The following is a 57671-nucleotide window of genomic DNA, read 5'->3' as shown; positions in this document are numbered from 1 at the left end:
GCTCCCGCCGCTGACGAAGACGAACCTGGCGGGTGACCGGGCGACCATGACCTTCGTGCAGCAGGGCCTCGAGGCCAAGGGCGCCATAGCCGTGCTCGCGGAGCCCCAGGAAGTCGCGACCACCGTGCTCGAAGCGGTCCGCAACGGTAGCTTCTGGGCCTACCACGACCACGAAGCCGACAAGCGGCTCTACGACGGCCGATTCGCCGCCGACATCGACTGGCAGGCCGACATCATTCGCCGCCGTGCGGCGGCTCTCGTCGACCGATCGGCTCCCGACTCCTACCTCTGGGGAATCTGAGCCGGCGGGCCGGACCGGCGCCGCGGCGGCGACGGCAGCTCATAGCCGGGCAGACAGATCGCGTCGGCCGGCTGCAAACCGCCCGGTCTGACAGCTGAGAACACGCTGGCGCCCGTCATCGTCACGAAACAGGAGTCGCGCCTCACCGACGCCGCGCTGTCACGTCCCGCCCATCGGGATCGTGTTGGAGCTTCTGCCCAGGGGGTCTGCTCGTCTCTACGGACTGTCGCCACCTCTGGAGCCAGCTGAAGGGGCTCGGGAGGCGGTGGGCTGCCCGGGTCTGCTGTTCATGACATTTGGCTTCGTACATCGCCATGTCCGCACGGTGCATAAGCTCCTCGGCAGTTACTCCGGACACGGAGGAGTCGGCTACGGCGACGCCGACGCTGGCGCGGACGTGGCGTGGCACTCCGTGGAGGCTGAACGCGGGGCGCATCGCGCCTGCGATTCTCCCGGCGGTGTCCTCGCCGATCGCCCGGGCGTTCCTGCGGGCATCGCGGATCAGGACGGCGAACTCGTCCCCTCCGATTCGGGCGACGAGGTCGTCGTCCCGGACCGCGGTGCGCAGCCGCATGGCCACCGCTCGCAGGAGCTCGTCGCCAGCCGCGTGTCCGAGAGCGTCGTTGACCGCCTTGAACTCGTCGAGATCGCAGAAAAGAGTGACCACGGACAGCTGATGGGAGTGGTGTTCCTCGACCGCTTCGGTCAGTTCGGTGGTGAACAGCGCGCGGTTCGCCAGACCTGTTAGAGGATCATGAAGAGCCTGGTAGTGCAGCCGCCGGTGCGCCGCGCGGACCTTCACCAGTAGTCGCGCGTTCTGACCGACGGTGATCATCTGGCGAATCACGACCAGAGCGGCCAGCGTGATCGCAAGGAGGACCGTGGTGCCGTCAAGATCGTCACGGCGCGCGGCGGGCACGACCACAAGCACGGCGGCGATCAGCGATGGCAGATAGGGCAGGTAGGCATGCAGCCAGACCGCGAGGTCGTCCGCCCCAGGACGTTCGCGCCGATGTTTGACGCGCTGCTGTGGAACCAGCATGGCGGCCGCGATCAGCGGCGGTGCGGCGACCATGCCAAGCCAGTAGAGGGCGAGGCGGTCGGCGCTGAGCGCGCCCGACACGGTCAGGTGCACGATCACCGATGCGGAACCGGCCAACACGAGCAGGCCGGCGGTGAGCACGGCTACGGCCCGCCCGTTCTGTGGCCGCCGGAAGACCATTATCAGCGGGATGGTGACCACCACCAACGTCCCGCAAAGCGGAAATCCAAGCGCGATCGCGAGAGGCAGTCCGCTGATTCCGGAATCAGCGATCCGCCTCAGCAGTGCCATCCAGGCGATCAGGAACATCGACACGACGAACACCAGGCTGTCGAGCACGACGACGATGGGTGAGGACTGGGTGGTGCCGTCCATGTCGGGAGGTGCGCGCTTTCCCGGGACGGTGGCAGGTGGGCCTTTCGGCAGGATCATCAACGCCAGCAGGGAAAGCACCGGTGCGAGCAGGTAGGCCGTGTCGGACCCCGAGGGCCTGAGCTCCACCCTCTCTCCCTGTGCGAAGAGAAGGCACCAGTGGACCGAGGCGACGAGGAGGCTGAGAAGGCAGACGGTCAGCAGGAGGCGCCATCGGCGCTGGATACCGCGTGTACGTACCACTGAAACGGTGCCCATGGCAGTGGCGATGGTGCTGCTGGCGACGAGAGCGATGCCCTCCGCGATCACCAGCGCCCGTCCTGACAGCATGAGAAGCGGAGCGATCAGCACTACGAGAAGCAGGGCGACCCCTTTGGCGACCCGGCGGAACGTCCGTTCGCTGACGGGTCCTGCCGCCGAGATGTCCGATGGAGTCGGTGGCTGCCGTGTGCCAGGGGGGCCGCGCCGGCCGGTGGCCGGGATGCTTCGGTCCTCGCGCTGCTCGGTGTCGCAGCCCGGGATCGACGCCCGCCTGTACGGAGTCACTGCTCCAGCATCACCGTCCCGCGGTGGTCGCGCACGTTGGTCACGTACCTCGTTCCGGGTCGGACTTTCGGTGGTCTGTGAAGGGATCTCCGAGGCTGCCTTCGTCCCTGCCGGACAGCGGTTCTGCGGATGACCGGTGGTTTCTGTGGGTGGTGATCTGGGTTGACCTGCGCCAGATGGTGCGTCCCGTCGCAGGGTAGTGATAGAAACATAGTAGATGCTACTGTGTCCCGACTCACAGATAGCTAGGCGTGGGCTCGCATTCATGTGGCCCTGCGTGGCCAGCGTGTGGCGGCCGCGGGCCGTTCATCCCCACCTGGGTACGGGCATCCAGCCCGTCACGACACGGCAGGAGTGGATCATGTCTGATCTGTCACGGAATCCCTGGCCGGACAAGGAGGGGCCGCCGACCGCGTCGGCGGGGCAGGCCTCCGGCCGTGCGTTGCCCGAGGGCGGGGGGCTGAACTTATGCTGAGCCGGGGGCAGCGCTCCCGGCGTCGCGTGCTGGGCGTCGCCATGGTCGTCCTGGCGACGGCACTTGCCGCGTGTAGTTCCTCCGACGGCGGGGCGGCGCCAGGTGGTACCGAGCTGGCCAAGGCCGGCCCCACGGCTGGCCCGCCCGGCGGCTGGAGTGACGGTGGGTACAAGCCCGACACTGCCAGTCTGAAATGCGGCTCCAAGGCCGCCGACCCGACTCGGGGAATCACGGCGGACAGCATCACCATCGGTGGCCTCGCCTATCTGACCAGCGCCAACGGCAGCTCGATGGCCGGTACCGAGGTCGGTGCGAAGGCCCGTTTCGAGCGGGCGAACGCCGAAGGTGGAATAAACGGCCGCAAGATCAATTTCATCGGTGTGTCGGACGACGGCCAGGACATCGCTCGTAATGCGCAGCAGGCGCGTCGGCTCATCGAGCAGGAAAAGATCTTCGCCGCGGTTCCGCTGATGACGAGTAACACCGGCTACCTGGACACGTTCTGCGAGAATGTTGTTCCGTTCTTCGGGTGGGGATTCAATCAGGGCTACTGCTCCACGGCGATTGGTTTCGGTATAACCGGGTGCCAGTTCGCCAACGAGAAGGTGGCAACCAACAGCCTGGCCTACACGATCAACTCGCTGTTCGAGGGTGCTCCGACGAACCACACCGTGGCTGTCGTCGGTGTGGACAACGATTCTGCTCGCGCCGGTGTCAAGGCGATCGCCCGGAATCTGAAGGCGGCCGGCCTGGACGTGGTCTACGCGGAGAACCCGATCCCGGTCGCCGGGCTGACCGACACGACGGCGGTCGTCCAGGCGGTCATGACCTCGAACGACGGTCAGGCGCCCGACGTCGTGTATCACTCGTCTGACTTCCAGTCGGTGCTGAAGCTTTCCACCGCGTTGAAGGCGGCCGGGTACGAGGGAAAGCAGGTCAGCCCGACCTACGACCCCCGGCTGGTCGGGGTGAAGGATTTCGACGGCAACTACGGCAGCCTGCAGTGGCTGCCCGCATCCGACGACGCGAACCCGACCAACAAGCAGCTGCTCGCGGATCTCGCCAAGTACGCGCCCGGCCAGGTGGCGAGCCTCCCGACGATGGCCGGCTACTTCGCCGCCGACATGTTCCTCACCGCCGCGGAGAAGGCCGGACCCGACCTGACGGTGGACAAGCTGCTGGCTGTCCTGAACAACAACTACTCATACCAGCTTCCCGGTTCGCTTCCCGAGAGCCGGTGGCCGCTCAACCACTTCATCTCCACTCCGTGTAGTTCAGTGGCACAGATCAAGGACGGTGCCTGGCGCATCACGGGCCCGCTCAGGTGTGGTTCCGTGTTCCTCACCGGGAAGTAGCCGGCAACTCCGTCGGGCCGGGTGCCAGTGGTACCCGGCCCGATCGGATCCCGGCTTCGGATCAGCCTTTTGATGGGACCAGTGAAGCGTTTTCGCGAAGCTGAGCCCGAGCACATGCGAGTGGGGATCCTCGCCGAGGAGCCGACCATGGCCTATATCTCCACCGACGATCCGTACGAGGTGTGCGGTCTCGACCTGACGCCGTCGGACCGGGCCCGCGCGCTACGGGCGAGCCTGGTCGAGTTCATGAACGAACAGGTCTTCCCGGCCGAAGCCCCATATCATGAATATCGTGCCCGCCTGGGGCCCGCTGACCACACCGTCCCGCCGGTGGTGGAGGTTCTCAAGTCCGAGGCGCGTCGGCGTGGGCTGTGGAACCTGTTCCTTCCCGCCGAGTCCGGAATCTCGCAGCTTGACTACGCCGGGCTCGCCGAGATAACCGGCTGGAGTCTCGATCTGGCACCCGAGGCTGTCAACGGGCAGGCCCCTGACACCGGCAATATGGAGCTTCTGCACCTCTTTGGTACGGCCGAACAGAAGATGCGGTGGCTGAAGCCACTGCTGGACGGAACGATCCGGTCGGCGTTCGCGATGACGGAGGTCGCGGTGGCAAGCAGTGATGCCACCAATATCGAAACCCGCATTACGCGTGACGGTGACGACTATGTGATCAACGGGCACAAATGGTGGACCAGCGGAGCTGCCGACCCACGCTGCAGACTGCTTGTGGTGATGGGGAAGACGGACCCGGCCGCCCCGCGTCATCGGCAGCAGTCCATCGTCCTGGTGCCTGTCGACACCCCCGGGGTGAAGATCGTGCGGGACGTGCCCGTGTTCGGCCGTCACGACCAGCACGGGCACTGCGAGGTCCGTCTCGACCACGTCCGCGTCCCGGCGGACAACCTGCTCGGTGACGAAGGAAGCGGTTTCGCGCTGGCCCAGGCCCGACTCGGCCCTGGACGCATCCACCACTGCATGCGCGCGCTTGGCGCGGCGGAACGCGCCCTTTCGCTGATGGTGGCGCGGGCCAGGTCACGGATCGCGTTCGGGGGACCGCTGCTCGATCAGGGGATGGTGCGGCGCGACATCGCCGAATCCCGGATCGCCATCGACCAGGCTCGCCTGCTGTGCCAGCACGCGGCGAAGGTGATCGATACCGAGGGTAACAAGGCCGCCGCGCCCCTGGTGTCGATGGCCAAGGTGAGTGTGCCGCGGGTTGCCCTGCAGGTCATCGACCACGCGATCCAGGTTCACGGCGGCGCCGGCGTCAGCGACGACGTGCCACTTGCCGCCATGTACGGGTGGCATCGCGCGATGCGCATCTTCGACGGGCCGGACGAGGTGCACCTGAACGCGATCGCCAGGACCGAGGCAGGCCGACAGGCGGTTCTCAGACCTGCCCGGTGACCGGGGCTCAGGCATGACAAGCGGCGCGGGAACCGTCGGCGGCCGGCTGCGCGGGCCATGAACCTGGCCGACTTCCGCCGCCGGTAGGCCGGCCCGCCGACCGGCATGCTCCGGCCGTTCCCCGAAGAACGACGGGTCGCCGCCAGTCTTCTCGACCTTCTCAGCCCGGCGTGCACTGTGATCCCAGGAGGAATCGGCGTGACATTCTTCGAGCACATTCGACTCGACACGGTGGATGGAATCGCCACAATCACCCTGAACCGGCCGGAGGCTCTCAACTCCTTCACGGACACGATGGAGGGGGAGCTCGTCGCCGCGTACGACCGGACGGACGCCGACGACTCCGTCCGTGCGGTCATCCTCACCGGCGCCGGACGGGCGTTCTGCGCCGGGATGGACCTCGGCGACGGCGGCGGCGCCTTTGACGTGTGGACGTCGAGCGGATCAGCGCCTGACGGCGCGCGATCTCATGACGACGCGATGCGCCGCGACGGCGGCGGTCGGGTGGCGCTGCGCATGTACGAGTCACGAAAACCGATCATCGCGGCGATCAACGGGCCCGGCGTGGGCGTGGGTATCACGATGACGTTGGCCGCCGACTTCCGTCTCGCGGTGCCCGCGGCGAAAATCGGTTTCGTCTTCGCCCGCCGTGGCCTCGTTCCTGAATCATGTTCGAGCTGGTTCCTTCCCCGACTGGTGGGGATGCAGACCGCACTCGACTGGATGTACAGCGGAAGAATCTTCGACTCCGAGGAAGCGCGGGCCTCAGGGCTCCTCCACAGCATCCACCAGCCCGCTGATCTCCTCCCGGCCGCGCGCGTACTGGCGGACTCACTGACGAGGGAGTCCGCTCCGGTGTCGGTGACACTGACGCGCCAGCTGCTGTGGCGCATGCTCGGCGAGTCCCACCCGATGCGCGCGCACGAGCTGGAGACACTCGCCATCAACCTTCGAGGGGTGAGCTCCGACGCGCGTGAAGGCATCAGCGCTTTCCTCGACAAACGCGAGGCGACGTTCCCCCAGCGTGTGTCGACCGACACCCCCGACCTGTTCGCGCACCTGCCCCTGCCGACCTACCGGCAGCCGGGTACCTCACGGTGAGCGGGTGGCCGCCGAGCCGGAGTCCGGCTGCCCGGCGGGCCACCGGCCGCGGGGCCGGCGCCGCGCTGACCCGCCGGCCGGGGGATTCCAGGATCAGTCCGCCTGTTCCTGGGTGGCGACGAGTCCCGCGAGGAAGATCCTTCGAGCGTCATGCTTGTGCAGCCGGGGAAGGTCCGGGGCGATCGAGTCGACCAGCTGGGTGCTGATGGCGTAACCGCGGATCGCATGGAAGACCGTGGTGCGGCGGGTCTCGTCGGATTCCGGGCCGAGCGCCTCGGCGAGCAGCCGCCGGACCTCGACGGCGACCCGCTCGTGCTGTTCGGAGAGGGCATCCTTGGCCGCCTGGGAGGTGTCCGGGTCGTGCTGGAAGTTCAGCATGATCTGCATGCTTGCGAGATACGACGGATCACCGTAGTGCTGGTCCAGCAGGTCGTAGAGCGACTCGATCCGCTTTGCGAGCGTGGCACCCTCGACGTGGCACTTTGCTATCGAAGCAATGAAACGCCGGTTGATTTCTTCGATTGCGGCGAGCATCAACGACTCGCGACTACCGAAGTGGTACTGAATCGAGCCCCAGCTGACACCTGCTCGCCTGGCGATCTCGTTGGTGCTCGCCCGGTAGAAGCCGAGCTCGAGGATGCAGGCGACGGCTGCGTCGACGATCTGGGTGTTCCCGGCCGGGTCCTTGGGCGGCCGACGCGATCGAGACCGGTTGCGCGGGGCGTACCCGGTCACGTTGTCGGCCGTCTCTGCCACAGTGTTCCTCCCAATCCACATACCTGGCCCAGATCCTCCCACGGACTGGGGAACCGACTGGATGCGCCGGCCTGGTCAGACGTCAGGCTCCGACCGGTACAGGGCCGGTGCGGCTGCCGTTGACGAGGGCGAGACGACCGGCTGCGGACGGCCCGATGCCGACGACGGCGGTGTGTCCGCCCGGCCTGTCGCTGGTCATCGGGTGTCTCCCTCCACGGGGGTGGGGTGGTGGCATGTCGGTGCAGGCGAACTCATTGTCCTCGGTGACCGCCGGCGCTGGGCGTGCGAGGGCGTCGTGAGCGGATATGGTCCCTACCACATAGTGGATGCTATTCTCGGTCGCGGCGGGTCGCAAACAGCGCTGACGTCCCGTCCGCCCGCTGATCCCAGCCAGGTCGCGAGGCCGCGGTGCGAAGCCCGACCAGGCCCCACGCAGACAACCGCGCCGACCGCGTCGCGCGGACCAGCCCTCAAGCCCCAACCGACTCGGGAGGACCTGATGGTCGACTCGACTCTGCCGCGCCGCGGCCCGCTCGCCGGCCTGACCGTGCTCGACGTGTCCCGGGGCGCCGCCGGACCGATGACCACGATGCTGCTGGCCGACTCCGGCGCGGATGTCCTGCGGATCGAATCCCCGCACGGCGATCCCGGGCGCGACGACGTCGCGCACACGGTCTGGCACCGCGGCAAGCGCAGCGCAGTTCTCGACCTGGACGACGCCAGCCAGCGAGCGGCCTTCCTGCGACTGGCCGCGCAGGCGGACGTGCTGGTCGAGTCGTTCGAACCGGGCGAGACGACCCGGCTGGGTATCGACGAGCCGCAGCTGCGTGCCGGCAATCCACGGCTGGTGTACTGCTCGATCACCGGCTATGGGCCCGACGGCCCCGACGCTCACCGTGCCGCGGTCGACGCGCTCGTCGCGGCTCGTACCGGGCTGCAGTGGGAGTCACGCGGAATCGTCGGCACGGCGCTCAATCGGATCAGCGGTGCGCAGAGCCCGCTCGCCGACCTGGAGGTGCCGGATCTGCCGGCGAGCCGGTTCGATCAGGACGGTCCGGTGTTCCTGCGGTCCATGTGGCCGAGCGTCGGCGCGGCCTACCTCGCGACCGCGGGCATCAGCGCAGCCCTGCGCGCCCGGGAGGTCACCGGCCTCGGCGAGCATGTGCGTACGTCACTGCTGCAGGGAGCGATGGCCGCCGCCGGCCCCAACTGGCAGCGTGTCGACGACGTCACCGCGGCCGGCTACTGGATGTGGGTGACCGACCGGCGAGCACCGGAGGGCCTGTTCGAATGCGCGGACGGCCGCTGGGTGCACTTCTGGACGATCCGGCCGACGCCGGTACTGGACGCCGCCGAAGGCGACGAGCTGGTCATCGACGGCCCGGCGGACGACATGCGGGCCGGCGTGCGGATCGGGATGGACGCCGAGGAGCTGCCGATTCTGTACATGTACCAGGAGCAGCTTGCCGCGGCCTTCCGAAGATTCCCCAGCGATCAGTGGGTTGCCTTCGGGGCGGCACGCAAGCTGGGGATCGCCCAGGTGCGCTCGCCGGAGGAGGCGTTCGCCGACCAGGCGCTGCTGGACCACGGCTGTGTCGTCGAGGTCGCCGACCCCGACGCCGGGCCGATTCGGCACGCCGGGGTCCTGCTCGAGTTCGCGGCCACCCCGGGCGCGGTGACCGGCCCGGCGCCCCGGCGCGGCGAGCACACCAGCGAGGTGCTGGCCGCACTCGCGGGCGAGGGCGAGGCCGCCGCGGACCGTAGCGCCGGTGAGCAGGCGCCCACTCGCCCGACCGCCGCGGTGGATGCGCCGCGTCGCCTGGCCGGCGGCCCGCTGGACGGCATCCGCGTGCTCGACCTCGGGATCGGTGTCGCCGGGCCCTGGGGCGGGCGGGTCCTGGCCGATCTGGGCGCCGACGTGATCAAGGTTCACGCGCTGCACGACGGCTACTGGACCGGGACCCACCTCGGCCTGGGCACGAACTGGGGCAAGCGCAGCATCGCGCTGAACCTCAAGGACCCGGCGGCCAGGGAGGTGCTCGAACGCCTGCTCGCCACCGCGGATGTCCTCGCGCACAACATGCGCCCGGGCGCGGCCGAGCGTCTCGGTATCGGCTACGAGCAGCTGCGGGAACGGTATCCCCGGCTTGTCTACTGCCACACCCGCGGCTTCGAGGACGGACCGCGCTCGTCGCAGCCCGGCACGGACCAGACCGCGAACGCGCTCGCCGGCACCGAGTACGAGGACGGCGGCTGCCGGTTCGGTGGCCCTCCACTCTGGAGCCGGGTCAACATGGGGGACACCGGCAACGGCTATCTGTGGGCGACCGCCGTCCTCCAGGCGCTCTACCACCGAGAGCGCACCGGCCAGGGGCAGCGGGTCGGCACCGCCATCATCAACGCGGCCCTGCTGGCCACCTCGTACGCCTACAGCCGGGCGGACGGGACGCCGGTCGACCGGCCACAGATCGATGCGCGTCAGCGGGGCCTGTCCGCACTGCACGGGCTGTACCGGCTCGCAGACGACGCCTGGCTGACGATCGCGGTGGTCGACGACGGCTCCTGGCCGGACCTGTGTGATGCTCTGGAGGCGCCGGCCGAGCTGCGCGGTGATTCGCGGTTCGCCGATCCGACTCTTCGGCGGGCACATGACGCCGAGCTGCGTGCCGTGCTCGAACCGCTGTTCGCCCGGCGCTCCGCTGAGGACGTCGTGGCCGCGTTCGAGAAGCGGGACCTGCCCTGTGAACTGTCCTCCACCACCTTTTCCCGCGAGCTGTTCGACGACCCCGACATCCGCGCTCGCGGCTGGATCGCCACCGCGCAGCGGCCCGGAGTCGGCCGGATCGAGCAGCCCGGTGTCCTCGTCGACCTCGTCACGCATCCTGGCCGGGTGTCCGGACCGCCGTGCCTCGCCGGCGAGCACACCCGACCGATCCTCACCGAACTCGGCTACGACGAGGCCTCGATTGCCGCGCTGCTCGACGCCCGCGCCGCGCTTGACGCCCCGGTTGCCTGAATCCCCATTCGACCCCGACAGCCCACAACAGGAGGTGTGCTGTGTCTGGAACTGATCGGTTGATTTCCGTCGACTCCCATTTCCGCGTCACGGTCGACCAGCTCAAGGAAGCGGCTCCGGCCCGTTTCCGCGATGAGATCGCCGCCGCCGACCGCCTGGTGGAAGCGCCCAAGATGGCCGCCATGCAGCGTCGCGGTACCCCGCCGCTCGGCCTCGGCTCCTACCTGCACGAGGCGGCCCGTCATCCCGGCTACTCCGACCCGGCCGCCCGGCTCGCCGCGATGGACGAGGACGGCGTCGACGTCGAGATCCTCTTCAGCGACCTGTCCGCGTTCCGGATCTTCGGCAAGATGCTGGACGGCTGGAAGGAAGCCGCGCGGGCCTTCGCCGATCTGGGCGCGGCCTTCGCCAGCGCCGACCCGAGCCGGCTCCTCGTCGCCTACCAGCTTCCGCTGCGCGACATCGACGTCGCGGTGGCCGAGCTTGAGCGCCTCGTGACCGAGCACCAGGCGCGTACCGTCCACCTGCCGACCAAGCCGGGCTCGGTCGGCCTGCCGGAGTACCACGACCCGCGTTACGACCCGCTGTGGGCCCGGCTGCAGGAGCTGGACATGCCGGTCTGCGTGCATCTCGGCGTCGAGGACGAGTACTGGGAGATCGCGGCACGCGACCCAACCCCGCAGATGGGCGTGTTCACCTCGCAGCCGGCGCTGCGGATGTCGGACGCGCTCGGCATGCTGCTGCTGTCCGGCCTGTTCGAGCGTTTTCCGCGGCTGAAGTTCGTGTTCGTCGAGCCGGGCCTGAGCTGGGTGCCCTTCTACCTGGACACGCTCGACTACATGACGAAGCACGGCTACGAGTTCCCGGCGCTGAAGGAGAAGCCGAGCGAGTACTTCCGCCGCAACGTCTTCCTGACCTTCATGGACGAGCAGCGCGGCGTGAACATGCGCCACGACATCGGCATCGACAACATCATGTGGTCGACCGACTTCCCGCACCCGGCCTGCACCTGGCCGAACTCGCGCAAGGTCGTCGCGGATCTGATGAGCGACGTCCCCGCGGACGAGGCGTACAAGCTCGTCTACGGCAACGCGAAGCGGGTCTTCCACCTCTGATCATGCACCGGAACACCTGAATGGCACCCTGTGGCGCGGCCACGGGGTGCCCGGGTCCGGTGAGGTCAGGTCCCCGGTTTCGGCATCATTGCGAAGTGAGGAGCGCGCGACGTGCGGCGAGAACTCTACGAGCCCGACCACGAGGCCCTGCGGGAGACCGCGCGCACCTTTGTCGAGCGTGAGGTGATTCCGCATCAGGACGCCTGGTCGGAGAAAGGACTGGTGGACCGGTCGGCGTGGCTCGCAGCCGGAGCCCAGGGGCTGCTGGGAATCGCCGCGCCCGCCGAGTACGGCGGCGCCGGCGAGGAGGACTACCGGTATCGGATGGTCCTCATCGAGGAGCTGGCACGGGTCGGCGCATCGTCCTTCAACGCAGGTACGTCCGCGCAGGACGACCTGGTCGTCCCCTACCTTCGGGACCTGGGCACGCCCGAACAGCAGGCGAGCTGGCTGCCGCGGCTGTGCGCGGGCGAGGCGATCGGCGCGCTGGCGATGACCGAGCCGGGCGCGGGCAGCGACCTGCGGGGCGTCCGCACCAGCGCGGTCCGCGACGGCGACGGATGGCGACTCTCCGGAAGCAAGACCTTCATCACCAATGGTTTCCTGGCCGACATCGTCATCGTGTTCGCCCGCACCGACCCCGACGCCGGATCCCGCGGGTACAGCCTCTTCCTGGTGGAGAGCGCCGCACCCGGCTTCCGGCACGGTCGCAAGCTCGAGAAGCTCGGCCTACGCGGCAACGACACCGCCGAGCTGTTCTTCGATGACATCCTGCTTCCGTCGACCGCCCTGCTCGGCACCGAAGGCCGGGGGCTGATCCACCTGATGGAACGGCTCCCGCTGGAGCGGCTGTCGATCGCCGCCACGTCCTATGCCTTCGCCCGCGCCGCGTACGACTGGACCGTCGAGTACTGCTTCGGGCGCCGGGCCTTCGGCAAACCGATCGGCGACTTCCAGAACACCCGGTTCCGGTTGGCCGAGCTCTCCACCGAGCTGGACATCGCACAGGTGTATGTGGATCGCGCCATACTCGCCCTCAATGACGGCTCGCTGTCGGCGGTCGACGCGGCCAAAGCCAAATGGTGGGTGTCCGACCTGCAGAACCGAGTTGTCGACCACTGTGTGCAGCTGCATGGTGGATACGGCTTCATGTGGGAGTACCCGATCACCCGCGCCTATGCCGACGCACGCATTCAGCCGATCTTCGGCGGCACCAACGAAATCATGAAGGAGATCATCGGGCGCGAAATCGCCCAGCAGGCGACCGACAAGGCCGCGGTCGCCGGCAGGGTCACACCGGAGCCAGCGAGATGAGTGCCCCGGCATCCGGTGCCGAGCACGAGCGGGCGGCGAGGTCAGGGCTCTCCACGGTCCCCGAGTTCTCCGAGCTGACGCTGCACCTCGACGCGCCGATCGCGACCATCACCCTTAACCGGCCCCAGGCGATGAACGCGATCACCCCGACGATGCTGGCCGAGTTGGAAGAGGCGTTCGAGCTGGCCGCGGCCGCGGATGACGTGCCTGTGATCATCCTTACCGGCGCGGGCAGGGCATTCAGCGCCGGTGTGGATCTGAAGTCCCTGCGCGGTGCGCCGTTGACCGGAGGTGCGGTCGGCGAGTTGCTCGACGGACCGGCACGGCGTGTCATCCACAGGATTCGACACCTCGACGCGGTGGTGATCGCGAAGGTCAACGGGTACTGCTTCACCGGCGCGTTGGAAATCGCGCTCGCCTGCGATGTCATCATCTGCGCCGACGAAGCGGTTTTCGGTGACACCCACGCCAAATGGGGGCTCAGGCCGAGCTGGGGGATGAGCCAGCGCCTCCCCGGTGCTGTCGGCCTCGCCCGGGCCCGTCTGCTCTCGTACACCGCGACGACCTTCTCTGGTGTCGACGCCGCGACCTGGGGGCTGGCCACGCTGTCCTGCCCCCGGCACGACCTCGACGAGACCGTCGCCGGCGTCGCTCGCCAGATAGCGGCCAACAGCGCGGGTGCACTCACCGCGTACAAGGATCTCTACCGGCAGGCGGACGACGCCCGTACTACCGCCGGCCTCGAGTACGAGGCGGCCGCTCGGTACGACATCTCCGACACGGAGCAACGCGTCGCCGGCTTTCGCTGACCGATGACCGAGCGATGGCCCGCGTCTCACGCGGACACCGATTGTGGCGATTCAGCGACGTGGGGGTATGGCTGGGATGAGCCAGCTGGAGGCGGCTACAGGCCATGAGGATGGCGTCCGCCCGGTTTTTGGGGTGCCGCGGGACCTGGCCGCCGAAAAGCTGCTGGGGCTGCGGGTCGATCCTGCTCTGGGGCGCGGCGAGGTGCTGGTCGTGCCGCAGCTGCTCAACTCGATCGGGGCGCTGTGGGGCGGCGTGGGGCTGGCCGCCGCCATCGGTCTCTGCGAGGAGGTACTCGGGCGCCGCGCGCTGTGGGCGTCCGTGCAGTACATCAGTCCGATCCGGTGCGGCGAACGACTGGAACTGAGCCTCCACGCCGGCCGGCGTGGCCGCGGGCTGACCCAGGCCGCCGTGCGGGGAACCGTGGAGGGCCGCCAGACCCTGCTCGTCACAGGGACCTTCGGAGGCCGCGCCGGAAACGGGCCCACGGCAGACCTCGCCGACGACTTCGGCCGCGATCTGCAACTGGCGACGGCACCGGTGGGAGTGCGGACGCCCGCGCAATGCCCCGAGTACACGGTGCGGCCTGAGGTGCCAGGGTCCGCAGCAGGTCTACTGGAACGGGTCGAGCGGCGCTGGGCGACGCCCACCACCCCGGAACTGGCAGGAACCCCCGGGAACGCGCGCACCATGCTGTGGCTGCGCTCCCGTGTGCCACTACCGCTGTCCGCCGTCGTGCTGGCGGTACTGGCGGACTTCGCCCCGGTCGCGATCGGCCATGCCCGCGGCGTGCCCACGTACGGGGTGAGCCTGGACAACAGCATCCGCCTGGCGCACATCTCACCCGACCCCGGAGCGGGCGACGACAGCTCGAGTCCGTGGATTCTGCTCGACGTAAGGGTGGAGGCGCTGGTTCGCGGTGTCGCGCAGCTGTACGCCCGGATGTTCGGCGAGGATGGCCGGCTGCTCGCCACCGCCGGCCAGTCCACGCTCATGCGCCATGCGTAGCGCCCCTGACTCCAGGACCGTGAATGCCCATGGCTGCCCGGTGGGTGCGTCCGGACGGGCAGCCATGGGCGGGGTTCAGGAGACCTTGGTGACGGCGCCGCACTGCAGCGGGTCCGCGCTCCATTTGCCGTTGGAGAGGTGCGCGACTGTTTCGCAGGGTGCCTGGGCGACGTGGTTGAGTGGCCACCGTGTCTCGGGCAGGGCTCCCGGGACGTAGTTGGTGTAGCCGGTGTTGAGCAGCTTGAGGAAGGAGTCGACGGTCACGTCCTTGCCGGCCTTCTGCAGGGCTGTGACCAGCATGTCGGCTGCCCAGTATCCGGACATCGCGGTGAGGCTGAGGGCGACGCCGGGGGAGTACTTCTCGAAGTCGGCCGTCATCTGGGCGACGGCCGGGACGTCGGCGTCGAACCCACCCTGCCACTGCATGAGCGCGTAGGTGTTGTCGAGGTCCTTGATGCCGGTGACGCGTGGGTCGTAGATCGGTGAGACGATCAACCCCTCAAACCCGGCGGCCTTGAGAGCGCCGGAAAGCTTGGTCGCGTCGGCGAACTGCGAAATGAAGAAGACGACGCCTGGGGCCTGGCCCCCATCGGCCTGCATGATGCTGCTGACGATGGACGTCGGATCAGCCAGCCCGGAAACCGGGATGGACGACTCCTGGTACACGGTCTTGAAACCGGCGACCTCGAAGCCCTGGCGCACGGTCACGAGGCCCTGCCGGGCAGCGTCGTTGTCGAGGCCGACCAACGCGAGGGTCCTGGAGGCACCCGCGGGGAGCTCGTTGGCGACGAGCAGGCCACCGCCGGTGTCGACGGACCGCTGGCTGCCGGCCGGCGGGGTCTGGCAGCCGGTGATCCCGAAGCCGATGGCGTTGCCGCAGAAGCCGGTGTTGTTGCCCCAGCCGAAGAACGGCATGACGTCCGAGCAGAAGGAGTCGACGTAGTTGCCGTTGGTGGTGCCGACGATCGAGGCGAAGGGCTGGTCCTTCTCGACGATGGCGCGGGCCTGGCTGGCGTTTCGGGCGGCTTCGCTCCCGTCGTCGCGTGCCTCCAGGAGGTCGATCTGCCGTCCGTTGACGCCGCCGTCCGCGTTGGCCCTGGCGAAGCGGGCCTTGGCGCCGTCGATGGTGTCGGCATGCGAGGAACCGGTCGGGCTGGTGGCGGAGACCAGGCCGCCGATCTTGATCGAGGTCGCGGTGATGCCGCGATTCGGGTTGGTGGCCTTCGTGTTGCACTTGAGCGAGGCTGCGTCGACGGTGACGTTGGTCTGGTTCCAGCCGTGGTCCGGCCCCAGTTTGGTGAGTGACTGGTCGACAGTGACCGGACCGGCGCTGTCGCCTCCGCCGCAGCCGGCGAGGCCCAGCGCGCAGGCCGCGGATAGGACCAGAGCAACCCGGGTAGGTCGCCGCATACCTGTCTCCTTAGTTTGCCGAACCTCCACCGGTCGATTGGTTTCGACCTGTGAGGTATCGGCTCGTCCGGCCGGCCCGTGGGCTTCACCACTCGTCGTGCGCGGTATCGAACTCGTGCGCGCCGGAAGTGGGATCGACCTCAAAGGCGGCTGCTTCTCCCGGTGGGAAGGACCGATTTTCAAGTGGCGTCGACTCATCGCGCCGATAACACCCCGAGCCCGTTCGACGACGGCATCGAGAAGCTCACCTGCTGGTCGTGCTGGAATCGGGAGGAAGGCTCTCTCGGCGGAGTTCGCGGCCGCTGGGCTGCGCGGCGCCGGAATAGCTGACTCGACCTCTACACGGCGGCGAAGATCTCGGCAGGAGCGGACGCGCCCTGCCTCGTGGCGCTCATGAAGCTCCGCCTTACCAGATGCTCTGCGCCAGATACTCGGTCGGTCGGTGGTTCAAGGTCAGTCCGCCGACACGATCACCGCTGGTTCGCCGGCTATCGGGCCGTCGTGTTTCATCGCCTCCCCCAGGACAGGTTGAGCCGCCGTCGACGTCCGCACCGTAACAGGTGCCACATAGTAAGTAAACATTGCAATTACTATGAACCCAGGGTGGCCGGGAGGTGTCGGGCGGTGAGTGGCTCGGTCGGGTGTCGAGCGGCGTCGACATCGTCGACGCCGGCGGAGATCGGCCGCTCGATGGTCTCGCTCCGTCGGTCGCCTGGGTGGCCCTGGTCGTGGGGCCGTGTCCGACTGTTGAGTTGACTACATAGTCAATGCTATGATGTGCGCCGGCCTATGCGGTTCCGGATGACAAGGAGGTGTCCGTGCAGACGGCATCCGCAAGGAGATCGCGCGGGCACCTGCGCGCTGCTGGTGCACCCTGACATGGCCCTGTATTTCGGCGGCGATACTCGATTCACCCATCTCGCGTCAGGCCAGGAGGCCGTCCAGGCTGTCTGGCCGCAGATCGCTCCGTTTGCCCTGCATGACGCCGCGACCTACAGCCGATGGAACGCGGCCGCCAGGCAGGAGAACGAGACGGGCGCCTGCGAGCCGGCCGAGTCCGGCGAGGACCTGGCCGCAGGAGATCGTTACCGAGTGGTCACACCCGAGCAGTACGTGGACGAACTGCGGACGCAGCCCGTCGCCATCGGCCAGGCGCACCCGATGACGGGTGGCATTCCGCCAGAGCTTGCCTGGCCCAGTCTGCGTCTCATCGAACACGAGGTTCTGCCCGGCCTCCGCTGAGAGCGGCCGGCAGGCCCGGCCTGTCTGCCTGGGACCGGTCCTGTTCGTCGCGCTGGACCGGTGCGCCAGACGTCGGTCAGGGACCTCTGGTGTCCGAGACCAAGGTCGATTCCGAAGGGCCCGAACCGGATGATGAAGCGCAGGTCGGTACGGATTGCGGTCGGTGACCTGGCGCCGCCAGGGGTGACCCGACTGGCGGTCCGCGTGGTCGCTGACCCGGACCTACAGGCCGCATCGAGGCCCGTGGTGCTGTGCTGCTTCCCCGGGGGCGGCATGTCGACGGCCTACTTCGAGATGGATGGCTACGACATGGCGGCGCACCTGGCCGGCGCCGGCGTGATCGTCGTGCTGGTCGACCATCCCGGGGTCGGCGACAGCGACGTACCCGATGATCCGTGGACGCTGCGCCCCGAGCTCGTCGCCGATGTCGAGGTCCTCGCCGTCGAGCGCGTGATCGCCGGGCTCGGACTCGCCAATCCGGTCGTCATCGGCCTCGGGCACTCGATGGGCGCAATGCTCGTCGCGTACCAACAGGCGCGTCATCGCCCCTACCAGGGCTTGGTACTGGTCGGCTACTCAGGCCGCGGGCTGCCCGAGGTTCTCCGCCGGGAGGAGCTCGCGGTGGCCCACGATCCGGCTGGGGCGCACGATGCGATCGTCCAGCTCGCTCGGTCGCGGTTCGGTCGGCCGTTGGTGTCGGGTGGGCCGGCGCACTCCGAGATGCTGGTCGGCCCGCATGCCAGCCCGGGCGCCCTGGGGGCGCTGGGCGCCGCTACCGGGCCGTTACTCGCCCTGTGTGGCCTGACCTCCATGCTGCCTGGCAGCCATGCCGACGAACTGGCCTCGATCGACGTGCCGGTGCTCGCCGGAGTAGGCGACCACGACATCGTCGGGCCGCCGCACGAAATCCCAGGGCACTTCCCTGGCAGCCGCGACGTCACCGTCTTCGTCCTTCAGGACGCCTATCACAACAGCAATATCGCACCCAACCGGCACCTTCTGTGGGACAGGATACGGGACTGGACGGAGATGATCCGAGAGCGGTGCTCCGTGGAATAGGCCGAGATATCGCGGCGCGAGGATCTCGGAAAACATTTGGATCACCAATGGGGGGCCCGTTCTCCGGGAGACATGGAAGGCTCGAAACTCACCAGAAGGGACGCTCGATGGTTCGGAGGATCAGCAGTGCAGAATTTATCTCACGGTACGCGGTCTGACCTGACCATCCGGAGGATATCCAACCCATGGCGCCACGTGTCCTCGTCGACATCCGCGACGGAGTCGCGGATGTCCGCCTCCACAGGCCGGACAAGATCAATGCTCTCGACCCTGAAATGTTCGTGGAAATAGCCGAGGCCGGCGAACGCCTCAAACGCGAGGCCTCGCTACGCGCAGTGGTGCTTTCCGGGGAAGGGCGAGGGTTCTGCGCAGGAATTGATTTCACGGCTTTCAGGGAAGCGGTGGGAACGCCGCTGAAGGACGGTCCTCTCGCTGAGGTGCTGAAGACCGACGGACGCATTACACATCGTGGCCAGCAGGCTGCCTGGGTCTGGACCGAACTCGAGGTACCGGTTGTCGCGGCGATTCACGGGCCATGCTTCGGGGCTGGTCTGCAGATCGCGCTGGGCGCGGACATCCGGCTCGTCGACCCGGCTGCGTCACTGGCTGTCATGGAGGTCCGTTGGGGCATCGTCCCCGACATGGCCGCGAGTCTCACCCTGCCGCACCTGGTCGGGCTGGATGTCGCGAAGGAGCTGTACTGGACCGGGCGAACGGTCAGTGGCCATGATGCCGCCCGGCTGGGTCTGGCCACCCGATGCGAGGAGGATCCCCGCGCCGCGGCTCTGAATCTGGCGGCCGAGCTGGCGAGGCAAAGCCCGGACGTGCTGCGCGCGGGAAAGAGACTGCTGACGGGGACAGGTGAGCGTTCGGTGGCCCGGCAACTGGAACTTGAGCGGCAGGAGGTCACCGCACTGCTGGGCGGAGCAAACCAGGTCGAAGCCGTCGAGGCCTTCTTCGCGAAGCGTGAACCGGTTTACCGCGATCCCGGTAGTCCGAGTTAAGGCAGCTCGGATCGGGCGTGTACTCCCGCTCTGAGCGCTGACAGCGACTGCGGGAGCGGTCTCGCGGACATCTGTCATTCCTGGGGTAAGCACACCACGGCAACCACCATGCCGCGGGCAAACACGGATCGAGGATCGGAACATGCGCGACGCAGTTGTTGTGGAAGCCATCCGAACGCCGGTCGGCCGGCGAAACGGCGCCCTGTCGGGGGTTCATCCCGTGGGTCTGTCGGCGCACGTGCTGCGGGCGCTGGTCGACCGCACGGGAATCAATCCGGCAGTGGTCGACGACGTGATCTGGGGCTGCGTGTCGCAGGTCGGGGAGCAGACCCTCGATATCGCCAGGAATGCCACCCTGGCTGCCGGCTGGCCCGAATCGGTCACCGGGGTAACCGTTGACCGACAGTGCGGCTCGTCCCAGCAGTCCATCCACTTCGCCGCGGCCGGGCTGATAGCCGGCCACTACGACGTGGTCGTGGCCGGCGGAGTGGAGTCCATGAGCCGGGTCCCGATGTTCAGCGCGATGCTGGATCAGGACCCTCTTGGCCCGGACTTCCTGGCCCGGTATGGCGGGGTCGCGCCGAACCAGGGCCTCGGCGCCGAGATGATAGCCGAGAAATGGGGGTTCACCCGTACCGATCTCGACGAGTTCTCCCTGAGCTCGCACGCGAAGGCGGCCGATGCGCAGGACGGTGGTCGGTTCGACGGTCAGATCACCCCGGTCACCCTGCCGGAAGGCGTCGTCGTGGATCGTGACGAGGGCGTGCGCCGCGGTGGCACGTTGGAGACGATGGCAGGGCTGAAGACCGTGTTCCGACCTGATGACGGCGTCATCACCGCCGGGAACAGTTCGCAGATCTCGGATGGGTCGGCGGCCCTGTTGCTCACGACGAGCGAGAAGGCCCGTGAGCTCGGCCTGTCTCCTTTCGCACGCGTGCACACGGCGGTGCTGGCCGGCTCCGATCCAGTGATCATGCTGACGGCCCCCATCCCGGCGACCCAGAAGGCGCTGCGGAAATCCGGGCTGGGTCTTGGCGACATCGGCGCCTTCGAGGTCAATGAGGCGTTCGCGCCGGTGCCACTCGCCTGGCTGGCCGATTTTGGCGTCGAACCCAAGATGGTCAATCCGAACGGCGGAGCGATCGCCATCGGACATCCGCTCGGTGGTTCCGGAGCCCGGATCGCCACCACCCTGGTGCACCACATGCGGGACAACGGCATTCGCTACGGGCTGCAGACCATGTGCGAAGGCGGCGGGCAGGCCAACGCCACGATCTTCGAGCTGCTCTGAACCTGATTCACCGGACGGGCGCGAGCGCCAGCCCACCGATGCCGCCTGTTACCGATGGGATCTTGGCCGTGGGCTGGCGGGAGCGAAGGTGCTCTCGGCGGCAGATGTGGCTTGCGCCGCCGGGCTGTTCGTGACACCTCCAGGAGAGCAGCGCCGTCTGGCTGCCGAATTATTCAGGAATGGCCGGTGCGTGTCTGGCCGTTACTCGCCGGGCTGCATGGAACGCAGCGCCGGATCGGTGGTGCACGCCGGTGGCCGGGTCAGGCTCGGGCAAGTATGACCCCGGTGCGGCTGGCACTGACGAGGGCGAGTTCGGCGCGGTCGACCTGGTTGGCGGCGGTCCCGCGGAGTTGACGGACGGCCTCGGTGGCGAGGTTGAGGCCGTGGATGTAACCCTCGCCGATCAGGCCGCCGTTGGTGTTGAGAGGCAGTGCTCCGCCCGGGCCGAAGGCGCCGGCGGCGACGAGTTCCTTCGCCTCCCCGGGGCCGCAGAAGCCGAGGCCCTCGAGCTGCATGAACAGCACCGGGGTGAACGCGTCGTAGACCATCGCCAGGTCGAGGTCGGCCCGGTCGATGCCGCTCCGGTCGAACAGACGCCTGGCCAGTGCCGTCGATCCGGCCATCGTCGCGAGGTCAGGGGAGTAGTGGTCGCTGCCGACCTCCTGGCCGGCGAGTGCCGCACCGGCCGCGGCGGCGATGGTGACCGGGGCCGGGGTGTCGCGGGCACGGTCCGTCGCGGTGATGACCAGGGCAACAGAGCCATCGGTTTCCTGGCAGCAGTCGAACAGCCGGATCGCCGGCTCGGCGATCCAGCGGGAGGACTGGTGGTCGTCGAGGGTGATCGGCCGACCGTAGAAGCGCGCGGCGGGATTGGTGGCTGCGTAGGCTCGCAGCCCGACCACGGCCCGTCCGAAGTCCTCGCTGGTCACGCCGTAGGTGTGCATGTAGCGGGTGGCGTTGAGCGCCATCCAGGATGCCGGGGTGAGGACGCCGTACGGCGCGCACCACTGGCCGGCGGTGGTGCCGGAGTGTGACGATGTCGCCCCACCGGCTCGCGCCGCGCCGAAGCGCCGCCCTGACCGGGCCCGGACGGCTCGGTAGACGACGACGACGTCGGCGGCGCCGGAGGCGACCGCGGCCGCCGCGTGTAGCAGCACACCCTGGGATCCTGCGCCGCCATAGGGCACCCGGCTTGACCAGCCGATCTCCGGGATGCCGAGGGCACGGACGAGTTCGGTTTCCTCGACCGGGTCGATGGTGTAGCTGACCAGCCCGTCGACGTCGTTCGTGGACAGGCCGGCGTCGGTGAGGGCGGCGAGGATGGCCTCGGTGGCCAGCCGCGTCTCGCTGCGTCCGGCGTTCTGGGAGAACTCGGTCGCCCCGATGCCGACAATGGCGGTGTGCCCGCCTGGTCCGGTGCTGGTCATCGGGTGTCTCCGTCTTCGGGCGCGGTGTTGTGCGCTTCGGTGCCGGTGCCGGTGCCGGTGCCGGTGCGGGGGCGGGGGCGGGGGCGGAAGACGGGGGCGCCGAGGGTGTCGTCGGTTGGTTCGAAGGTGACCTCGACGGGTTGGCCGATGTGGATGGAGGCGGGGTCGGCGTCGACCAGGTTCGAGAGGATGCGGATGCCGTCTTCGAGGTCGATGAGGACCGCGACCACCGGGTAGTGGAAGCGTGGGTGGCGTGGGTGGTGTAGCAGCGCGTAGCTGTAGATCTGGCCGCGGCCGCTGAGCTGGACGATCTCGTGGTCGTGTGAGTGGCAGGCTGGACAGCTGACCGCCGGAGGGTGTCGTAGCAGTCCGCAGGCTGCGCAACGTTGGGCCACCAGTCGGTTCTCGCGGGCGGCGCCCCAGAAGAACTCGTTGTCCTCGGTGACCGCTGGTGCTGGCCTGGACACGGCCCCACTCACGGCAATGGTGTCTGGCACATAGTGAATGCTATCCACGGGTCGGCCCTCCCGCAATCGGGGCAGGCGCAGTCCGCGCAGGCGCGGCCCTCGCCTGCCGGGCGCCCTGAGGCCACGGCGCCGATGCCGGTCATGTTCGGGGGAGGGACGCGGGGCCCGGGTGGCGTCGAACGGGCTGGCTGCCCTGCGGCGGTGGGCACTCACCTGCGAGGTGGGCGCCTCGGTGCGCGTGACCGGAAACGAGGCGCTCTGCAGGATGGCGTGCGCCCCACTCCTCCTCGGCGCTCACGGCGGCCGCGATGCCGTGTGGCCGAGAGTCGGTCCGCTTCGGCCAGGTCATTGCGGCTGCGTGGTGCACCAGGCGTGGGGATTGTCGGGTGTAGCCGCGGGATCCCGGACCAGTTCGAAGCCGGTGCCCGCTGAGTCCACCCGGAGAATGGCGATGCATCTCGTGACGATGTCGGGGCTGTCGGAAAGATCCGCCGGCCCGGGGAGCAGGCCGCCGGCGGTGTAGTCCTTCGTCGCGCTCAGGCGGGTGACAAAGCTCTCGCGCGTCGGGCACGATCCGGATATCTCCAGTCCGCGCAGGAACAGATCGGCCTGAACGTAGCCGCCCAGGGCCGCTCCGGATTTTGGGCTGTCAATCTCAGGAGCGAATCTGGCCATCGCCTCAAGGTATTTTGAATGTGCTGCGCCGCCGATCTCAAAAGGGATGTACTGGACAAATGTTGACACCCCACTCAGGCTGGTTCCATACCGCAGAAGGTAGGCCGGGTCATTGCCGCCGGGGATGATTACCGCCCGAATCTGCGCGCCTCCCGCCCTGACGGCCGGAAGAACCGTCGCCGACTGGTCGGCGCCCATGCCGCCGATGACGACATCGGCTCCCGACTCTCTGATCTGCCGAGCGATGTACTGCGGGGACACTGTTTCCTGATTGTAGATGAACGGCTGTGGCAGCACCGCTATCCCAGCGTCCCGAAGGGCGTTCTCGAGCTGCCTGCTGATATCCGCGGCGGCAGTGACGGTCTCGACATTGATCGTCGCGGCTTTTGTCCCCCCCAGGCTGCGGACGTAGCGCCCGAAAACGCCGAGTGCGCTGGATTCGGCAAAGGAGTCCGAGGCTGCAAACATGTTCTTGTTCTCGGACCACACCCGCTCCGCAGCTATTCCTGTGGTCGGTATCGATTCTTTCGAAAGATACTGCGCTCCTCCGGAGGCGACCGCTGTCGTCTCCATTAAGCCGAACACCTTCTCGTTGCCGACCAGGTCGCGCACGGCCTTGTCGTTGGAAGCGGCGTCACTGTGGTCATCACGCAGGACGTACTCGACTGTACGTCCGTTGACGCCACCCGCCTCGTTGGCGGCCCGGATCCGGGCCTCGGCCCCACTACGCGCGTCCCGAAAAGCGGTGCTGAGGAGACCTGTGTCCGGGTAGACGAGCCCAATTTTGATCTTGGTTCCGTCGATGCCCGGCGTGTTGCATGCCATTGCGCGGCTCGAAGGTCCGCTGGAGGCCGTGCACCCGGCCCCCATGGTGAGTGACGCCACGACCAGGAGAAGGGCCGGCCTGCGACACCGCATCGCCTGGGAGCCTGATCGTGGGACGGTGTCCTCCCGGCGTCGAGTAATTCGTAGATCCATCGTCGTTCACCGGCCTTCGTTATGAGCAGTACCTGGAGCGGGTGTCCGTGTTTTCCTTGATGAGGGAGTCGCGATCGGATATCGAGAAAATCGTCGAAGGTGTGGGCCGCGGCCGGCGGCCGCGCGGTCGTGCGGAGGTGCGGGAGGCGTTGCTGGAGTCGGCGCAGCGGCTGATCGCGCGGCAGGGGCCGTCCAAGGTGCGGCTGCGTGAGATCGCCGAGGACGCCGACGTGAACTTCGGTCTCGTCTACCAGTACCTCGGCACTCGGGAGGAGTTGCTGCGGGCCGTGTACCAGCGGGTCTCGGCGAGGTCGGCGACCCGCTTCGAGCACATCGACGACCTCGCGGACGCGATCGACATCTTCCTGACCGCGGATGACAGCGTCGGGCGCATCATGGGCTGGGCGGCACTCGAAGGCGATCCCGCCGACGTGTTCGGGCCGTCGCCCGGTCTCCAGCAGGTCGCCTCGATGATGGTCCGGGCCGCACGGCAGGACGGCCGCACGACCTCGACCTGCCGGCCGCCGAAGCCCACCTGCTCGCCGCATTCATGCAGACCATCGCGCTCGGCTGGCGGCTGTTCGGTTCGATCGGGCTGACCGGTGCCGGTGTCGAGGCGACCCCCGACGTCGACCGCCGGGTGCGGGAGTGGATGAGAATGCTCGTCGAATCACTCGTCGAATCAGTCGTGAAGGGCAGGCCCGTCGAAAAGGCCTGACCGCCCTCCAGCTAGTCGCGAACGCTGATGGTTGGCATAGTCAGGGGCCGTCCACCGCCTCGGCCGCGGCGGTCGCCCACCGAAACCGATCAGCCGCCATCCCAGCCGTCCGCCATCATCTTTTCGAAGTGCTCCATCAGAGCTGCGAGCGCGGCGGCTGGGTTCAGTTCCAGAACCTCGCTCGGCTCTTCGTAAATCAGTGAGTGCCCGGCGGGGAAGAAGTAGACGTCTCCGGCCGTGGCGACCTCGTCTGGCCAGTCGGTGCCAGGGTAGACGGCACGAAGCCGTCCACTGAAGATGTATCCGTAATGCGGGCAGTTGCATACGCCTCCGGGCAGTCCCTGATACCCTGGCGTGCAGTCGACGGGGCCCGGGACGACCGTGTAACCGACTTCCATGTCTCCCCATTGAACGGAGCGGAATCCGGTATGCGGCCATCGGCCACCGCCGTTCTCGGGTAACTCCCCGGGCTTCATGGTCGGCATCGATGCCTCCTGGGGTTGTGGACGGCCTCGCCTTCTCGACAGGCCGTGCTGGCGAAGTCCTGTCGTGCTGTCAGTCGATGCCGGCCTCGAAACGGCCGCCGGTCAACCGCCTGCCTGCCTCGTGGTCGTGGCGCGCGCAGAAGGTTTCGTGCTGGATGGCCTCCGCCACGGTCACCGCAAACCTCCCCCGGCTCTGTGCGGCCGTTCCTGGCGCCCCCAGGTTGATGGCGTTCGGGGCGCGCGACCCCGTTACGGTAGCACTCACTATGTTTTGAGCGCCACGTAGGTCTGTCTGCGGATGAAGTCCGTCGCGGGCGCGGTCCGATGCGGCTCGCAGGCAGGGGATGGCCACGGTGCGTGTCCGTGGGCCTGGCCCAGCGCGTGGTACGCGAGCAGGTCCTCCAGCGGGGTCTGTTGCATCGGCGGAGTCCGCTGTCCTGCGGTCGTCGCTCGGTCGTGATCGAGCGATGCGTCGACGTCGTGTCCGTCCCCCAACGCCGACGTCGGAGTTCGCCAGGCTCCGGTTCTCACCCGAGGTGATCGTCCTTGCGGTGCGGTGCTACCTGCGGCACGCGCTGTCCTACCGGGACGTTGAAGGACTCCTCGCTGAACGTGGCATCGAGGTCGACCACGTCGCGATCTACCGGTGGGTGCGGCGCTTCACGCCCTTACTCGCCACCGCAGTCTGACCGGCGGTCATCCCGTCCGCTGGCATGCCCAGCTTCCCCGCAACGCAACAGCGCCAGTTGGTCTCACGGTCCAACACCGAGACGGCCACATCGACATCGCGGCCTCCTCCGGTCGTACGCAGCACACTCCACCTCACCCGTACACCAACGTCGCATTGGGTGACATTCTGGTCTGAGTGGCAAACCGAATCCGTCCCGGGCCATCGGTGCCCGCGAGGGGTTGCCTCGGGCGTCCATCGGCGGCTCGGCTGACCTGTCAAGGCACGGCGAGTTGTCTCACCACGCGCGAGCGGTCACTTTCTACGACGACTCGCCGAATACTTTGAGTAACCAGAAAGTGGAACGGGTGACGGTAACGTTGGCCGGCCAGTAGATCGTTTAGCTGTTTCGGGGAGCGAGGGTCCGCTCGACATACTCCGCACCGCCGGTATCGGCACCCCACACCCCGGGCAGTGGACCCAGCCCAGCCAGCCCACCCTTGCCCGAAACACCCATTATCTGGACAGACCTGCCCGCCGTGGGTGGTAGGCACCCGGACCAGGCCTCACCAGGCTGGTTGCTGAATTTGCAACTTCTAGGATGATGCTGCCGGACGGCCGCGCGAGAGGGCGGCTGGGCGAGCTGGCCTCATGGACCGCGAACGTGGCCGCGCCGGCCCGGAGGGGGTGTGCTAGTGGGGGTTCCGCTACATCAGGTGAAAGCGGAGTTCTTCCGGATGCTGGGGCATCCGGTACGGATCCGGGTGCTGGAACTGCTGGTGGACGGCCCGAAACCGGTACGGGATCTACTCATCGCGATCGAGGTGGAACCCCCGAACCTGTCACAGCACCTCGCGGTGTTGCGCCGCTCGGGCATCGTGACGGCGACCCGGGAGGGATCGACCGTGGTGTACGCGCTGGCGGGCGGGGATGTGGCCGACCTGATGAGAGCGGCACGGCGGATCCTGACGGAGCTGGCCTCGGGGCAGGCCGGGTTGCTGGAACAGTTGCGCGAAGCGGAAGCCAGCCGGTCATGACAGCGCCAAGGAGGAGGCCGCCGCTGGCGGCTCGGCGCCCTCGGATCCCGATCCCGGTCACCACGCTGACCGGGTCGAAATCGTCCATCTGCCGGCCAGGGGCACGCGGGACAGGTGGCCTTCGTCTGTGTCGGGGGCGTCGTCGTCTGACCGTGTGCCGGCCGGGGCGGTCGCCAGCCGCGCGTCGATCGTGCTCATCGGAGTCCCCGCCATTCCTCAAGGGATGATGTACGAACAGGCCGAGGCGGCGGGCGTAACGCAGGTCATGCTTGTCGGTTGGCCCCGGCCACAGGCCGTCATGGCTGATTGCGTTGCCCCCCTCAGCAGCCGGGTACTCCGCGAGTTCCGACGGGCTCCAGGTCGGGAACGGGAGCTGATATCCGGACGGACGGGTTTTCGCGGCCTTCTGGATCTCCTGGCGTTGCGGCGGCGTGGACTTCCGTTGCTCGGTTGACATGCCAGGAAACGGTTTCGGTCAAGGCCTCACGGAGGTCATATGGTTCCGCCTCAGGGAACAGCCGTCGGAGGGTCCGGGTCCCGGCCTGGGAGTCGCGTATGTCGCCGGACCGGGACGCGGTGTGGACGACGTCCAGCGGCCGGCCGAGGATCTCACCCAGTAGATTGATGATCGTCAGCAGGCTGGTGCGTAGGCCGAAGGCGAGGTTCACCGACCTGTCGTGGACGATCCGGCGGACGACCGCCTCGCAAAGCCTGTCAGCGACGGTGCCGACGAAGGTGAAATCGCGAGTCTGTCTCCCATCTCCGTGGACCTGCAGTGGCGCGCCCGCGATGGCTGCCTGGATGAACCGGGGGACGACCGCCGCGTAGGCGCTGTCGGCCCGCTGCCGAGGCCCGAACACGTTGAACAGCCGGACGGCGAGGGTGGGCACACCGAAGGAGCGCGTGTATGCCAGGGTGTAGCTCTCGGCGGCGAGCTTGCTCACGGCGTAGGGGCTGACCGGCTGCGGCGCAGTGTCCTCGCTGTTGGGCAGTCGTGCCTCTGACCCGTAGACGGACGACGATGACGCCACGACGACGTGCGCTCCGCACGAGCGGGCCGCTTCGAGTACGTGCAGTGTGCCTGTCACGTTCGCCTCGTGGGATGCCAACGGGTCGAGGAGCGAACGGGGAACCGAGGGCAGCGCCGCGAGGTGGACAACGCCGCTGGCGCCTTTGGTGACGGCGGCCACGGCGGCCCGATCCAGGATGGTTCCCTCGCGGAGCCCGACCCCGGTACCGGCCAGGTTGGCCGCGCTGCCGGTGCTGAGGTCGTCAAAGGCCACGACCTCAGCGACGCCGCGTCGCACGAGCCCTTCGCACACGTGCGAACCGATGAAACCGGCACCGCCGGTCACGACGACTTTCATGGTGAACCCCCTTGGACCCGGTTGGTTTTCGTTTGGTCACGACAGGCTGCGGCACGGGGCGAGGACGAAGCACGCCGCGCCCGCACCCTGCTGGCAGTGGTCATCGGCCGGGCCCGGCGAGGGATCCGGCGGGGGCGTGGCTGTGGCGGCCCGTTGCGTCCGATCCATCGGCGCTGACAGTGATCTCTCGCAAGGTCCGATGAAACGAAAGCCTGATCGGGCGGAGTCGGTCCAAGCTGTACTCCCGGGCAGTCGCGAGATTGCGCTCGGACGCGGCGGCGTAGCGGTCCGGGCTGGCAATCAGGTCTGTCAAGGACTCCGCGAGTCGTCGGGGTTGGTCCGGAGGAACGAGATCGCGTGGGGGCAGGATCTCGACCACGCCGCCTACCGCCGACGCCACCGCAGGCAGCGCGCGCGCCGCGGCCTCGACCAGGACGCGGGGAAGACCCTCGGTGCGGGACGGGAGCACGAACACGTCGGTGGCGTCGAGTGCCGCCCGCACCTCGGGTCGGCTACCGAGCCGGCGGACGAAGCGGACGGTGTCCCCGAGGCCGTGGGCGGCCGCCCGTCGAACGATCTCGTCATGGTGCCGGCCGTCTCCGACGATGGTCACCTCCGGCCGGAGGCCCTCGGACCGCATCAGGGCCACCGCGTCGACAAGGACGTCATGTCCCTTGTAGGTGCGCTCCTGCGAACCGATCGTCAACAGCCGGACAGTGCGGGCGGGGTGCGGATGCCTGGCCCCGACGGCACCCCAGCCATCCGGTGCGGGTCGGGATCCCGCAACGAAGTCCTCCTCCTCCAGCCGAACCCGGGGACAGCTCACAGTCGGCACATCGGCCCTGGCCGGATACCTGCCCTGCAGGACGGTGCGGGTGACGTAACTGACGGCGCGGGCCTGCTGGCACTGGCGGGCGAGCATGCGGCCGGCGGCTGCGGAGACGATCCGCCGGTCGGCGAGGACCTCCGCCACATCCCCGACGACCTCGAGCCCGAAGGGAAGGCCCTGCCGGTTGAGCTCTCTTGTGAGGGCGGTACCGACAAGCCCCGGAACCAGGGCGAGGAAGGCAGTGGTATCGGCTGCCGTGCCTCGATGCTCGGCCACGGCTTGGCGCACCGCGGCACTCAGCGCGCCCCGGCGGCGCAGGTATCCGCCGATACCCTGATAGGCCGGCAGTGGCAGTACCCGCACCCCGGGGCCCTCCACCGGAAGACCTGCCGCACCCTGGGCACTTCGGCGGGTCACCCGGGCGGCGATCAAGATCTGGTCGAAGACACCCAGATAGTGGACCCACGCCGCGTAGCCGAGGGCGGAGTCCGGAGCCAACACGCGGCCATCCTCAGTGCGGTGGAACTGCGCCTCGGTTGCGATAACAATCCGCATTCTTTCCTCCCGGTCGGGGCGGCGTTCAGTGTTGAGTATTCATTGTTTTTCCGTAATGCCTAGGAAATTGGTTTGGCATGTGTGTCAGTGGAAGTGGGTGCCCTTCGCCGGTAAGTCGCACTAATGCCTGGACTCCACCGGTCGGCAACCTTGAGGTGGGTCTCGTCGATGATCCACCTGTCCCCAGGTTGGTGCTGGCAGGGCCGGTCCTCGTCGGTGCGCGAGGGCGCGAAACGTTGCACCCACCGGTAGATCGTGACGTGGTTGACGTCGAGGCCGCGCTCGGCGAGGAGCTCTTCGACGTCTCGGTGGGATGGGGCGAACCGCAGGTACCAGCGGACCGCCAGGGGATCACCTCGGGAGGGAGGAGGAATCCGGCGAATTCCGATGGAGGGGTCGATGGGCGGACACGACGCGGGCAGCTGATCGGGCCAGGACGGATCGGCAGCCGCGCGTCGGTGGTTCTCGCTGATGCGGCAGTGCCTTTCCAGTGGGTCATCGCAAACATGTGTACGACCATGGCCTTGGATCTCCTCGTCGTTTCGGATGCGTAATTGCGGAGATTGGCAACTCATGGGAGTGTGAAGGTAAGGCAGGGGAGGCGCTTGTTTACTTCCCGTGCTCGGTGCCCGGAGTGGGTGAGGCCGATCGTGCTGTTGTCCAACCGGCTGCCAGGCCACGGTGGGCTGCGAGACGTAGGCGTCCGTCAGCGCTCGGGGTGGGGAGGTAAGCGCATATCCACCGGTACGCCGAAATTCGGGCTGACCAGCTCGATCCGTAGGCTGTCAGGGCATCGCACCCCGCACAGGTGCTCCGACAACCCGGCAGGCCCGCCGCTGGCATTGCGAGGGTCTGCTGCCCGCCCTCATCGGACTCGGCTACGGCCCCGCCTGCGCGCGTATCACCCGTAGCTCCTCCCCGCGTCGCTGTGACGACGCCCGAACGGGGCAGCACCGTGAGATGTCGGGACAAGCCGGGTCACCCCTCGCCTGCCACCAGCAGGATCCCGAACCGGTATCGGCCGGTTCATTTGCAGCCCGACCTGCAGAGGCTCGCCTGGCATCGGAAAGAAAGCTCCCTTCACTCGATAGGACGTAGGACATGGCATAACGTCCCCGCCCACCGCCATGTCGGATGCCCCCGATGCAAGCGCCGTGTCTGCCGGCTGTCCCGCAGCCTAACCGGCGGGCCTCCGAAGTCGCCGAATCCATCCACCGGACATGCGAGGAAGTGGCGCAGGGCCGCGACAGGTTTGTCGAGTATCCCGTGGTTGGCCGTCATGACGGTTCCTGGCGTATTTTCGGGGTGTGCGGTCCGACTGGTTCGGCCCTGACAGGGGACGGTCACGACATCCGGGAGATCGGGAGATTCCACGCCATCCCGTTTTCCCGAGTGGCGTGCCCTGCCAGCCATCTCTATCCGTCCCTGCTCTGGACCTGACCGCACTGGCACGGCCGCGGGGCCGGTGTACATGGTCTGCTGGCGATGTGCGCTGAGGCTGCCGACCGGGAGGGCCTGTGGGGGCCGGTGCCGGCTTTTGTCCTGGGCCCCGGGCAGCGCGCCGAGTACGCGGCGGTGGGCGCGGGAAACGCCGCATCGAGTAACCCTTGCACCTCCAACGACGAGATTGCCGCGACCACGTGGGACGAGATCGCACCGCTCACGGGTCGCGTGCAGCCCGTGATAGGAGCAACTCGCCGAGGCCGAAGACCATCACTGGCCGGTGGCCGCCTGATCGGCTACGTAAGCGAGAGCGAGCACCACATGTCGGCCGCCACGATCACCACCGGTGCGCCGCCGTGCCCGCCAGCGTGCCCGGTCTCCCCGACCGCCGCCCGGCTCGATCCCGTTACATGCTGGGCAAAAGCCGCAGTGAGATGGCGCCGCGGTGACCCACGCGCGCGGGTCTGTCACCGTGGTGCTCGTTCTCATCGACACCGACTCACCGGATCTCGGCCCGGTGCCCATCGCTGCCAACAGCTGGTGCTCGTTGTGGCCGGCATGGCCACCTGATCGGCAAGTGTCGGGGCAAGGGCAGGCGCCGTATCCGCTGAGCATGACGGTGGGCCACCGGGAGCCCGCGAACCCCGAACGCGCCGGCGGCGACGGAAGCGAGGGGCCAAATCCTGGAACAACGGCCCTGAGCCGTTCATCTGGACCACGGCCGTCGACAGGATCCTCGATGCCATCGCCGCCTACTGTCCGCGAATGAACGACCCGGGGACGCATCGATCTGCCGGCGCTATGCGGGTGAGCTCCTGAAAGTGTCGCAGCCGTTCACCCGATCACGCCTCGGGTCCGGGAAGGATGGTGCTGTGCGCCGGGAGTGGTTGTCCTTGTTCCGGGAGGTTTCCGGTGTGGCGGAGATGGTTTCGGGCGGTCTGGATGGCCGCTGCGGCGGAGTCGAACAGGTGCCCCTGTTTTTCCAGTCGGTCGAGCAGACCGATGGCCGCCAGGGCTTTTGTGTGTTCGGGGCGCAGGCCGGAAAGGTAGACGGTCGTGCCGCGGTGTTCGAGACGGTCGATGATGTCGCGTAGAACGATCGCGCCGGTGGCGTCGATCGCGCTGATTCTGGAAAGCCGGAGGATGAGGATCTTGACGTCTGCGATGGCGGTGAGTTCGGGAAGGAAGCGGTGGGCGGCGGCGAAGAACATGGGTCCGTCGATGCGGTAGACGGCGATGTGCTCGGTGAGTAGCGCGTGGTCGGTGAGAAGTGCCTGGTCGGCGTCGTGATGATCGGCTGTGTCCAGGGGTACCTCTTCCAGGCGCGCGCTGCGGGCGATCTGCCGTACTGCGAGGGCTCCGGCGGTGACGAGGCCGAGGAGGACGGCGATGACGAGGTCGAGAGCGATGGTCGCTGTGGCGGTCAGTGTCATGACGGCCGCGTCGGAGCGTGATGTGCGGCCGAGGGCCCGCAACGAGGCGATCTCCACCATCCGTAGGGCGGTGGCGAGGAGGACACCGGCGAGCGCGGCCAGCGGGATGTACGCGACGAGGGGCGCCGCTACGAGCATGATCCCGGCGAGGAGCAGGGCGTGGGTGAGGGCCGCGAGGCGCGAGGATGCTCCGGAGCGGACGTTGACGGCGGTGCGGGCGATCGCACCGGTGGCGGGTACTCCGCCGAACAGCGGAACGATGAGGTTGGCCAGGCCTTGGCCGAACAGTTCGCGGTCGGGGTCGTGCTGTTCTTGGGACGTCATCGCGTCCGCGACGCTGGCGGAGAGCAGGCTTTCCAGGGCGGCCAGCGCGGCGACTGCCACCGCCGACGCCGCGAGGGTCGGGATGGCGGAGATGTCGAGGAACCCGAGGGAGGGACTGGGTAGGGTCGCGGGCAGTGCGCCCAGCGTGGCGACGTCCCACCCGGTCACCGCGACCAGGATGGAGGCGGTGGCGACGGCGATCAGCGAGAACGGCACGGTGGGTCGTATCCGGGCGCCTGCGAGCATGAACGCCACGACGGCGGCGGCGAGGGCGAGGGCGGTCCAGCGCGGCCGGTGGGCGAAATCGGTGATGGCCCCCCAGGCGACGGCGGTCACCGTGTCCTGGTTCTGTGGATGTACTCCCAAGGCGGCGGGAACCTGTTGAAGGAAGATCACCGCGGCGATACCTGCGGTGAATCCTTCCACCACAGGGGCCGGTACGTAGCGCATGGCGCGGCCGACGCGAAGGACGGCGAGCGCGAGCAGGATCATGCCGGCGAGCAGGCCGACGGTCAGTACCCCACCCGGACCGTGGTCGTGCACGATCGGTACGAGCACCACGGTCATGGCCCCGGTGGGTCCGGAAACCTGGAGGTTGGATCCGCCGAAGATGGCCGCGACCGCGCCCGCGACGATGGCGGTTGTGAGTCCCGCGGCTGCGCCCAGGCCGGAGGAGACGCCGAATCCGAGCGCGAGGGGCAGGGCGACCACCGCGACGGTCATCCCCGCGATCAGATCGCGGCCGGGTTGACGGCGCATGGCCAGCGCATCGGCCCGGCCGGGCAGGAACCGACCAGGCAACGCTATCCACCGTGAGGAGGCGGTATTCATCGTGGCAGGGCGGGGGCGCTGAGGACGGGCGGAGTGGTCGGGTACATGAACAATCCGATCATCGTCAGGATGTGGATCTCCGTGCCCTTCGGGGGGAGATGGCGCCGCGGTCGACCACACCCTGCCCCGCGGCGCTTCCCTGGGAGACGGTGCGCCAGGAAGGGGGTGGGTCGGCGTGTCGTCGACGGTGAAGATGGACCTGCCTCCGCCCTCGTCGAGGTCGGCGTGCGTGGACGGTCCGCTCAGCGCCGGGATGCGGGTCGCAGCGGCCCACCAGGTCCTCGCCAGCTAGGTCGACACCGCCTTCTCCGACCAGGCCTACTGCCCGGCCTGCGCCCGCGCCAACCGACGTACAAACAGCCGCGCGATCGTGCTGCGCACCCAGCACCCTGCCCAGCCTCCGCTGGTGGCGCTGCCTCGGCACCAGGCAGACAGACGCGTTCACCGTTGAATCCGCCAACCAGATCATCGGCGGACGCGTGGTCCACAAACAGCAGATGCGCTGGACACCCCGAGGTGCCCACGTCCGTCTGCGCGCGTCCACTCGCGTTCTCAACGATGTCCCTGCCGACTCCGTCCGCTGGTGCCCGGCCATGAACGCGAGCGACGAATCCGCTGTGCCGATCACGAGCACGGCGTTGCATCTCACGGTCTGTCCCGGTCTTCGCCGCGATGGCACCGGCGACGATCGCGGCGATGAGCCCCGCCGAGGCTCCCGCTCCGGAGGCGACACCGAGACCCCACGCCGGCGGGAGCGCGACGACCGCGACGATGACACCCGCGAGCAGGTTCTGGGTCGGCCGGTACCGGTATGCGGCCAGCTCATACCGGTAGGGCAACGCACGGAGCGAGACCGCCTGTGAGGTAAGCCCCGTGTTCACCACGTTGCCCTGGGGACAGGGCAGCCGGACCGGACCTGCGGACGGGCGGCGTCCCGCATATATATAGCCATGATGATGTCACTGCCTCCAGTAATGTTGAATTGCTAATATCTGCAAGTGGTGGACATGGATGCGGGGCGGTTGGGCGGGTCCGTCGGGATCAGGGAGCGGACAGCACTGACAGGGCGGCGTCCGAAACAGCCGACACGAGGTGGGGATGGTCCGGTCGTGGAAGCAGAGCGCCGAAGGGAGCCTGCTCCGCCACAGCGTGGACCGCGGCGACGCGAGCAGCCATGGTGATCGAGCGGCGGGCGGTCACGGCGGCACGCAGCAGGCCCGGCAGCGCGTGCAGGGGCCGTGGCTGCATGGTCGCCTGCGTGAGACGGGGTGGTGCCTCGGGCCGGGCGCGCAACACCGCGGGACCTGCGGGGGGTGCCGCCAGACCGATCAGGTCGACGATGAGATCGAGACGGTCCGCGAGCTGGTGCAGCAACTGCACACCGTAGATGACCGGGTCATACAACATCAGATCGCCGATGCCGGCGGCCAGCAGGAGACCGGCGAGATCCCCACCGCGGTGCGGGTCGACGACGGCCACCCGAGCCTGCCCCGGTCCGACCCCCTGACGTCGCAGATGGTTCAGGGCAGCTGCCGCGGCCGCCACGGCGAAACCATCGTTGATGGTGTCGAGGAGCACCGGATGCGGCGCGGGAGCGGACCGCAGGGCGGCGCGAACCGCGTCGATGTGGCGGACATGCGTGTGCACCAGCACCGACGCACCGAACCCCGCATCAATCATGCGGACCAGTAAGGCGAGCTCGTCGGGACCGTCGACCGTGATCGGGATCGGAACAACATCGAAACCGGTCTCCCGGTGCAGGTGGACCGCCTGGGATTCCACTGCCGGCAATGAGGCGCTGGCCGGCAACGGCTCGAAGTCCAGCACCGCGCTGGCATCGCTGAGCAAGGCCACTCTGCGGGTCCGGCCGCTGAATCTGTCGATCTGCCCTGGATGGGTGGACAGATGGCGGACCACGCGACGGTCCGCGTCCACGTCCAACAACGCCAGGTCCCGCCCCGTCGCGATCGACGCCCGCAGCGACTGACCGAGCTTCCCCGTGGACGCGACCGCGAACACCGGATCCTCGGTATGGAGAAGCTCGGCCCCCAACGTCTCCTGCAGTGCGTGCACCAGCCACAACAGGGTCGACCCGCTGTCCGCGTCCACGGTGATCCGCCGGCAGCTGTCCGGACCGGGATCATCCGCCTGAACAACCACCATGCCCGGGGCCCGCGCGAGGACCGTCTCGAGAGCCGGTCGAGCCTGCGCGGACACATACACCGCGAGACCGAACGCCGGATTCACCCGGGCCGATCCGCGGGACGTCACGCGACCGCCCCCACGTCTCCAGGCCGCCGAGCCGGCGGCATAGGTCGCCGTCTCCGTGGCACTCTCATGACCGGCCGGCTTCGGCTTCGGCTTCGCGCAGCTGTTCCAACAAACCGACCTGCCCTGCCGCCACCTCCGTCAGGATCCGCCGTGCGGCCCCCATCAGATCGGCCACATCCCCACCCGCCAGCGCATACACCACGGTCGGCCCCTGCCGGGTCGCCGTCACAAGGCCCGAGCGGCGCAACACCGCGAGGTGCTGTGACAGGTTCGGTGGCTCCACCTCGATCTTCGACAGCAGATCCCGTACCGGTGTCGGCCCGTCCACCAGCAACTCCAGCACCCGGATTCGAACGGGATGCCCCAACATGCGGAAGAACTCCGCCTTCACCTGATGCAGCGGAACCACCACCAGGGCACCCCTCTCAGCCAGTACAGCCACGTTCACCGTCCATGACGCCAAGCCCGCCCGGCCGCCCCCTCGCGCGGCCGCCCGGCAACGTCAAGACAGTACTATCTTAGAAGTTGCAGAATTCAGCAACTGGCTGTCGTGGGGGATCTGGCGACGGGTCGTGCTGTCCGCAACTCGCACTGGACCGGCAACGACCGCTAGCGGGAGGAGTCGCCGATGCGGCCGTGGTGATCTCCATCGGCCATCGCCGGGGCGCATGGACGGCGGCCGTCGCACGTGTCTGCGACGTTGTCGCTGGCCCGGTGGTAGGTGCACCGGCTGGACGGCTCTGCTGGTCCCGGACGACGGCCAGAGTCGCCGTGTGGGTGGCCGGGAGCGTCATCCGGCCTCTGACGTCAAGCATCAGGTAAGCCGTATGCGTGCACAGGGTCAGTGTCATGACTGTGGCCTGCGGCCCGACCAGAATTGTAGCCGCTTGTAGCGGAAGCGCTGAGGTAGCGGTCGAGGGGCAGTCCCCGAATTCGAGCAAGGCCGCCCTCTGTTACTTCTGGTTCCAGGGGGCGGCGGGCGCAGTGAATCGTCTGTGACGGCGCCTGCTGTCCGAATTCTCAAGTCGATAGTAGCCTCGAATTATTTTACGAGTCCAATACTCTGGGGGTTGAAAAGAATGCCATGGAGGCTATCGGCCTTCCATCGTTGACCGTCACGACCAGTGTGCGGGTTGTCGGTGCTGTATCCGGCCCGGATGGATGATGTGGCGCAGCCGCAGGGGTGCGGCGCTCCCGCGTGATGATCCGGACTGGTCCGGGCAGGCGTGGCGCCCGCCTTGTCGAGGTCTGAGTGGGCAACGCCGTCGGGGCGGCTGGCAGGAGTTGGAGGACGGGGCTACAGGTCTCGAGCGGGGATGCGGTGCGCATCGTGGCCGCGTGTGGTCTCCCGCGCCAGGGTGGTGGACGGTTGATGCATGTGCTGCATAGATGTGATTTGTGCGTCTGAGTTACCTGGACAACGGGAGGAAGGATCTAGATAGAGGGGCTGGCGGGACTCTGAGCATGTCAGCTATGCGGCGCGTAGAAGGTGGGACTGCGTCAGGGTATTGCGGGTGTGTTCGTCGGCTGCTGGTCGGCGGATGCTGCCGGTCGAGGGGGATCGGCGGGCGACGCCGGCTTGCCGGGGTGGGGGGATCCGCTGTCGCGGGGGAGGGGACTGTAGGTGATGTCTGTGTCGAGGGGGGCTACGCAGCACCAGGAACCGTGGCAGACCGGGGTGGGGCATGGTGGGGATGCGGCCCGCTGCTGCGATGCCGAGGATCTGCTGGATTCTCTGAGCGAGGTGGTGTTCCGGACCGACGCCGAGGGCCGTTGGACCTATCTGAACCGGGCGTGGACGACCCTGACCGGTTTCGATGTCGTCGCCAGTCTGGGTGCCCGGTTCCTGGACTATGTCCACCCCGACGAGGTCGAGTACACCGTCACGTTGTTCATGAGTGTGGTCGCGGGCGGTGCCGACCACTGCCACCACGAGACCCGCTACCGGACCCGGGACGGAAGCTACCGCCGGGTCCAGATCAGGGCCACCGTCGTGCGGGACGCGGCGGGTGCGGTGGTCGGCAACATCGGGACGATCCTGGACGTCACCGCCGCCCGCCGAGACGAGCAGACCATCGGGGAACACGCCGCACTGGTCGAACTGGTGTCCGCCGGGGTACCCGCCGGCGAGCTGCCGCTAGGGGTGGCGCTCTATGACGCCGACCTGCGGCTGTGGCGCGGCTCACCGGTCATCGACGAGATCGCCGGTGTGCCCCAGCGCGTCGGGGACCGGCTTGCCCACCTGACGGAACGACTGTCGCCGGCCGGCCCGCACCAGCGCTGCCTGGGCGGCGAATGGGGCATGATCGCGGCCGCGTTGCGCACCCACCACGCCCAGGTCGGCGATCTCGACCTGAAGGCAGCGCACGGTCCCGCCCGGTCGATGCGGATCACGGTGATCCCGTGGACGCGGCGTGGTGAAGAGATGCTCGCACTCGTCTTCACCGACATCACCGACCTGCGTCGGGCCGAGCGAGAAGCACGCCGGCTCTGCCAGCAGGCGGAGCGGGGCCGGGCCTGGCTGGCGGCCAGCGCCGAGATCACGACCAGCGTGCTCGCCGCCCCGGATCCGCGCGACGCACTCGGTCTCGTCGCGCGGATCGGCCGACGGACCGCCGCCGCGGACGTAGGCATGGTCGCCGTCCCCGACGAAGACGGCACCCTGGTCGTGACCGCCGCCGCCGTGGCCCCCGACCTGCCCGTCGACGCCGAGGCACTGCGAGGGCTGACCGCCACCCTCAGCACCGACCCGCAGGCGGACCTGGTCACCGCGAGTCACGCCGTCATGGTGGAGGGCCTTCACCTGCGAGGGAACCGGGTCGTCCCCACCCCAGCGCTGCCCCTCGCCGCGGCGCTGGCCGTACCGCTACGCCTCACCCGGCACCAACCGGCGATCCTGATCCTCGGGCACCGGACAAGCCCGCCGTGTCTTCCTGCGCCCGACATCGCGCTGGTCGAGGCCTTCGCCGCCGACGCCGGGCTCGCCCTCGAACTGGCCGAGGCACACCAGGAACACGCACGCCTCGCGGTCCTCGAGGATCGCGACCGCATCGCCCGTGACCTGGGCGACCTCGTGCTCCAACGCCTGTTCGCCATCGGCCTGCATCTGCAGTCCCTGACCCGCGTAGCCGGCGATCTCATCAGCGCACGCCTTACCGCGGCGATCAGCGCCCTCGACCAGACGATCGAGGAGATCCGCCGCACGATCCTGCGCGTACAACCGAGCAGCACCTGATTCAGAGACCGGATTGTCGGAAGGGCGCGGTACGGTCCGCGCATGATGACGCCGGTCTTCTACGCACGGCCTCAGGTCGCAGGCCGCACGCTGCGTGTCGAGCCCGCACTCGCCAGCTGGGACAAAGCCGGGTCGGCCAGCCAGGCACGGTCAACCGCCTTCATCGACGACGTGTACACGGCCGTCGCCGAGCAGGTCCGCATGGCGCCCGATCCGCTCGCTTTACGGCTCGAGGTCGGGCTGGCGGGCGCGGTACCGTTCTACACACTGAATGATCTCGACAATTACCTGTTCCTGCTCACGCCGAAGCTGACCGCGCGGACGGGGCGGGCCTTCGCCTCGGTGTGGGCCACCAAACGCCACGCGGCGTCGTCGTCGGCAAGGGTGGGCCCGGCGGTACCGGTCGGCGCGTACATGTTCGACGTGACCACGACGGCGTCGGCGAGCACGGCCGCCTACAAGGAGCAGATACGCGACCAGATCGCGTCTGCCAGCCCGCTGCCAGGTAACGGCATCGCACTGCAGCTCGCGTTCGTTGTCGGTCCCCGCCGCACCTGGCCGAACCTGTGGAAGGCGACGATCGACGCGCTCGGTTCGATCCTCGGCCACGAGGACGGTGCCCGCGAGTGGAATGCCCGCGACGGCCGGATCATCGATCTCGGGCTGCACCACGTTGTCGACCCCGCTGCGGGCAACGAGGTCAGGATCGCGATCCGTGCGTCCATGGCCGACGAGGAGGCGGCCGCATGACGGAGTTCCTGCCTGAGGTGCCGGCCGACGGCGACAGCCAGGTCCAACGCGACGCGGAGACCGAGGCGGTGGCCTTACTGTCGGCCAGGGTCGGCGTGCCGCTGATACCGACGCGCGTCCTGTTGGCCGACGGCAGCCGGGTTGAGATCGACGCGGCGAACCTCGGCGAACAGGTGATCGCGGAGATCTGGGCACATCAGGGTTCGCCCAAGCCGGCGCAGCGCAACAAGGTACTCACCGACGCTCTGAAGCTCGTGTATGTCGAGGCCGAGCGGGGCGGCCGGTGGCGCAAGATCCTCTGCTTCACCGACGAGCAGGCCCGGGCGCCCTTCGCCCGCACGAGCTGGTACGCCGGCGCACTGCGTCACTACGGCGTCGAACTGGAAGTGATCGAGCTGCCGGCCCAGACACGGGTCGCGATCCGTGAGGCGCAGAAACGCCAGTACCGATGACCGTGACACAGCCTCGAGAGATCGGCACGGCGGGTTCGGTGAGAGGCCCGGGGAAACGGACCGGGAACAATCCTGGTGCCCTCCGGGCCTACTCGGCGGTTACGGAGTGTGGTCTCCGGTGAGGCTTGGGGACGGAAGGCTGCTGATCGCCCCGTGTGAGGCGACGCGATGTGTCACGGGTGGAGTGGATCGTCTGGTTGAGCTGGTGTTCTCGGGTCTGTCGCCGCTGGTCATCAAGGTGGCTATGAAGGACTTGGCCGATGAGGGCGAGCTGGTCCGATTGCGGGCCCGGGCGCCTGAGAGGCCGGTGGCCCGCCCAGGTTGTGGAGTCGTGACGTCACGAGTGCTCAGCTATCAGGAGCGGACGCTGGCGGAGGTCGCGATCGATGCCCGCCGGGTAGGTGACTTCGTGCGGATTAAGACGCGGGCCGGTGGGCCTCGCTGCGACGCGGGGGAGCGCGGTGGGACCGCTCCCGGTCGGCGCCGAGGCGGGGGCAGTCCGGCTGATCGGTCAGCGTTACGAGTCGAGGCCGGCGCCTCCGAGATCGCCGTCTACATCGGCCGGCCAGGAGGTTGCCCGTCACGAACGCCTATCCGGGCAGCGAACCTCACGCCTCGAACTCGATCAACTACCTCGAGCCGTTGCTGCGCAAACCCGGCGCGTTGCCCTTGGCGGCACCGTGTCCGAGGTCACCCGATGACTGACCAGGCGTTGGGTCAGCGGGCGTCGTACAGGGGGTGAACGTTGCCTCTCTGGTCGAAGCGCTGTCTCAAGGCCCATGCGCTGAGGGCGGCCGTGGTGGGGTCTGGGTGACTGTCCAGTCTGCGCATGAACTCGTGGGAGACTTCGTCTCCTGTCTGTGCGGTGACCATGACGAGGTAGGCGGCGGCCCGGGCCACTCGGTAGAGGTCCGGGTTGTGCAGGCTCCGCTCCATGAGCTCGTCGAGCATGCCGTTGACGCGGCCGCGTAGCCGGCGGGCCTGCGATTCGGCGCCCGGAACCCCGAAGCAGTCCCCGCAGGCGAATAGTACGGCGTGCATCTCGGAGACGACTCCGCGAGGCGGGTGGTCGCCGTAGCTGAGTAGCTGCCGCCTGGTCTCCTCGAATGCCTGCCACAGAACGGTCTCAACCTCACGTGAGCGTTCCTGTAGCAGGCTGCACGCGAAGAGCGCCCGGCAGCGAAGCCACGACTCCGACCTGTCGTCAGCGAGGACTGAAGCCAGAACGTCGGTCATGGCCTCGGTCCAACTGCCTGCGCTGAGTGCGTCGATAGCCTGACGCCGCTGTACGCCACCGTTCTGCAGGATCGCGTGTTCCGCGAGAAACCTCGTAGCCTCACGGATTCGTGGCGGCACGGAGTACCCGTCCGGCGCTGGCTCGTCCAGACGCCTCACGGCATCCTTGACGACGAGCAGGGCGGTGCCGGTGGAGTCTGGCCAGGTGTTGCACACGCGCTGACCCGAATCGATCATATGCCGCAAGGTTTCCGACACCCACAGCAGCCCGGTGGCGGTGCCGCCATCGTCGTCTCTCGCTTCGTACTCGAACTGGTCGATCAGCGTGCGCAGGTACTGCGTGGTGTCGCCACGGTCAGGGCCGCCGGGTGCCATCGTCCGTTCCCAGAGTCCGAACGCGGCTGTCCCGCGCTCTCGCACGGTCGCGTCGGTGTTCTCCACCCGGCTGCGGAGCACGCGTGCGGCCCAGTCGTTGTCGTGGGGCGACCAGGAGCTGGGGATCGCGATCGCGAGTTCCAGGTCGAGGGATCGTGCGGGGAACAGACTCCTCGCCCGCAGTTCTTCCGACGCGTTGAGCTGCTCCTCGACCCAGGCTCGAAGGATTCGGTCGGATCGACCGCCAGCCTCGATGCGGCGTAGCACGATGGTGGTGATAGCGCGCCACACACGGAAGCCCATGGGCATCGACCACAGGGCGTTGTGGAGGCGCTCTTCGACAACGTCGAACGCGAAGTCGGCGATACTGCCGAGTAAAATCAGCGCGTCCATGTTGCGCGGGCTCGGTGGGGAGGCCCCGATGAGGATGAGCTGGTCCACGATCGTTTCGAGTTCGTCGCTGTAGTCGCGGCATACCCTCTGGCTGCGGTTCGGCACCGCCATCAGAATTGATAGCAGCGCCGATGCCCGTGTGAGGACGCCGAACTCGTCGTCAGCGGGTCGGGCCAGTAGCTCCCGCGTCCAGGTCGGCGGAATGCGGGCCATGAGGTTTTTGGTCTCCACCCGGCGCAGGCGTACCGCGAGCGCGGCCAGCCCCCCAGTTCGATCCAACTCGCCGTGGAGCGCCGCGAAGACCTCGTCCAGCTTCTGCACCACCGTGTCCGACGGGTCCTTGAGCGCGTTCGTGAAGTTGCCCGCGTCCATCGGGAGCAACTGGGCGATCTGGCCCTGGTTGAGCGACGTTTCGCGGAGGACACGGTCGACCTGGCCGACAGTCGCGTAGCTGACGAGGCTCCTGACGTCGGCTATGTCACTAATGGTCACAGAACGGCCCATTGGTGGAAGGTACCAGCGACCGTTGTAACGGGACCAACGGCGGTTGTGCGAGTGGCGGCAAGTCCTTGGCCAGTCCCTGCGTCAGACCTGTGACCTGGAAAAACCCCGGGCATGACGGGATTGCGCGCCCCACGAGACGTCGGGCAGGCTGGTCCCGACAGCGACAACCAGCAGGATCCACAAGATCCAGAAAACAAGGTGGCCGGGCCGGATTGCGGCCAGCCCGGCCACCCAAACATCAGTCACACGTCGGCCCGCTTCGAGGATGGCCTGACATGCTTCCAACGCCCGAAAATACTCCAAGCCAGCGCTGGAGTCTAGAGATCCCGTATGTGCGGTCCTCTAGCGGCGCTCCGGTCCAGGTCCCGGCCCAGCGGCCCAGCTGGCATTCGATGGTCTTCTTCCTTGGTTCGGCAGGGATAGCCAGGACCCTCCTCGACCACTTCACAGCTACCAGCACCCTCCGTTACGTCGTCTACGGGATCTGCGTCCTGCTGGCGCTGATCGCCGGGCAGCTGATTGAGCGGTGCAGCCCTCTCACCGCGCGCGTTTGTGGCAGCTGCCTGAGCGCGTCAGCGTTTGGCCTGGGGATTGCGCATACGGCCCGCGCGGACACTGCGTGGGTCGCCCCGGTGGGGGCGATGGTCGTCATGTTCGGGCTGACTCTTGGCGGCGAGATGTGTTTCCGTCTGGTCACGCGTTTCGCCCGGCGCGATGGACGGCCGAACTCGACGCCTCCAAGCGGTACCGCTCCAGGCGGTGTCGTGGTGAGCGGGCCAGCAAACTGGTTCGCCGACGATATTGGTGACCCGATGGAGAGGTCCGTTTCCTGACGCTGAGCGGGACGCCGCATCGCCCTTGGGATGCGGCGTTCCCTGTCCTCCCGTGCGTTGCCAGCCGTGAACCTAACCCGAAAAATAACGTGAGGTGACGGCGGTGCCCGGCCCAGGCGGCCTCGGGGATGGGGTCGAAGCGGACGGTGTAGCCGAGGGCGTTGGCTTGGCGGGTCAGGCGGCGCAGGGCGCGTTCGGGGCCGCGTCGGGTGTAGTAGTCGCCGCCGAGGTCCTGGTAGTCGGTGTCGTTGGTGAGCATGTGCCAGACGGCGGTCAGGATGGAGTGCTCGATCGCGACGAGGGCCTTCTTCTTGCCCACGTGCCGGGTCTTCCCGGACCTGCGTTTGCCGGCGGACTCGTGGTGGCCGGGACAGACCCCGACCCAGGACGCCAGGTGCCCGGCCGACGGGAAGCGGGTCATGTCGCCGCCGGTCTCGGCGATGATGACCTCGGCGACCGTCCGGCCGACCCCGGGGATCGTGACCAGGTGGTCAAGCTGGCGGGCAAAAGGGCGCATCTCGTCCTCGATCCGCGTCGACAGTTCCTCGATCGCGGCGGTGAGCTGGTCGATGCGCTCCAGGTGCAGCCGGCAGAGGGTTGTCGCCGCGGCGGACCGGGCGGGCACTGCCGGGTGCCCAGGAGGGGTCTTCCGGTGCCTATCGTGGATGTCGAGACGGAAAGCCCGGACCCATATCAGGACGGCGAACCGGTTCCGGCGCGGGCGCCCGGCCTTCCCTTGCGTGGTTGGCAACGACACCCGCTGCTTCCAGTCGGCCTCGACGTCCTCCGGCAGGTGGCCGCGGGCCAGGACGGGATCTGTTCTGCTCAACCCGGCGCGGCGCGCCTCGGAGCGCGAGCGGCTTGCCGCGCTGCCGACGCTGGAGAAGGCGTCGGTGCCGCTCGCCGGAGCGGCGAGCGCGCTTCTCGGTCTGCTGGCCGGCGCGGCCGGCCAGGTCGTCGACGTCGCCGTGGCGTGGGCGGTGGTGGAACGGGTCGCGCCGCGCGAGCGGGTGGAGGTCGCCGCGCTGGTCGGAGAGCTCGCGCCCGACGATACGAGTGTGGAGACGGTGATGCGCGCCGAGCTCGCCCGCCGCTACGGCACCGTCCGGCCTTTCCTTCCGCTGCTGTCCGAGGCGCTGCCGCTGGGAGAGACCCGGGCAGGCGGGCCGGTCCTGCGGGCGGTGCACGGGTTGCCCGGCCTCGTCGGCCGGCGTCGGATCTGCCCGGGCCAGGTCGACGTCGCTCTCGTGCCGCCAGTGTGGAAGCGGGCGGTGCTGGCCGACCCGGCGCTACCCGCCGGGGTCGTCGACCGCGATGCTTACGTGCTGTGTGTCCTGGGGCAACTGCACCGGGCGCTGCGCCGGCCGCCGCGACGTGTTTGCCGCGCCATCCCAGCGGTGGTGCGACCCGCGGGCCCGGCTGCTCGCCGGCGACGCCTGGGAGGAGATGCGTGGCGAGGTGCTGACTGGTATCGGCCTGGCCGGCCCGGTCGACACCCATCTGCGCGGGCTCGTCGCCTCACTCGATGCGGCCTGGCGGGCCACCGCCGAGCGGATCGCCGCGGCCGGCGACGATGCGCCGGTACGATTCGTGCCCCCCGAGGACGGCCGAGTCCGGCTCGCGGTGGACCGCCTCGACGCGGTCGGTGAACCGGACGCCGAAATGATCGTGCGACGATGATTGTGTGATTCTCGTACCGCGACCTGGTGTCCTGTCCTCGCAGCTCGTCAGCGTCCTTGGCCGGCTCGCCAACGACGTCTCGAACCTTCACAGCGGCGGTGCGGGGCGTACCAGCTACGAGCGTCTCACTGCCTACCTGGACTGGGCCGACGAAGCATCGCGGCAACTCCGCGGCTTGGTCCCGGCGGACGACGTCCAGCGGCTCGTGTTCGGCGGCCGGTACCGCGACCTCCTCGACCTCGCCCTGTCAGAGACGGTGACAGCCCAGCACGGCGTCGAAAGCTTCAGACGCTCCACCGCCGAGGCCTACAACAGAACCACCCAGATCACCCAGCACCCGGTCGTCAACGCCCTACTGTCACGTGAACTCGACGACCGGACACAGGTACTCAAGGAAACTCAGAACGCGTTGGAAGCGAAGGTGGATCACTGGGCACACGTCGGCGCTCTCGTGGTACTCGACACGTCGTTCTACGTCGAACACGACAAGCTCGAAGACATCGATTTCGCCGGTGTACTCGACCTGCCCGGGGAGGACATCCACCTGATCGTGCCCATGGCCGTGGTCGACGAGTTGGACGGTCTGAAGCGGCACCGTGACAAGCGGTGGCGCGCCGGATATACACTGGCCGTTCTGGACCGCGTCTGGCGCGACGATAGCACCATGCGACTCGGCCGGCTCCGCGATGCGCAGACAGCCCACGACGATCCGTCCGGAGCCCCGGTCGCGGGAGCAGTCACTGTCGGCCTGCTCCCCGACCCGCGCGGCCATGTCCGCCTACCGATCACCGACGACGAGATCGTGGACCGCGCCGCAGCAGTGCGGGCGATAGCGGGTCGCCCGGTCACGGTCGTCACATACGACACGGGCATGTCGACGAGGGCGAGGCTGGCCGGGTTGAAGGCCCTCAAACTGACCAAGCCCGATCCCGCCGGCGACGAACCGGCCGCTGCAGGCAGCGGTAGTCGTCACGGTCGCCGAAAGGGCTGACCGCCAGCGTGTTCCCTCATCGCCGTACCGCCGCTGAAGTCATGTCCATCTGGGGACACCTCGAGACCACGTGATCCACGCGGTCGGAAAGCGTCTAAGTAAGGTCCCCGGACAGGTTTCTTGACACTTGTCCATCTCGACCGTGGCTACTCGCCCACCACCGCCCAGATCCGGCACGTGGGCGTACAACCTCGACCGGCTCACCCCCAGCAGCTTCGCGATCGAGGTGACCGTCGTGTCCGGCGCGCGCAGCAGCGCCCGGCCGTGACGGACCTGCTCCGGGGTGAGCGCGGGCGGGCGCCCGAGACGCTGGCCGCGGGCGCGGGCCGCGTCGAGGCCTCGCGGGTGGTGGTGTCCAGGGTGTTGACGCCCCTGTGTTGTCAACTGCCCTGTGCGGTTGGTGAGTGCGGGCGGATCACGTGGCCGTCGTGGCTGAGGTGGATGCTGCGCAGGTCGGCCCAGACGGTGACGGTGCGCCCGGCCATGCTGTGGTGCAGCGAGACGAACTGGCGTCCATGGCGGATCGTGAGGTTGCCTGCCGGAGGCACTCGGAGCACGAACTCGACAGCGGCGCCGTCGCTGATCGGACCGGCCGGTGGTTCGATCACCCCGATGACCAGCGACGACGGCTCAGGCTCGGCCTGCTGCGGGACGGCCGTCGTCGGGGCGGTGTCGAGGCGGGTCGGCCCGTGGGGGCGGAACAGGCTCGCGGGGACCGCCATCTCCAGTGCCTGGTGCGGCCGCTGCTGGTTGTAGCTGCTGATCCAGGCATCGATGGCGTCTTGGGCGACGCTGATCGAGGCGAACGGGGCGACGTGGTCGAGGAACTCCGCGCGCAGCGTCTTGTGGAACCGCTCGATCTTCCCGGTCGTCGTCGGTGACCGCGGCTTGGTCAGGCGCTGTTTGATGCCGTTGTCGAGGCAGACCTTCTCGAACAGCACCTGGACCGGCAGTGGCTTGAGATGGCGGCCGGTGAACTGCCCACCGTTGTCCGTGAGTACCTCGGACGGGACGCCGTAGCAGCGCATCGCCGCGGTGAACGCCTCGGCGACCTCTCGCGCGGAGGGCGTGGCGAGCACCGTGGCGATGACGACGAACCGGGAATGGTCATCGATCCAGGTCAGTAGCTTGCACTCGCGGCCCTCGGCGAGCGGCACGCCGCCGACGATGTCGAGCTGCCACAGATGCATCGGCGTCTCGCGCTGCCACCGGCGGTACTTCCGCTTATGTTCCTGGGCCTGTGGGTCGATCATCCCGTTGCGGGTCAGGACCCGGTGTACCGTCGCCCGCGACGGCGCCACCGGCAGGCCGCGGCCTGCGAGCTCGTGGCGGATCCGGCGGGCTCCCCACCGCGGATGCTCCCGGCGCAGCTGGCAGATCAGCGCCTCCACCTCGGCGCCCAGCTTCGTCGGGCTCGTGCGCGGACGCCGGGAACGGTCCGCCAGCCCCGCCTTCCCCTCGGCCGTGAACCGCCGCCGCCAGGTATCCAGCGACTGCCGCGACGTGCCGTATAGGGCCGCGACCTCCCCGATCGGCGACCCGGCCAACACCTCGCACACTGCCCGATACCGGTACTCGACCGTCGCCTGCTGATCCACAAACCCGCCCGTTCCGCCACCAACAACCCGGCGGAACAAGACCACAGTCAGAGATCCACCGTCAAGTATGTGCTGAGGACGAACCGTCAAAGATGTCCTGAGCCCTCACATTGACAGCGCTACGAGCCGACGACCCCTCCAACCAAACCCGCCGCTGCTTGACAGAGGAGCTAGGGACACGCTCCTGCTCGGACGGACAACCAGATCGAGGCCGATCACATCCGGTTGAAGCACGGTTGCGGGCGATGCGCGGACTGAAGCGCCTGTGCTCCGTCCAGACGTTCAGTGCCGGATACGCCCTCCTGCGGAAGATTCGCTGCAGCCACTACGAACTCGGGATCGACACCGACCCGCAGCTTCGGCTGGCGACCGCGTTCACCGAACTCGCCGCCGCAGTCTGATCAGCAGACGCCCCGGTCCCTGGTCACGCCCTGCTTTCGCCGAACGCAAGCGCCTTTCATTGAGCCTTTTCAAAGTCGATTTTCCTAAAGGCCCTCACTGGAGAGGACGAGGACGGCCTGGGCGAAGATGCCGACGCGGCGTGGGCAGCCGCGGAAACGGTCGAATATGTGCCAGTTCTTGAGGACCGCGAATCCTCGTTCGCCTTGCGAGCGGGTGGTGGCGTGGGTCCAGTTGGTCTCTTTGTCGCGGTCGGGGAGTTCCCTGTTCTTGGGTTTCTTGACCGGGACGAGGAGGCGGTCACCCTCGCCGCCGACGTAGCCCTTGTCCGCGTAGAGGTAGAGCCCCGAGCGGTCGATCAGATGGAGGACGTCGTGCATCCGGGCCGCGGTGAGGTCGTGGACGGAGCCGGGAAGTCCTTCGGAGATCCAGAGCAGCCGACCGTAGGGGTCGGTGAGGCCCTGCAGGTTGATGCCGTGGTACTTGTGCTTGCCCGAGTAGTACAGCTTGTTGTGCGCACGGACACGGTTGGTACGCACGACGGTGCCGTCGAGGATGAGGAAGTTGCTCTGGGTCCACGCGAAGGTCCAGACCGCGGCGAGCAGGGTCCGGCCGTGGGTGGCGAGCAGGCCGACGGCCTCGCGGATGTAGTTGTGGACGGTGCCGACGCTGACCTGGAAGCCCTCGGCGAGGTGCTCGTAGCGTTCACCCTTGCGGAGGTGGGCGAGCACCAGGAGTGCCTGCTCGCGTGGGGGCAGCTTGCGCCAGGTCCGGCGCTGGGCGCGGTCCTCGGCCAGCAGTCCCGTGAGGAAGGTCAGGGTCGACTCGGGCAGGTCGACGACACCGGGGTAGGTTAGCAACGGAAGTCCTCGGTCAAGGGCACAGTGGAGTAGGAACCCTGTGATCTACCGGGGACTTCTCTATTTACGGCATCCCTCCGCCCGCCGCCCGACCAACTATTGCCGTCGCCAGATGATGGAACGGCCCGAGCCGGTTCCCGTTCAATTCGTCAATTGGTGACCCTTAACCGCCGGGAGAATCAGACAAACCAAGATTGAAAAGGCTCATTCTGTATGAGGAGGTCAAGGCTGCTTCCCGTAGGTGAAAATCGCCTCATCGAACTGGTTGTATGACGCGTAGTCCAGTAGTTGGTACAGCCGCGCGCGGGTCTGCATCTGTGGAACTAGGTCGGCGAGCGTGCCTTCGGTCTGCAGCGTGCCGAGTGCGCGTTCGGCAATTCCCATCGCGAGCCGCAGGAGCGAGACCGGATAGATGGCCATGTTGACGCCGACGCTTTTCAGGTCGGAGACCGAGAAGAGCTCGCTCTTCCCGAACTCCGTGACGTTGGCCAGGATCGGAACGTTGACCGCGTTCCGTACCGCCTCGAATTCGGGGAGTGAGGCCATCGCCTCAGGGAAGAGCGCATCCGCACCGGCTGCCACCAAAACCTGGCAGCGTTCGATGGCGGCGTCGAGTCCGTTCACGCCCCGGACATCCGTCCGGGCCACAATCACCATGTCCGGGTCCTGACGCGCAGCCACACAGGCCTTGATCCGGCGAACGGCCGTCTGCGTGTCAACGACTTCCTTGCCGTCCAGGTGCCCGCACCGCTTCGGGTTAACCTGATCCTCGACGTGGAACGCAGCGGCGCCCGCATCCTCGAGTAGGCGGACGGTGCGGGCGAGATTGACGATCTCCCCGAAGCCGGTGTCGGCATCGACGAGCACGGGAAGGGAAGTCACCCGGGCAATCTGTTGAACTCGTGAAGCGACCTCGGTCAGTGTCGTCAGCCCGATGTCGGGCAATCCGAGTTCGGCCGCCATCACCGCACCCGAAACATAAACGCCTGGGAAGCCGCAGTCCTCGATGAGCATCGCGCTGAGCGGGTTGAACGCACCCGGGAACATCAGGAACTCGCGTGCATCGAGGCGCTCGCGAAGCTGCCTGCGCGCCGATACGGGCGAGTCTGTGCTCACGAGGCAACCTCGGTCGCGACGCCGGCCTCGAAGACCTGGAAGGTGGTACTGCTGGGCTTGAGGTTCTCGAGGTAGTTGTGGAAGAGTGTCGGCCGTGAGGTGACCGCCTCGTGGATCGGGAAGGCGACAGTAGGGTTGACCGCGCGAAGGTAGTCGACGGCGTCGCTGAGCTTCTGCCACGGGCCGGAGATCGGCAGCGCGAGCACCTCGACCTCCACCACAGGCGGGTTGAATTCGTCGCCTGGGTGCAACAGACCGGCGTCGCGAAAGTAGTAGCCGACGTTGGGGATCAGCGGGATGTCCGGGTGGATCGTGGCGTGAGTGCCGCCAACGACGTCGATGTTCAGACCACGGACGTCGAAGTCGTCGCCGGGGGCGACGACCTGTAGTCGGTCGGCAGGGATTGTGTCGGGTAGGGCATCCGCGGTGCCGCGCTCGATCACCAGTGGCGCCGCCGGGTTCGCTGCCAGCAGTTCGGCGACGACGGGCGTGTCGAAGTGGTCGAAGTGCTGGTGGGTAATCATGATCGCGTCGATGTCGGTCAGCCCGGTGTGGCCTGCAGAGAACGTGCCGGGATCGATGAGCACGCGCACGTCGTCGATCTCGACGAGCAGGCAGGCGTGGCCATGATGGGTGATCTTCACTCAGACTCCCTGGTCGTCGGGCATCGGCGGTTCGCCGACCTGGATTGCGTGGAACGCAGCTCTTTCTATAATTGACATGATCGATTGTCAAACGTGGGGGTAGTGCCAGTGGGAGCCGTTCGGGTCGTCATCGTGACGGGGGCAGCACGTGGACTGGGGCGGGCGATCGCCCTCGAGCTGGCTAGTCGGGGTGACACCCTACTGTTGGCCGACCGGTGCGAAGATCAGCTGGTGGAACTGCGCGTCGCGCTCGAGCGTGACGGCCATCGGGTGGCGAGCTACGCGGGCGATCTGACCGAGCCTCGCGATGTCGCTGGCATGATCCGCGTGGCCGAGGAGGAACTTGGAGGCGCAGACGCGCTCGTGAACAATGCAGGGCTGGTCGAGTACGCCGGTTTCTTCGACACGACACCCGAACTGCTGCGTGGCCTGCTACGCGTAGATGTCGAGGCGTTGTTCTTTGCCACGCAGGCGTTCGCGCGGTCGCTGCGCTCGCGGGGACGCGGAGGAGCGGTGGTGAACCTCGGCACGAGTCATGCCCTCGCCGGCGTCGCGGGAACGTCCGCCTACGCGGCCGCGAAGGGTGCGGTGCACGCGCTCACCAGGGCGCTCGCGGTGGAACTCGCGCCGCTGGGGATCCGCGTGAACACGTTGGCCCTTGGCACTACGCTGACCGAACGAGTCCGCGCCGAACTGGCTCCCGAGCTGCTCCAGCAACGCTATCGGCAGATCCCGCTGAGTCGCGGCGCCGAGCCCGAGGAGGCTGCGATCGCTGTCGCGTACCTGCTCGATTCCGGGTTCACGACCGGGACCGAGCTCGTCCTGGACGGCGGATTCACCATCTACGGCGACGGCTGAGGGCAGCAGTATGGAATGTACGGTCGAAGCGGCGATCATACGTGGCGGTACGAGCCGTGGCGTAGTGCTCGATCTGCAGGTGGCACCGGGTGCCGGTCCGCAGCGTGACCAACTCGCGCGTGCTCTGATCGGACGTAATGCGGTGGACGGGCTCGGCGGCGGGACACCCGTGACGAACAAGGTGGTGCTCGTCGGCGCAGGCTCCGTTCCGGGTGCCGAGCTGGACTTCATCGTCGGCAATGTGAGTGGTGACGGCGGCACTGTCGATTGGTCCGGAACCTGCGGCAACATGACCTCGGCTGTTGTGCCTTTCGCAGCGGTGACCGGATTGCTGGACCTTTCGCGGCGGCGTGGGCCGATCCGGTTACGCAATCTCGCCACCGACGGTTTGGTCGACGTCGCCCTTCCAGGCGGCGGCCTGAAGCTGGGCGAGGTCGGGACCGAAATCAAGCTGACCACCTCGTTCCTGGATCCGGGCGGTCTCGTGCTCGGCTCGACGCTACCGACGGGTCGTGCGCGGGACACTGTCGAGGTCGACAATGAGACGTTCGACTTCAGCCTGATCGACGTCACCCATCCGTACCTGTTCCTGTTCCACGCGCAGGTCATCGGAGACCGCTCACTTGATGCCCCGGCGACCGCAGCACGGGTTGAGTCCATCCGTGGCGCGGTCTGCGTCCGACTGGGGCTGTGCGCGCACCGCGACGAGGCAGCAGCATCCTTCGCGGCAGTCCCGCGCGTCGTGCTGCTTCACCCCGAACCTGAATCAAGCGTGAATCCGCGGATCATCGCCGTGTCAATGGGGCAGTTCATCGCTTCGGTGCCGGTGACGGCCGCGCTCAGCCTGGCGGCCGCCCGCATGATGCACGGCACGATCGTCGGTGGTGGGCCCTTAGGCGGCAGCGACGAGGCGGTGGTGCACGGCCTGTCCGGCAGCGTCACAGCAGCGGCGGACGTCGATCACGATGGACGAGTACGCAGCGTCTCCGTTGAACGGACTGCCCGTGTGCTCATGCGCGGCCACATCACCGTTTGACGGTAGACGCGGACGAACGAGGACGACGCCGGCTCGTACTCTGACCCAAGATTTGTGATCAATTGAGTTGTTGGACTGCGGCCTGGGTGGCGGCGCCGCCACCCAGGACCAGGCCAGGGTAGAACCGCCGGGTGGTCGGGTGTGGCATCACGATCTCGACAAGCAGGTCGCGGATCTCGCTGACAGTGAGCGGGATCAGCCCGTCGGCGGCTTCTGCGGTGCGGGTGGTCGCGGCGGCCCTCGAGAAGGCGTAGGCGAGCAGGGTCCAGTCCAGGTCCGGACCTGCCGATCGTCGAAAAGCGGTGCGTTCTGGGAGCCGAGTAGATCCCGCTCGCTAGTGGCGACGAACGCCGAGTCACAGAGCTGCTGCCGCTTGCCGCCCTGACCAGCGCATATCCTGATCCACGCCTGGACGGGCAGGGCATCGATCGCGCGGTGCGGGCCGGCCTTCGTGTCGATCTGAGAGAACGTCGCGACCGCGAGGACGTAGCCGAGCCCGCGGTGGGCGAGGGTGGGACGCAGCACCGGTCCCTGCCGTAGACCTCGTCGCCGACGGACCACCGTCCCGGCGTCCCGGCGTCGAAGGCGGATTCGATCATCCCGCGGGTGAGTGCTGACTTGGTCGCGAACGTCGCGTCGCTGGACACCCCGCGCGCGCTGACGGCCTGCGGTGGCGCAGGTCTGGGACACCGGCGGGCACAGCGCGTAGGCCAGATAGACCGCGACCTGTGCATTCTCGATCCGTCCAGCGGCGCCGATGTATTGGTGCTGAGCACCGACAGTCATCGTGCCGTGTTCGAGGTCGCCGGTCTCGTCGGCACCGAACACCGCGTCGGGACCACCGAGGTGTTCGGTCCCGTAGCCACCCAGGTCGGCGCGTAGCCCGTCGTCGTCTCACACCGCGGCGGTCAGCAAGTGCTGCAGCTCTCCCGGGGACGACTCCCCGGCATGCTCGGCGTGCGCCCCGCGGTTCACCTGTGGTGGCCCGACTTTCAGCCCGCGGGGGAACGACCGTGAACGCCTTCGCGACTCCACACGTCGGAAACGCCGATCGAGCCGGGCCACGAAGGCCTCGAAATCGGTCCGCCAAGCTCCATTTCATCTCAGCGGCCGGATTGCAGCGTTATGGCGCCCGTCGCACCGGCCACCCCGGTGCCAATGATAGCGACGCGTTAGGAGCGGCTGATCTCGATCATATCGAAATCGGCCTTGGCTGCGCCGCAGTCCGGACAGGACCAGTCGTCGGGAATCTCCGCCCAGCGAGTGCCCGGTGGGATGTCCTCGGCCGGCCATCCTTCGGCCTCGTCGTAGACGAACCCGCAGACCATGCATTCCCACACCTTGTAGTCGTCCACGCCTCACACCTTCTCGAAGTCTGGGCCTCGCAATCCGCGTAGCACCAGTTGCCGGGCACCTCGGCCCCGGGAGCGCCGCGCGGCAAACCCTCCCGGAACAACGCGGATGATGGTTTTCCAAGGTGCGCCGCTGGGATCCGGACAGGTTTCGAGTTTGCCTCCAGTGCGGGTTGTGGTGAAGCACAGCGGACCAGATCGGTGGGCTCGGGGCCTGGCCGGGCACGGCGGTACGCTGGTAGACCCCGAGCTGGCAGGCACGCAGTCCGGCGCGGCGGATGACGCGGCGAACTGGACCACACCCACCATTGATCGGACACTCTCAACAGCGAGAATCACACGATGGCCGTGCTGCGTGGGGCGCCACGCCGCCCTCCACACAGAAACCGCACGCCGGACACCGTCGCTGGGACACTAGTCGGTCGCGGCTGCGTCGCGTCGACGATCCGCCGTCGGCGGTTTGGGTTCGGTTCCTGATGGTTGTTAGGTACCCGTGTACCGCGGCGCGCGCTTCTCGAGGAAGGCGTTCACCGCCTCTCGCGCATCGTTCGTCGCAGAGCGCGCGCGGGTGAGGCCAGTCGCCTCGTAGGCGAGGGCGGACGGCAGGTCGGACTTGAGGGCGTGTTGCAGCACTCGCTTGCTCGTCCGGACCGCGACCGGTGGCAGCTCGCTGATGTCCTGCGCGAGTTGTAGCGCAGCGGCCACGACGTCCTCGGCACCGACGAAGCGGTCGAGGAGGCCCAGCCGGTACGCTTCCTCGCTGGAGACGTCCCGACTGGTCAGGACCAGGTCCGCCGCCCGCGCGTAGCCCAGGATGCGGGTCAGGAACCAGCTCATCCCCGAGTCCGGGCAGCGGCTTCGTTCGACCATGGCAGTGCGGAACCGGGTGCGGTCCCCGCCCACACGTAGGTCGCACGCCAGGCTCAGGCTCATGCCCATTCCGGCGGCCACGCCATTGACGGCGGCAATCACCGGCTTGTCCAGGCTGGCCACGGCGAGGGTCTGGCGTCCGAACCACTTGAGTTCGTCAAGCAGTACGTTCTGGCCCAACTCGGCTTCACGCTGTGAACCGGGGCTGCGGGAGAGGTCGGCTCCCGAGCAGAATCCCCGGCCGGCGCCGGTGATCACGAGAGTCCAGATCGAGTCGTCCTGGCGAACCTGCTCGATGGCGGTCATGAACGCCTGGTGCAGCTCGAGACTGAACGCGTTGAGCTTCTGCGGACGGTTCAGGGTGAGTAGAGCTACCCGGTCATGCCGTTCCAGCAGCAGGACCTCGTTGCTCGAGCTCATCGGCTGCGCCGGATTTGGCTGAACGGGATACCGCGATCGAGTTGGGGTTCACGCGGCAGCCCGAGGATCCGCTCACCGATGATGTTGCGCTGGATCTGGGCCGTCCCGCCGACGATCGTGGCCGACCGGCTGCCCAGGTAGTCGTTTGCCAGGTTCATCCCGGCAGCATCGTCCCTCTCCCAGACGATGCCGTTACCGCCGGCGATCCGCATCGTGATCTCCGCGCGGCGCTGGGTGTTGGCGTCGCGCACCAGCTTGATCACCGAGGCGCCGTGGGGTGCGAGCCTGCCGGCGGCGACAAGGTCGAGCACCCGCGTCGAGAGCGCGGGATACACCCGGGCCATGACGGCGGCCTCCCCGATGAGTTGGCGGATGTGCGGGTCATGGTCGATGCCCTTGGTGCGCGCGAGGGCAATTAGGTCGTCGACGGCACCGGTCCGTCCACCCTGTGCGGTGACTAGACCTCCCATGCCGCCGCCGGCGGCCATGTTCCGTTCGTGCATCAAGAGCGTCTGGGTGACCCGCCAGCCGTTGCCGACGGCCCCGACCACGTGCTCGGGGCCGAGTTCCACGTCGTCGAAGTACTCCTGGCAGAACTCGGCCGAGCCGGTGATCTGGCGCAGCGGAAGGATCGTGACGCCGGGACTCTTCATCGGCACGATGAACAGTGTGATGCCGGCGTGCTTCTCGACGTCCCAGTTGGTGCGGGCCGGGCATAGCGCATAGTCGGCGGCCGCGGCACCGCTGGACCACACCTTCGATCCGCTCAGCAGCCACCGGTCGCCATCCTGGACCGCGCGCGTAGTCAGGCCGGCCAGGTCGGATCCGCCGTCCGGCTCGGAGAGCAGCTGGACCCAGAGGTGATCGCCGCGCAGCATTCCGGGGATGAACTGCTGCTTCTGCTCCTCGCTGCCCTGATCCAGCAGCGTCCGCCCCATGATGCTGTGCGTGACGCCGGCGAAGATCGAAGACGGCAGTTCGTAGCCAGTCGCCTCCTCGTTCCAGACCCGCTGGAAAAGAGTGGACAGGCCCTGGCCGCCGTATTCTTTCGGCCAGGTGATCCCGGAGAAGCCGGCCTCGTACTGCCGGGCCTGGAATGCGCGGGCCTCGGCGAGTTCCTCGTCCGACTCCAGGCCAGTCACCAGGGCGCTGCTGCCCTCGCCAGCCCGCGTTGCGTTCTCGGCCAGCCAGGCTCGCGCTCGGGACCGAAACTCCTCCAGCGTCTGGGTTTCGCGCTCAGCCATGGTGGTCTGCTCCCGATTCCGCCGTCATGCCCATCAGCTGACAGAGCCGCTCGCGATGCCAGTCCGGGGTGCCGTAGAGGACCTCGTTCGACTTCGCGCGGCGCAGGTAGAAGTGCAGGTCGTGCTCCCAGGTGTAGCCGATGCCGCCGAACACCTGTAGGCACTGTTCGACCAGTCGCGAGCCGAACGCGCCGACGTACGCCTTCGCGGTGCTGACGACCAGTGCCGCGTCTGCGTTCCCAGCGTGAACCGCATCGGTGGCCGTGCTGGAGATCGCCTTGGAGCTCTCCAGCCACGCGAACATGTCTGCGCACATGTGCTTGATCGCCTGGAATGACCCGATCGGCCGCCCGAACGCGAAGCGGTCGTTGGCGTATTCGAGTGTCATCTCGAAGATCCGCTCCATGAGCCCGACAGTCTCGGCGCAGTGCAGCACCACGGCAAGGTCGAACTGTCGGCGCCATTGTTCCCCGGCCGGAACTCCGCCGAGCACCGCGCCGGCTGGAACCTCGACGTCTTCGAATCGAACCCGGCTGAACCGCCGCGTCAGATCCAGGCTGCCGAGCGGTGCGACGGTGATGCCGGGTGCTTGCGCCGGGAGGACGATCTGAACCGGTCCGCTCGCGGCGCGTGCCGTGATCAGGAAGTAGTGGGCCGTGCTCGCGTCCTGGACCAGGTCCTTTGTCGTGTGTAGCAC

The 57671-nt window shown here is 67.9% G+C and carries 47 protein-coding genes and 5 pseudogenes (2 of these 52 running past the window's edge); 25 read left to right on the top strand and 27 right to left on the bottom strand.

The window, feature by feature from the left end:
• On the top strand, window positions 1-301 hold the end of the coding sequence (locus tag ACG83_RS30840; RefSeq protein WP_158230788.1) for an SDR family NAD(P)-dependent oxidoreductase. It extends 566 nt beyond the left edge of the window; only the last 301 of its 867 coding nucleotides appear in the window; its start codon lies off the left edge, out of view; the stop codon is at window positions 299-301.
• A 142-nt stretch (window positions 302-443) separates the two neighbouring features.
• On the opposite strand, the gene ACG83_RS30835 is transcribed toward ACG83_RS30840, so the two are convergent.
• Window positions 444-1844, bottom strand: a complete 1401-nt coding sequence (locus ACG83_RS30835) for a diguanylate cyclase (RefSeq protein ID WP_235498300.1) — start codon at window positions 1842-1844, stop codon at window positions 444-446.
• A gap of 885 nt (window positions 1845-2729) precedes the next feature.
• Between ACG83_RS30835 and ACG83_RS30830 the strand changes: the two genes are divergently transcribed.
• From ACG83_RS30830 to ACG83_RS30820, 3 genes are all read left to right on the top strand, one after another.
• Window positions 2730-4091: an ABC transporter substrate-binding protein gene (locus tag ACG83_RS30830; protein ID WP_054569772.1), complete on the top strand. Its 1362-nt coding sequence runs from the start codon at window positions 2730-2732 to the stop codon at window positions 4089-4091.
• Window positions 4092-4238: 147 nt separating this feature from the next.
• Window positions 4239-5498, top strand: a complete 1260-nt coding sequence (locus ACG83_RS30825; RefSeq protein ID WP_054569989.1) for an acyl-CoA dehydrogenase family protein — start codon at window positions 4239-4241, stop codon at window positions 5496-5498.
• A gap of 198 nt (window positions 5499-5696) precedes the next feature.
• Window positions 5697-6599, top strand: coding sequence for a crotonase/enoyl-CoA hydratase family protein (locus tag ACG83_RS30820; RefSeq protein ID WP_054569771.1), 903 nt, complete (start codon window positions 5697-5699; stop codon window positions 6597-6599).
• Between the two features lie 93 nt (window positions 6600-6692).
• Here ACG83_RS30820 and ACG83_RS30815 read toward each other — a convergent pair whose 3' ends face one another.
• Window positions 6693-7355 carry a TetR/AcrR family transcriptional regulator gene (locus tag ACG83_RS30815; protein ID WP_054569770.1) on the bottom strand — a complete coding sequence of 221 codons (663 nt, stop codon included), beginning with the start codon at window positions 7353-7355 and terminating at the stop codon, window positions 6693-6695.
• Between the two features lie 499 nt (window positions 7356-7854).
• Between ACG83_RS30815 and ACG83_RS30810 the strand changes: the two genes are divergently transcribed.
• The 5 genes from ACG83_RS30810 to ACG83_RS30790 all read left to right on the top strand — a co-directional run bounded on the left by ACG83_RS30810 (window position 7855) and on the right by ACG83_RS30790 (window position 14615).
• Entirely contained in the window at window positions 7855-10371 is a 2517-nt protein-coding gene (locus tag ACG83_RS30810) for a CaiB/BaiF CoA-transferase family protein (RefSeq protein WP_054569769.1), read from the top strand.
• A gap of 41 nt (window positions 10372-10412) precedes the next feature.
• On the top strand, window positions 10413-11486 hold the full coding sequence (locus ACG83_RS30805; RefSeq protein ID WP_131831140.1) for an amidohydrolase family protein: 1074 nt from the start codon (window positions 10413-10415) through the stop codon (window positions 11484-11486).
• A 111-nt stretch (window positions 11487-11597) separates the two neighbouring features.
• Window positions 11598-12800, top strand: coding sequence for an acyl-CoA dehydrogenase family protein (locus ACG83_RS30800; protein WP_054569767.1), 1203 nt, complete (start codon window positions 11598-11600; stop codon window positions 12798-12800).
• Window positions 12797-13609, top strand: a complete 813-nt coding sequence (locus tag ACG83_RS30795; protein WP_083473718.1) for an enoyl-CoA hydratase/isomerase family protein — start codon at window positions 12797-12799, stop codon at window positions 13607-13609. The genes ACG83_RS30800 and ACG83_RS30795 overlap by 4 nt, the downstream gene beginning before the upstream one ends.
• 67 nt (window positions 13610-13676) lie before the next feature.
• A complete protein-coding gene (locus ACG83_RS30790; protein ID WP_083473717.1) occupies window positions 13677-14615 on the top strand; it encodes an acyl-CoA thioesterase domain-containing protein in 939 nt (312 codons plus the stop codon).
• A 75-nt stretch (window positions 14616-14690) separates the two neighbouring features.
• Here ACG83_RS30790 and ACG83_RS30785 read toward each other — a convergent pair whose 3' ends face one another.
• Entirely contained in the window at window positions 14691-16025 is a 1335-nt protein-coding gene (locus tag ACG83_RS30785; protein ID WP_054569765.1) for an ABC transporter substrate-binding protein, read from the bottom strand.
• Window positions 16026-16904: 879 nt separating this feature from the next.
• On the opposite strand from ACG83_RS30785, the gene ACG83_RS30780 reads away from it, so the two are divergent.
• From ACG83_RS30780 to ACG83_RS30765, 4 genes are all read left to right on the top strand, one after another.
• Window positions 16905-17267, top strand: a complete 363-nt coding sequence (locus ACG83_RS30780) for a hypothetical protein (RefSeq protein ID WP_054569764.1) — start codon at window positions 16905-16907, stop codon at window positions 17265-17267.
• Between the two features lie 204 nt (window positions 17268-17471).
• Window positions 17472-18326, top strand: coding sequence for an alpha/beta hydrolase (locus tag ACG83_RS30775; protein ID WP_161934815.1), 855 nt, complete (start codon window positions 17472-17474; stop codon window positions 18324-18326).
• Between the two features lie 185 nt (window positions 18327-18511).
• Window positions 18512-19330, top strand: a complete 819-nt coding sequence (locus tag ACG83_RS30770; protein WP_054569762.1) for a crotonase/enoyl-CoA hydratase family protein — start codon at window positions 18512-18514, stop codon at window positions 19328-19330.
• A gap of 142 nt (window positions 19331-19472) precedes the next feature.
• A complete protein-coding gene (locus ACG83_RS30765) occupies window positions 19473-20621 on the top strand; it encodes an acetyl-CoA C-acyltransferase (RefSeq protein WP_054569761.1) in 1149 nt (382 codons plus the stop codon).
• A gap of 260 nt (window positions 20622-20881) precedes the next feature.
• Here ACG83_RS30765 and ACG83_RS30760 read toward each other — a convergent pair whose 3' ends face one another.
• The 3 genes from ACG83_RS30760 to ACG83_RS30750 all read right to left on the bottom strand — a co-directional run bounded on the left by ACG83_RS30760 (window position 20882) and on the right by ACG83_RS30750 (window position 24015).
• Window positions 20882-22048: a lipid-transfer protein gene (locus tag ACG83_RS30760; RefSeq protein ID WP_054569760.1), complete on the bottom strand. Its 1167-nt coding sequence runs from the start codon at window positions 22046-22048 to the stop codon at window positions 20882-20884.
• Window positions 22045-22515 (bottom strand): Zn-ribbon domain-containing OB-fold protein, encoded by a 471-nt coding sequence (locus tag ACG83_RS30755; protein WP_235498299.1) that lies wholly within the window; start codon window positions 22513-22515, stop codon window positions 22045-22047. Before ACG83_RS30755 ends, ACG83_RS30760 begins: the two co-directional genes overlap by 4 nt.
• 345 nt (window positions 22516-22860) lie before the next feature.
• On the bottom strand, window positions 22861-24015 hold the full coding sequence (locus ACG83_RS30750) for an ABC transporter substrate-binding protein (RefSeq protein ID WP_054569759.1): 1155 nt from the start codon (window positions 24013-24015) through the stop codon (window positions 22861-22863).
• A 212-nt stretch (window positions 24016-24227) separates the two neighbouring features.
• On the opposite strand from ACG83_RS30750, the gene ACG83_RS30745 reads away from it, so the two are divergent.
• Window positions 24228-24767 carry a TetR/AcrR family transcriptional regulator gene (locus ACG83_RS30745; RefSeq protein ID WP_235498298.1) on the top strand — a complete coding sequence of 180 codons (540 nt, stop codon included), beginning with the start codon at window positions 24228-24230 and terminating at the stop codon, window positions 24765-24767.
• Window positions 24719-24886, top strand: a complete 168-nt coding sequence (locus tag ACG83_RS47130; RefSeq protein ID WP_235498297.1) for a hypothetical protein — start codon at window positions 24719-24721, stop codon at window positions 24884-24886. Before ACG83_RS30745 ends, ACG83_RS47130 begins: the two co-directional genes overlap by 49 nt.
• 89 nt (window positions 24887-24975) lie before the next feature.
• Here ACG83_RS47130 and ACG83_RS30740 read toward each other — a convergent pair whose 3' ends face one another.
• Window positions 24976-25371 carry a hypothetical protein gene (locus ACG83_RS30740; protein ID WP_076828496.1) on the bottom strand — a complete coding sequence of 132 codons (396 nt, stop codon included), beginning with the start codon at window positions 25369-25371 and terminating at the stop codon, window positions 24976-24978.
• Window positions 25372-25838: 467 nt separating this feature from the next.
• Between ACG83_RS30740 and ACG83_RS30735 the strand changes: the two are divergent.
• Both ACG83_RS30735 and ACG83_RS30730 read left to right on the top strand, forming a co-directional pair.
• Window positions 25839-26054, top strand: a pseudogene (locus ACG83_RS30735) (IS6 family transposase); the annotation flags it as partial.
• Between the two features lie 679 nt (window positions 26055-26733).
• Window positions 26734-27075 carry a helix-turn-helix transcriptional regulator gene (locus ACG83_RS30730; protein ID WP_054569756.1) on the top strand — a complete coding sequence of 114 codons (342 nt, stop codon included), beginning with the start codon at window positions 26734-26736 and terminating at the stop codon, window positions 27073-27075.
• Between the two features lie 320 nt (window positions 27076-27395).
• Here ACG83_RS30730 and ACG83_RS30725 read toward each other — a convergent pair whose 3' ends face one another.
• From ACG83_RS30725 to ACG83_RS30695, 7 genes and pseudogenes are all read right to left on the bottom strand, one after another.
• Window positions 27396-28442, bottom strand: coding sequence for an NAD-dependent epimerase/dehydratase family protein (locus ACG83_RS30725; RefSeq protein ID WP_063793258.1), 1047 nt, complete (start codon window positions 28440-28442; stop codon window positions 27396-27398).
• Window positions 28443-28542: 100 nt separating this feature from the next.
• Entirely contained in the window at window positions 28543-29772 is a 1230-nt protein-coding gene (locus tag ACG83_RS30720) for a glycosyltransferase (protein WP_152991572.1), read from the bottom strand.
• 119 nt (window positions 29773-29891) lie between these two features.
• Window positions 29892-30253: pseudogene (locus ACG83_RS48140) on the bottom strand (hypothetical protein); the annotation flags it as partial.
• A gap of 1858 nt (window positions 30254-32111) precedes the next feature.
• Window positions 32112-33857, bottom strand: coding sequence for a SulP family inorganic anion transporter (locus ACG83_RS30710; RefSeq protein WP_054569753.1), 1746 nt, complete (start codon window positions 33855-33857; stop codon window positions 32112-32114).
• Window positions 33858-34099: 242 nt separating this feature from the next.
• Window positions 34100-34738, bottom strand: a complete 639-nt coding sequence (locus tag ACG83_RS48135) for a SulP family inorganic anion transporter (protein ID WP_198955575.1) — start codon at window positions 34736-34738, stop codon at window positions 34100-34102.
• Between the two features lie 160 nt (window positions 34739-34898).
• The gene (locus ACG83_RS30700) at window positions 34899-36104 is read right to left on the bottom strand and encodes a malic enzyme-like protein (protein WP_083473714.1); all 1206 of its coding nucleotides are present in this window, start codon (window positions 36102-36104) and stop codon (window positions 34899-34901) included.
• An 88-nt stretch (window positions 36105-36192) separates the two neighbouring features.
• The gene (locus tag ACG83_RS30695) at window positions 36193-36540 is read right to left on the bottom strand and encodes a helix-turn-helix transcriptional regulator (RefSeq protein ID WP_054569750.1); all 348 of its coding nucleotides are present in this window, start codon (window positions 36538-36540) and stop codon (window positions 36193-36195) included.
• Window positions 36541-37755: 1215 nt separating this feature from the next.
• On the opposite strand from ACG83_RS30695, the gene ACG83_RS30690 reads away from it, so the two are divergent.
• From ACG83_RS30690 to ACG83_RS30680, 3 genes are read left to right on the top strand one after another with little or no spacing between them, the layout of a single operon-like run.
• Window positions 37756-39363, top strand: coding sequence for a PAS domain-containing protein (locus ACG83_RS30690; RefSeq protein ID WP_200931413.1), 1608 nt, complete (start codon window positions 37756-37758; stop codon window positions 39361-39363).
• Window positions 39364-39405: 42 nt separating this feature from the next.
• A complete protein-coding gene (locus ACG83_RS30685; protein ID WP_054569748.1) occupies window positions 39406-40113 on the top strand; it encodes a hypothetical protein in 708 nt (235 codons plus the stop codon).
• Window positions 40110-40565: a hypothetical protein gene (locus tag ACG83_RS30680; protein WP_054569747.1), complete on the top strand. Its 456-nt coding sequence runs from the start codon at window positions 40110-40112 to the stop codon at window positions 40563-40565. The genes ACG83_RS30685 and ACG83_RS30680 overlap by 4 nt, the downstream gene beginning before the upstream one ends.
• 717 nt (window positions 40566-41282) lie before the next feature.
• Here the strand turns inward: ACG83_RS30680 and ACG83_RS30675 are convergent.
• On the bottom strand, window positions 41283-43061 hold the full coding sequence (locus ACG83_RS30675) for a hypothetical protein (RefSeq protein WP_152991570.1): 1779 nt from the start codon (window positions 43059-43061) through the stop codon (window positions 41283-41285).
• A gap of 705 nt (window positions 43062-43766) precedes the next feature.
• Window positions 43767-44735: a transposase gene (locus tag ACG83_RS46230; protein ID WP_200931412.1), complete on the bottom strand. Its 969-nt coding sequence runs from the start codon at window positions 44733-44735 to the stop codon at window positions 43767-43769.
• 500 nt (window positions 44736-45235) lie between these two features.
• On the opposite strand from ACG83_RS46230, the gene ACG83_RS44700 reads away from it, so the two are divergent.
• On the top strand, window positions 45236-45586 hold the full coding sequence (locus ACG83_RS44700; RefSeq protein WP_054569744.1) for a hypothetical protein: 351 nt from the start codon (window positions 45236-45238) through the stop codon (window positions 45584-45586).
• 4 nt (window positions 45587-45590) lie between these two features.
• The gene (locus ACG83_RS30660) at window positions 45591-46577 is read left to right on the top strand and encodes a PIN domain-containing protein (protein ID WP_054569743.1); all 987 of its coding nucleotides are present in this window, start codon (window positions 45591-45593) and stop codon (window positions 46575-46577) included.
• Between the two features lie 39 nt (window positions 46578-46616).
• Here ACG83_RS30660 and ACG83_RS48130 read toward each other — a convergent pair.
• Both ACG83_RS48130 and ACG83_RS30655 read right to left on the bottom strand, forming a co-directional pair.
• Window positions 46617-46916: pseudogene (locus ACG83_RS48130) on the bottom strand (helix-turn-helix domain-containing protein); the annotation flags it as partial.
• Window positions 46917-46957: 41 nt separating this feature from the next.
• The gene (locus tag ACG83_RS30655; protein WP_200931411.1) at window positions 46958-48175 is read right to left on the bottom strand and encodes an IS481 family transposase; all 1218 of its coding nucleotides are present in this window, start codon (window positions 48173-48175) and stop codon (window positions 46958-46960) included.
• 186 nt (window positions 48176-48361) lie between these two features.
• Between ACG83_RS30655 and ACG83_RS43085 the strand changes: the two are divergent.
• A pseudogene (locus tag ACG83_RS43085) lies at window positions 48362-48576 on the top strand (DDE-type integrase/transposase/recombinase); the annotation flags it as partial.
• 84 nt (window positions 48577-48660) lie between these two features.
• On the opposite strand, the gene ACG83_RS30645 reads toward ACG83_RS43085, so the two are convergent.
• The 3 genes from ACG83_RS30645 to ACG83_RS30635 form a co-directional block, all read right to left on the bottom strand.
• A complete protein-coding gene (locus ACG83_RS30645; RefSeq protein ID WP_054564425.1) occupies window positions 48661-49434 on the bottom strand; it encodes an IS5/IS1182 family transposase in 774 nt (257 codons plus the stop codon).
• A 222-nt stretch (window positions 49435-49656) separates the two neighbouring features.
• The gene (gene prpB, locus ACG83_RS30640) at window positions 49657-50550 is read right to left on the bottom strand and encodes a methylisocitrate lyase (protein WP_054569741.1); all 894 of its coding nucleotides are present in this window, start codon (window positions 50548-50550) and stop codon (window positions 49657-49659) included.
• A complete protein-coding gene (locus tag ACG83_RS30635) occupies window positions 50547-51194 on the bottom strand; it encodes an MBL fold metallo-hydrolase (RefSeq protein ID WP_054569740.1) in 648 nt (215 codons plus the stop codon). The genes prpB and ACG83_RS30635 overlap by 4 nt, the downstream gene beginning before the upstream one ends.
• Window positions 51195-51287: 93 nt before the next feature.
• Here ACG83_RS30635 and ACG83_RS30630 point away from each other — a divergent pair, with 93 nt between their 5' ends.
• Both ACG83_RS30630 and ACG83_RS30625 read left to right on the top strand, forming a co-directional pair.
• The gene (locus tag ACG83_RS30630) at window positions 51288-52052 is read left to right on the top strand and encodes an SDR family NAD(P)-dependent oxidoreductase (RefSeq protein ID WP_063793257.1); all 765 of its coding nucleotides are present in this window, start codon (window positions 51288-51290) and stop codon (window positions 52050-52052) included.
• A 10-nt stretch (window positions 52053-52062) separates the two neighbouring features.
• On the top strand, window positions 52063-53088 hold the full coding sequence (locus tag ACG83_RS30625; protein WP_083473712.1) for a PrpF domain-containing protein: 1026 nt from the start codon (window positions 52063-52065) through the stop codon (window positions 53086-53088).
• A gap of 195 nt (window positions 53089-53283) precedes the next feature.
• Here ACG83_RS30625 and ACG83_RS47120 read toward each other — a convergent pair whose 3' ends face one another.
• From ACG83_RS47120 to ACG83_RS30600, 6 genes and pseudogenes are all read right to left on the bottom strand, one after another.
• On the bottom strand, window positions 53284-53613 hold the full coding sequence (locus ACG83_RS47120) for a hypothetical protein (RefSeq protein ID WP_235498295.1): 330 nt from the start codon (window positions 53611-53613) through the stop codon (window positions 53284-53286).
• Window positions 53614-53850: 237 nt separating this feature from the next.
• A pseudogene (locus ACG83_RS48125) lies at window positions 53851-53958 on the bottom strand (hypothetical protein); the annotation flags it as partial.
• 302 nt (window positions 53959-54260) lie between these two features.
• Window positions 54261-54416: a rubredoxin gene (locus ACG83_RS30615; RefSeq protein ID WP_054569987.1), complete on the bottom strand. Its 156-nt coding sequence runs from the start codon at window positions 54414-54416 to the stop codon at window positions 54261-54263.
• Between the two features lie 507 nt (window positions 54417-54923).
• Window positions 54924-55730 (bottom strand): enoyl-CoA hydratase/isomerase family protein, encoded by an 807-nt coding sequence (locus ACG83_RS30610; protein WP_054569736.1) that lies wholly within the window; start codon window positions 55728-55730, stop codon window positions 54924-54926.
• A complete protein-coding gene (locus ACG83_RS30605; protein ID WP_054569735.1) occupies window positions 55727-56974 on the bottom strand; it encodes an acyl-CoA dehydrogenase family protein in 1248 nt (415 codons plus the stop codon). Before ACG83_RS30605 ends, ACG83_RS30610 begins: the two co-directional genes overlap by 4 nt.
• On the bottom strand, window positions 56967-57671 hold the 3' portion of the coding sequence (locus ACG83_RS30600) for an acyl-CoA dehydrogenase family protein (protein WP_054569734.1). It continues 447 nt past the right edge of the window; the window shows 705 of its 1152 coding nt (coding positions 448-1152); its start codon lies beyond the right edge, outside the window; its stop codon occupies window positions 56967-56969. The genes ACG83_RS30605 and ACG83_RS30600 overlap by 8 nt, the downstream gene beginning before the upstream one ends.

The sequence above is a fragment of the Frankia sp. R43 genome (genome assembly GCF_001306465.1).
In the GTDB taxonomy this organism is placed as follows: domain Bacteria; phylum Actinomycetota; class Actinomycetes; order Frankiales; family Frankiaceae; genus Parafrankia; species Parafrankia irregularis.
Note: the sequence above shows the minus strand (reverse complement) of the source record. Positions and strands in the feature narration are given on the sequence as shown.

What these genes read in the sequence shown, in the direction of transcription:
- ACG83_RS30830 (WP_054569772.1), top strand. Translation starts at nt 2,730, where the DNA reads ATGCTGAGCCGGGGGCAGCGCTCCCGGCGTCGCGTGCTGGGCGTCGCC.
- ACG83_RS30825 (WP_054569989.1), top strand. Translation starts at nt 4,239, where the DNA reads ATGGCCTATATCTCCACCGACGATCCGTACGAGGTGTGCGGTCTCGAC.
- ACG83_RS30810 (WP_054569769.1), top strand. Translation starts at nt 7,855, where the DNA reads ATGGTCGACTCGACTCTGCCGCGCCGCGGCCCGCTCGCCGGCCTGACC.
- ACG83_RS30795 (WP_083473718.1), top strand. Translation starts at nt 12,797, where the DNA reads ATGAGTGCCCCGGCATCCGGTGCCGAGCACGAGCGGGCGGCGAGGTCA.
- ACG83_RS30790 (WP_083473717.1), top strand. Translation starts at nt 13,677, where the DNA reads ATGGCTGGGATGAGCCAGCTGGAGGCGGCTACAGGCCATGAGGATGGC.
- ACG83_RS30785 (WP_054569765.1), bottom strand. Translation starts at nt 16,025, where the DNA reads ATGCGGCGACCTACCCGGGTTGCTCTGGTCCTATCCGCGGCCTGCGCG.
- ACG83_RS30780 (WP_054569764.1), top strand. Translation starts at nt 16,905, where the DNA reads ATGGCCCTGTATTTCGGCGGCGATACTCGATTCACCCATCTCGCGTCA.
- ACG83_RS30770 (WP_054569762.1), top strand. Translation starts at nt 18,512, where the DNA reads ATGGCGCCACGTGTCCTCGTCGACATCCGCGACGGAGTCGCGGATGTC.
- ACG83_RS30765 (WP_054569761.1), top strand. Translation starts at nt 19,473, where the DNA reads ATGCGCGACGCAGTTGTTGTGGAAGCCATCCGAACGCCGGTCGGCCGG.
- ACG83_RS30760 (WP_054569760.1), bottom strand. Translation starts at nt 22,048, where the DNA reads ATGACCAGCACCGGACCAGGCGGGCACACCGCCATTGTCGGCATCGGG.
- ACG83_RS30750 (WP_054569759.1), bottom strand. Translation starts at nt 24,015, where the DNA reads ATGGCATGCAACACGCCGGGCATCGACGGAACCAAGATCAAAATTGGG.
- ACG83_RS30745 (WP_235498298.1), top strand. Translation starts at nt 24,228, where the DNA reads ATGAGGGAGTCGCGATCGGATATCGAGAAAATCGTCGAAGGTGTGGGC.
- ACG83_RS47130 (WP_235498297.1), top strand. Translation starts at nt 24,719, where the DNA reads ATGCAGACCATCGCGCTCGGCTGGCGGCTGTTCGGTTCGATCGGGCTG.
- ACG83_RS30740 (WP_076828496.1), bottom strand. Translation starts at nt 25,371, where the DNA reads ATGCCGACCATGAAGCCCGGGGAGTTACCCGAGAACGGCGGTGGCCGA.
- ACG83_RS30725 (WP_063793258.1), bottom strand. Translation starts at nt 28,442, where the DNA reads ATGAAAGTCGTCGTGACCGGCGGTGCCGGTTTCATCGGTTCGCACGTG.
- ACG83_RS30710 (WP_054569753.1), bottom strand. Translation starts at nt 33,857, where the DNA reads ATGAATACCGCCTCCTCACGGTGGATAGCGTTGCCTGGTCGGTTCCTG.
- ACG83_RS30690 (WP_200931413.1), top strand. Translation starts at nt 37,756, where the DNA reads ATGTCTGTGTCGAGGGGGGCTACGCAGCACCAGGAACCGTGGCAGACC.
- ACG83_RS30685 (WP_054569748.1), top strand. Translation starts at nt 39,406, where the DNA reads ATGATGACGCCGGTCTTCTACGCACGGCCTCAGGTCGCAGGCCGCACG.
- ACG83_RS30680 (WP_054569747.1), top strand. Translation starts at nt 40,110, where the DNA reads ATGACGGAGTTCCTGCCTGAGGTGCCGGCCGACGGCGACAGCCAGGTC.
- ACG83_RS30625 (WP_083473712.1), top strand. Translation starts at nt 52,063, where the DNA reads ATGGAATGTACGGTCGAAGCGGCGATCATACGTGGCGGTACGAGCCGT.
- ACG83_RS30615 (WP_054569987.1), bottom strand. Translation starts at nt 54,416, where the DNA reads ATGGTCTGCGGGTTCGTCTACGACGAGGCCGAAGGATGGCCGGCCGAG.
- ACG83_RS30610 (WP_054569736.1), bottom strand. Translation starts at nt 55,730, where the DNA reads ATGAGCTCGAGCAACGAGGTCCTGCTGCTGGAACGGCATGACCGGGTA.
- ACG83_RS30605 (WP_054569735.1), bottom strand. Translation starts at nt 56,974, where the DNA reads ATGGCTGAGCGCGAAACCCAGACGCTGGAGGAGTTTCGGTCCCGAGCG.